Consider the following 57,671-nt stretch of genomic DNA (forward strand, 5'->3'; position numbering starts at 1 on the left):
CAAGGCCCGCGCGAACGGCGGCGAGGCTTCGTTCGCGCGGGGTTGGGGGCCGCTGTTTGGGCATCGGCTTGGGTCGGTGGGGGTGCGGTCGGTTCCGGCGGGACCGGCACCTGCTCCTCTTCTTCCCGGTTGGCCGTGTGGGGTTCCTCTTTCTCCGGCGAGGGTGGCGCTTGGACAAGGTCGATCATCTCGACCGGCACGATCAAGCGATAGCCCTTGCGAGGGATCGTTTCCACGTAATGGGGATCGGCGGCCTGATCGCCCAACGCGTCGCGCAGTCGCTTGACCGCGGCGTTCAAATTATTCGAGAAATCCACGTGGGTGTCCTCGGGCCAGAGCCGCTTTTGCAAGGCGTCCCGGGTCACGACCTCGCCTTCGTGGGCGGCCAGTGCCTGAAGCACTTGGCCCGGCTTGTCGTGGAGCCGAATCGTCCCCGCGGGACCGGCCAGGTCGCCGGAGGCGGGGTCGTATTCGAATTCGCCAAATTTCATTTTCACGTGAACGGTCATGAAGGGATCCCGAAATGAACGGCTTCGCTGATCGGGGAAGCCTCGCGCTTCGGCGCGATTTGGGTTCCCGTGAGGTCGAACGGGAAACCGGGCCGGAGCCGTGCGACGAGGTGCGGCCGTCCGAAACTGCCTGACAGAAAAGCTCGGTGGACGCCCTCATTTTATCCCAATCGGCGGTGATTGGGGGATCGAACCAAATCCTTGAGATAAAGAGGTAAACACATTTGAATAAACCAGTTACGTTTTTCCTTTCAGTCATTTAAGAAACGTTTAAGACGCATTTAAGGGCCCCGCCATCGCCAGGCTCGGCCGCGCCCGCCTAATCTGGCTGCAACCCAACCGCATTTCGGTTCATTTCCAACCTTCGGGAGGATTTCCGATGAAGTACGCCATTCAGGCAGTCCTGATGATTCTGTGTACGAGCCTGTCGGTGCCGTTGACGGCCGGCACGCTGACCCAACCCGTCGCCAAACGGGTCCCCGTTTCCAACGAGTATCACGGCCACACCGTGGTCGACCCCTACCAATGGCTGGAGCAGATGAGCGACGATGCCGTCCGATCCTGGGTCATGGATCAGGACGCCTTCGCCCGCCAGTTCATCAAGAACGTGCCCGGCCGCGAGGGGCTGCGGGCCCGGTTGAAGCGCATCAACGACGTGGCGCGTATCGGGCGCGCCACCTTGGCCGGCGGCAAGCTGTTCTTCGCCAAATCCCGTCCCGGTGTGGGAATTCTCTCCGTGTGGGTGCAGCCCGAGGGTGGTGAGGCGCGTCGCCTCCTGACCCGCAACGGGGTGGAGAAAGGCTCCGTCCTCAAGGGGTTCGTGCCCAGTCCCGACGGCCGTTACTTGGCCTATTACTTCGGCCCTTCTTCCTCCCGCTGGGTGCGCATCAAGATCATGGACCTCACCCGCGGCGCGGTGCTGGGCGAGGTCGTCACCGGCCTCAATACGCGCATGGCTTCGCTTACCTGGGCGCGCAACAGCCAGTCCTTCTATTACGAGCGCTTCAAGCTCCCCAAAAAGGGCGGCGAGCTGACCGAGACCTTCCACTATCTCGGAATCTATCAGCACCGCCCCGGTCAACCCCAGGCCAAGGACCAGCGCATATCCGTCGGCGAAGGTGAAACCAATTGGTATTTCGCCAAGAGTGTGCTCGGCGAAGGCCGGTACCTGGTACAAATCGGCCGAAACGACAAGCTTCGCGTGGTCTCCATTCGCGAAGAGGGCCGCGAGGACGCGACATTTCGGGAACTGTTCCATCTCCACGATCCCGTCGGTTTCGTGGGCGACTACCGCGGGCTGTTGTACTTTCAGACCAACGATGGCGCCTCGCGCGGACGGATCGTGGCCGTCGATCCCAAATCGCCGGAGCCCGAGCATTGGAAAGAGGTGGTCCCGCAGTCGGAACACACCCTCGTCAGCGCCTCGCTCGAGGGGGATCGGCTCCTGCTCTCCTATCGCGTCCACGCCCGGCCGGAACTGCACATCCAGAGCCTGAGCGGCAAGCGAATGAAAGTCCCGATTCCCAACGGCGGCTTCTTCGGCGTCGGTCCGGGTGCCTACGGCGACGGCCTGGCCACCATCGGCAGCAGCAGCCTGGTGGATCCTGGCAGCATCTACCGCCTGGATGTGAAGCGCGGCAAGGTGACCCTGTTGGCGCGAACCGAGAGCAGTCAGGACCCGGACGATTTCGTGATCCGCCAGGAGTTCTTCCAAAGCAAGGACGGCACGCGGGTGCCGATGTTCATCGTCGAGCGCAAGGGCGCCGACAACAAGGAGCCGGGACCGCTGTTCATGTACGGCTACGGCGCGGGGAGCTGGTCGGCCTTTCCCTGGTACCAGCCGCACCTGGTGGCGTGGCTGGAAATGGGCGGACGTTACGCGCTGCCCGGCTGCCGTGGTGGCGGTGAATACGGCGCCACCTGGCACCAGGCGGGCATCCGCCACCACAAGCAGAACGGCATCGACGACTTCATCGGCGCGGCCGAACACCTCATCCGCAAGGGCTACACGACCAACAAGCTGCTGGCCATCAACGGCGGCAGCGCCAGCGGGCAATTGGTGGCCGCGGCCCTGGTTCAGCGGCCCGACCTGTTCGGTGCGGCCCTGATCGAATGGCCCGCGATCGACATGTTGCGGTTCAAACAGTACCCCGGTGGCAAGTACTGGGTCTGGGGCAACGGCGATCCCGACGTGGCCGAGGACTTCGCGGTACTTCGCAAATGGTCGCCCTATCAAAACGTGGCCGAGGGGACCTGCTACCCACCGACGATGCTGTTGCTGGGTGAAAAGGACGAATCGACCGTGGCCGCCCACGGCTACAAGTTCCAGGCGGCCCTGCAGCACGCCCAGCGCTGCGAGGCACCGATCCTGACCCGCATGATTTGGGATGGGGGCCATTATCAGTACGGCAATCACGAGGAGCAGACCCTCGATTCCTGGATCGACATCCTCTCGTTCCTGATCAAGGTGCTGGACATCGATACCACGTCGTCTTGATCGCGGCTTCCGGAAACGACAACCTCGTCCTCGACCTTTGTGCCAACGCCCGCGAGGGCCAGCCCGAGCAAGTTACCGAACCAATTCGGTTGCAACTCCGCCCCTGATATCTTAAGGTTCAAGTCCTGAAGAGCGGGTGGTGAGTTGCAACGCCGGTTTTTGATTTGGATGGGCTGAGGTTCAAGGGTTTTTATGTCGAAGGTGGTGCAGGTCGTTTCCGGACCCTTGGAGGGCATATCTTACGTGGTGGGCGAGGCCGAGCCGTTGTCGATCGGCCGCAGCAAACACAACCACATGATCATGGGTTACGACCCGTGGATTTCGGGCAATCACGCGCTCGTCAAGCTGGTGGACGACGAGCTTCACTTGATGGACATGAATTCTTCCAACGGGTCCTTCGTCAACGGAAAAAAGGTTTCGCCCAACAAGTTCGTGCCGGTCGACGATTTTTTCGTGGTGGGATCGACGGTCCTGCGCATCGCCTCCGGTGCCAAGCTGGTTCAGGGCAAGCCGATGCCGCTGCGGCGCCCGCAGATGGAGGCCTATGCCCAGCACCCCCTGCTCCAGGAGGCGGTGGCCCAGGCGGAACGACGCGATTCGCCGATGGTCGGCACGCTCCACCTGTTTCTGGCCATGCTGGAGAGCGAGCAGGTAGAGGTGTTCCGCTTCCTCCAGTCGCTGAAATACGACGTGGCCAAGCTCCGCCACCGCATCGACAAGTTGCACCTCTTCGAAGGCAACCTACGCTGGATCAACGACTTCCTCGTGTACCAGTACAAGATCACCAAAAAGACCGAAACCGTGATCTCGCCGATGGTCCAGGCCATGATGGAACAGGTCATCCGCCTGGGGGACAGCGAGTGGCTGCCGCACCTGAAGTTGCTGCTCAGCGATACCTTCAACCTGCTTTTTCCGCTTTTGGGCATTCAGGAAAACGAATACGAGGACGAAGATCCGCTGGAGTGCACCGACAAGGTCACCCTCACGCCCTACGACAGCGACGTCAAGGAGATCATTCTGCCGGCCCGGTTCTGGCGCCATTTCGATCACGCCCTGCGGCAGACCCGCGTCGTGTTGCTGACGGGCCGCAAGGGGACCGGCAAGACCACGATCCTCAAACAGTGTTTCCACGCGCTGCCCAAGGTCGACATTTCGCTGTTCAAGGCGCAGAACAAGCGGCTGTTCGATCCGCAGATGTTCGCGATCTTCAATGAAATGGAGTTCCTGGGCAGCTACCTGCGCAATCTCGAATCCGACCTACAGGATTCGCTGACGGTCGGCATCGATCATTTCGGGTTCCTGGTGCGGTTAATGGAGTCCCAGCAACGCGATCCCCAGGCGCTCATCCACGCCGTGCACCGCCGTCCGCACGCCACCGTCCTGGCCATCGACTCCAATTTGCTGCCCGCGATCCAAAGCCGGTTCTCCTCGGTGACCGTGGTCCACCTGGACGATTACCTGGGCAAGGTCGATCGCGACATCATGACCAACCTGGTTCAGGAATTCGAGCGAATCACCAAGTGTCGCATCTCCGAAAAGGCGCTGAAGTACCTGCGCCGTACCTTGCTGGTTCGCCACAACTTCATGGCGTTGGAGAGTTTTTTCGATTTCTGCGCGACGCGGTTGGAGCAACTGAGTTTTCTCTACGCGGAACTCTCGTTCGGGCCCGAGGCCAACCGCAAGACCTTGTCCTGCAATTTTTTCAGAGCGATGTTGGAGGATTGGGATCAGGCGCGTTTCGGCGCCGGTTCTCTACTGCCGGGCAACCACGACAGCCACATCACCGGCAAGCAGGTCGCCATGACCGATCGTTACCCCAGCCTGCGCAACCAGGAGGGGGCCCTCTACCTGCGGATGGCCAGCATGCTGCGCGCCTTTTTGGAGAAGCGGTTCGGTGCCGAAATGGCGCGCGACGTGTTGGACGTCCTCGAGGACAAGGAGCAGGCCGACCGCGAAGACGCGCTGAAAGAGCGGCTACGGGTGCTGTTGGATTCCTTCGGCGAGGCGTTCACCCTGTGGTTTCGCGACTTCCAGCAGGAGATCGGGCCGCGCGCGCTGGAGAAGGTGGTCGCGGTAAGTGACGATGCCGAAGCGCTTTGGGCCGAGTACGACTACCGCTTCGGCCTGATGGACGAGCTGTTTGTCTCCGAGAAGTTCTTCGACACGGCCGGCAAGATTTTCCTCCAACGCATGAACGAGATCTGATCCGCGGCTCGCGGCGGGTGAAGCAGTCTGGGACCAAAGCTGAGTGTGCCCGCTTGGGCCATTCGCATGCCAAGAGATGCGTCGCCAAGGACCGGTGCGGCCGGGCAGGCTCTTCAGGGGTGGTAGGTCCTCCGGGTGGCTTGAAGGAGGCCCTGGCCGGTTGAGTCGGGCTGGACCGCACCTACATCGGTTCATTAGAGCCACGAACAAACGGGGCGGGCGTTCGGCTCGATTTCGAGCAAGAAACGCCATACCTGGTTTCTGGCGAAGGGTCATGGGTCATTCTCCTGAAAAATGGAACATGAACCCATGAAGGTTGGAAACCAGGAAAAGATGGGCATTTGGTGGCACACCATGTCCATTCTTTCCTGGTTTCAATTTTTCCTGGTTTCCTGATAAAGATTCGACGGTGGTAAGACCCCTCTCTGGTTGAATGCACACCAACTCGTCTCTAGAGCGCGAGGCGAGAGAATCACCTCTTCGCGAATATCCTCAAAATTGCCAACGCTCTGAATCCTTCCGCAGTCGACCTGGGGAATAAACCGGGCTTCAATGCTTCCCATTCCGCTTTTCAATTTGAATAAAACGGAAATGCGGGTACAGGGAGGCGCCGACCCTTCAGGGTGGTGTCCAGCTCTGCATTTGTTGAAGGCAGTTCAGAGGCTCCTGTGGCTGCACGCGCGGGAAATCGTTCAGCTCGGATGTTGTCCTCCTTCCGTGATACGGCTGCTTTGGCTCTCTAAATCCCGACGGTCGCGGATACGAGTGTCTTGACACTCTACTTACTAGTTGGTAGAGTGGGTGAAAGGAGGAGCAACGATGCCGGATCGAAAAACGGAAATACTGACCCGAACTCTCGAACTCGTTCAAACCATAGGGTTTAATGCACTAAGCTATCAGCATTTATCCAATCGTTTAGGGATCAGCAAGGCGAGCATCCATCACCACTTCTCCAAAAAAGAAGACTTGTGCCAGGCCGTGCTCTCCATGATGAAGGCAGGTTTGGAGGGCTTCTCTGAAGCTGTTTTGAGCAGTGAGGGATCTGCCGTTCTAAAGCTTGATCAATTCTTTGCTCACTCTATTGAAAATTGCGATAAGGCAATAATATGTCCGGTGACTTCTCTGTTGTCTGATCGAGACAAGTTGTCTCAGGAGAATCTATCTGCCTTGAAAGAAATTACCGATCTCGAAGTTGATACTATGGCTGAGATCATCCGGCAAGGACAACAAGAAGCCGTATTCAAAGTATCTGGGGATCCGCATGCACTCGCGTCCATGGTTTTAAGTGCCTCGAAGGGGGCGATGGCTTACTCGAGGGTGAAGGGCTCGGGATTCGGCAGGCAAGTTCATTCACGCTTGAAAGCGATGTTAATTGGTTGAAGCCTTTTGAAAATGGAGATTTGAAAATGAAAAATAAAATAGCGTACTATTTTTCGACGGGTGCCTTTTCCCTTATGGCGCTGGGTGGCTCGTTTATGTATTTGTCCATGAGTGATGTGGTTGTCCATTCGTTCAGTAGTGAACTCGTCGATGGCTTTAATGCTCTTGGCTTTCCAGCTTGGCTGATTATTCCAATGGGGATCGCCAAATTGTTGGGTGTTGTGGCCCTTTGGGCACCGCTTCCCAAGCTCATCAGGGAGTGGGCCTATGCAGGCTTTTTCTTTAACTCCCTTCTTGCAATCGGGGCTCATGTTTTTAATCCAATCAACCCTAACGATACTGAGTTTGGCGGGGCAGTTGTCGCTCTGATTTTGATTCTCGTTTCTCGAATCACGCTGCATGTGAAGGAGCTGAAATAAAAGGTATTTCGTTTGATGCGGGAACATGGGTTGGTCGCCATCCGACCGGTGACTGCGCCTGCCATACGGCCGTGATGGATCGACAGGGCCTCACTGCGCCTGCACGACGAATCTCTCGGTCTATGGGCACTCCAAACCTATTCGTTTCAAAGGAGAGCCACGAACAAACGGGGCGGGTGCCCAGCTCGATCTCGAGAAAGAAACGCCATACCTGGTTTCTGGCGCAGGGCCATGGGTCATTCTCCTGAAACATGAAGCAGAAACCCATGAAGGTTGGAAGCCAGGAAAGGATGGGCATTTGGTGGCGAACCATGTCCATCCTTTCCTGGTTTCAATTTTTCCTGGTTTCCTGATAAGGATTCGACGGTGGTAAGACCCCTCTCAGGTTGAACGCACCAATTCGTTTCAAGAGAGCCACGAACAAGCGGGCAATCCCGTTCGATTTCGGGAAAGAAACAACGCGAAGTGAGCCGGTTCGGAAAGCCCGTACGTGCGTAAGAGACGTAAAGCCTGTAGGTGGAGCAGCTTGCTCCACCATTCGAAGTGACCTAGCATGGATTGAAATCAATCATCGAGAGACCTAGAGGCTCGACTTACCTGCTTCGCTCTTTTACCACCCGATCTTGCGAAGCCTGGGCCGCTCCGAAGTGTCGGCCGAGCCGGCCAACTTACTGCCGCGCCGACCCTCGAAGCGTGCGGGAACTCCTCGGATGGATCACTTCGAAAAGTTCATCGGGCCGATGAACCCACCTGGCACGATGAATCTCTCGACATTCGGGCACTCCGAGCAACATTGCTTCAAATGAGCGAGGCGAGAGAAATATCTCCCATTTCGAGGGAGATACCTGCAAGGCCAGCATCTATCAATACCTTTTGAGAGAAAGCGGGGCAATTCAGGGAGCGTATCCCGCTCGAAAAAGGTCAAGCTCCCCACTTGAGTCAAAACACCCTCGGATTTCGCACTAGAAATTGACGGTTGGCTATTGCCAACGAATGCCAAAACGAGGAGAGGGTGCACATGGCTGACAAATGGGAATTCTACCGTGATCGAGCGGGAGAGTGGCGCTGGCGCCGGATTGCTCCCAATGGGAACATTGTTGGTGCCTCCAGTGAGGGCTACTCGAATAAGAGCAATTGCATCGAAAATACACGGCGCCATGGATATGGCGGGGCTTCAGATAAAGGGGCCAGGGATCGCTGGGAGTTTTACACGGATCGTTCCGGGAAGTGGCGCTGGCGCCGAATCGCTCCCAATGGGGAAGTCGTAGGCGCAGCAACCGAAGGCTACTCCAACAAACCTGATTGTGAGTCAAACGCAATCCGGAATGGGTACCATTAAAAAGATATGAGCCCGTTAAGCGCTGAAGACTGCCACGTGAATGTCTGCTTCGTTGACTGAAAGTAGCCAGTGTAAGGTGAACCTTGAACAGGCAATTTCACCACTCGAGTTTGGACCTAATTTGTGACCTGGTGATAGGACCTGCTCGCAGTTTACTCATACACCGTGATCAACAATTTTTTTTTCAAAATGTTAGAAACTAAAACCTATCAGAAGGTGGCACACCGGCGAATGGCGCCATGATCACGGAAGGACCAGGAACGATCGGGGCGACGTTGCGGTACACCCCGATCTCCATGGTCGGACGGCCACGTCGGGTCAGTGGCCGACCGAAACCGCGCGCGCCATCGAAGGCTGGCGCATCAGGTTGAACAGGAACGTGGTCCCGGCGATCAGGCTTCCATCCTCGGCCACGGCCGTGAGCGAGCTGTTCGCGGGCAAGGGCGTGTCGGGGAACAAGTCGACCAGCAGGATTGCGGTCGGCCGATTCCCCTCCAACACCAGCTCGCGCGTATTCAGCGGTGATTGTTGGTCGTCGTACAGGGTGAGCGTCACGCGGGTGACGTCCTCGGTTGATTCACCCGCCACCAGCGCGATGGCGCCGATTTGATCGCCTGGCAGGTAGCCGAACACGAGTTCCGAGGTCAGCGAGGCGGTGAGCGGTGCCGTCGTTTGGGATGGCGACATGCCGCCGGACACTTCCTCCGTGTTGAAGGTCAGGAAAGAGGCCTCCACCGGGAGGTCGGTGTGCAGGTACAGCGCGTAGCCACTCAGGCCCGGGAACAAGGTGTCCGCCTGCCAGGTGGCGACCGCCAAGGCGTTCACGGTCACCATCCGCTCGCGGGTCTCGCCCTGCTGGTCCACGGCGCGAACCAGGATGTCGCCCGTTCGCGTACCCTGGTTGAAGATCGCGATGCGGCTGGTCCATTGGTCGTTGTGCACCACCCAGGGTACCACCGCGCGAAGCGGATGCGTCGGCTGCGCGACCGCGAACGTGTCGGTGCTGCGATACAAGCGATTTTGAGGATCCAAGGCGACCAGTGTCCCGTCATGGGCGGCCAGGCTCGCCAATTCCCCTTCGAACGCGTTGACGTGGTGGGTCCAGTTTAGGAGATCCTCGCTGGCGTACAGATCGCCGGAGGACGCGGCCAGGAGGTAGGACGATCCGGTCCAGGTCAAGGAGCGGGTCATGGCGAGGCGGTCGACGGTCCGGAACAACCACGATTGACCGTCGTCGAGGCTGATCAAGACGTCGCCGCCAGGGCTGGTGACCACCCATTTTCCATCCCGGTACAGAGCACGCACGGGTTGGAAATATCGTTGCTCGGGATAATCGAATAAACGCTCCCAGGCGATGCCGTCCTCGCTGACGGCCACGCCAGCGGTGTCGAAGCCGAAGAACCGGCCGCCCTGGAAGGCCATGGCCAGAAACTCTTGGCGGTCGTCCGACACCTGAATCCAATCCTCGGCGTCGGTCGCGGACCACACCCGTCCCGCGCTGTCGAGGGCCAAGGACCGATCCTCACCGCGGACCAATTGGGCGATGTCGAAATCCAAGGCCTCGTGAGTTTCCCAGTTCAGGCCGTCCTCACTCGAATGATAGGAACGACCGTTCAAGATCGCGAAATCGCGTCCGGTCCACAGGAGGTCGAGCTGGCTCGATGAAACCGAAACGAAGGTGGTTGTCCAGTCGCGGCCGTTTTCGCTGGCTGCGATGCGCCCCAGCTCATCGACGACGACGAAGACGCCATTGCCTTCCGCCATTTCCACGATTTCCCAGGAATGGGTGGATACGCGGCATGTCCACTGGTCACCATCGGCGCTGTACCACGTCGAGCCGTCGGAACCGCCGGCGATGAAGCGGCCCCCGAACCAGGTCACGCCGGTCAACACGTTGGGCACCGCCGAACCGCATTGCGATTGCCGTGCATGGGCGGCCCAGTTCATCCCGTCGGCGCTCTTCAAGACCTGATTGGCATCGGTGACGATCAGCCATTGGGAGCCGTTCCGGGCCATGCCGGTCAAACTCCCGGTCGACAGGGAACTCAGGTTCTGCCAGGTATCGCCGTCGTCGCTGATGCGCAATCTTCCCTCGGGAAATCCCGCATAGAAGCGGCCCTCGAAGCTCTCCAGGAACAAGGGGTTGTCGGACCAACGCTGGCCGTCGTCGCCTCGTTGCCAGGTGTGCCCATCGGTCGTGATCCGCGGCGGCGCGTTCTTGGACGCGAACACCAAAACCGTTCCGTTGAAATGCAGGCGAGCTCTGTAGGAATCGATGAAGAGATCGTCGAATCCGATTTTTTCCCAGTGAATGCCGTCCGAACTGCGCGCCAGATCGCCGGGGACCACGCACCACCAGGAACCAAAGGCCCAGACCGGGCTTCCCGCTCTCAACAATTCGGTCGGGTATGGTTGCCATTGAAGGCCTTGCTGGCCGTCGACACCATGCCACACCACCGAACTCCCGGTGGTCGCCAGCAATTGGGTGCCGTTGTCGGCGATGCCGGTCACCGAGTAGAGCTCACCCTCGAGCAGGTTTTGCCAGGTGTCGCCGTCCGCACTGGTCGCCAGGATGCCCGTGCTGCTCGCTTCGAAGAGGCTCGCCCCTCCGGCCGAAAGCAACGTTTCGCCGCGGATGTGGAAACGGGCCACGTTGAAGGGACTGCCGGATGGGGTCCAGCCGCCGAAAGACGGCCACCCGCTCGTGACGAGAACCAGAATACACAGGCGGAAAAGGATGAGGGGACGGCTCGACAACGAGAGCCGTCTTGGGGATTGCCTATCGATTAATCGTCTCATTGTTGGACCTCCAGGGAAATCGCGGCGGCCATCGAGGGTTGCCGATTGTCGTTGAACACGAAGGTCGTGCCGGTGATGGGGGCGCCGTCTTGGGCGGTCGCCATCACGGTCCAGTGGCCCTCGGGGTCGCTCGGCCCGATCCAGTGGGTGGGGAAAGGAATCGCGGTCGGCTGGTTGCCCTCCAGATGGACCTCACCGGTTTCGATGGTGACGCCATCCTTGAAATACTCCAGCACGACGGGCGTACGGGTGGCGCCGAGTTCGGGGCAGACCAAGACCAGGGCCGCGTGCCCGTCGGTGGGCAGGTAACCGAAAAGGGCCCGGGAGCTCAGGGACTCGACGGAAACCGCGGTCGCTTGGGACGGAGACGAACCACCGGACAGGGCCTCGCGGTTGAAGGTGATGTAGGAGGCGGTGACGTTCGTTCCGTCGCCGATCAGGAACAGGCTGTACCCGGTCATGTCACCGAACAGCTCGTTCCCGGTGTAGGCCCGAACCGCCTGGCTCGGCAGCGTCAGCTCGATGTCGCGGGTCTGGCCGTCCTGGTCCACGGCCCGCAAAACCAACTCTTTGGGGAATTCGTCGGCATTGAAGAAGGTCACGCGGCTAGACCACTGATCGTTGTTGACGATCCAGGGCAGCACGATGGCCGCCGGATCCGAAACCGGCACCTCCACTTCGGGTTGCCACTGTCCGGTCGCCAATTTACCAAACTGATCGAGGGCGATGGTGGCAGAGGGGGTCGTGAACAGGGCGTGGGGTTGGAACGGCAGCTCAGGCGAGGGGACCTCGGTCCAGGTGCGGCCGTTCTCGCTGATGAAGGTCCCGCTGTCGGCCAGCATCAGGAAGGTGTCGCCGAACAGGTCCAAGGAGCGAATGGCGTCGCCCGAGAGGTGACCGGGTCGATAACTGTCCGCCCAGTGAATGCCATCCACGGAGGCCATCAATCGGTCGGTTCCCTCGATGCTCAAGTGGAGCCGTTCATTGGTCACGGGAAACACGGGAACGGGACCAGTCCGTCGTTTCGCGAGCCAGACGTCTTCTTCTTCGCGCACCCTGAATTCCGAGGTGGAGATGGCTGCGATTCGGTCATCATGACTTACCAGGCCGACGCGTTGGTCAGACGTGAAAAGGGTCGTGGAAAACAGGGTTTCTTGTCGCGTCAGATTCATCGCATCGTCGAGGACGTGGAGAGCGCCCAGCCTGTCGAGAATCCAAAATCGATTTTGGGCGTAGGTGATCGAAATCAGGTCGCGTTTGGTGCCCAGGTGGTGCGGCTCCCAAACTTCGCCGTCAGGGGAACTGAAGGCCCGGCCATAGGAGGAGACCGCCACGTAACGGCTGCCACTCCAGGCCACGTCGAAGAATGCGTAGTCGTCCAGGGCGGGGGGAGGAAGCGTTTTGTACCAACGAACGCCATCGGTCGTATTCAGCAGCGCGTTTCCGAGGAAAAACAAGCGGGAACCCAGACGTTTGGATAGGTGTCGTCCAGAGCGCAGGCGAGGGGCCGCCTGTAACCACCGAATGCCGTCCATACTGGTCAGCATGTGACCCGCTGCGGTCGGGAGCCAAAGACGTCCGCCCGCAACCATGAGGGTCAGGTTCGGTCGGTGCGGCTGGCCGGTGACTTCGTCCATTGGCGCGGAAATCCGTTGCCAATCGCGTCCGTCATCACTCACCATCGTGCCCGCTTGGTTCAACTCCACATACCGGGTTCCATCCCACGCCAGGCCGACCGGATCCTGAATCACGTTCGTTTCGAACGTGGTCCAGGTGAGACCGTCGGCACTCGTGGCCGCATGCCCGTCCGTCCCGCGCAACAGGAATTCCGTCCCGGTCCATACGGCGTACAGCCAATCGGTTCGGGGTTCTCGAAGGGCCTCGATGTCCGGTGTCCAACCGTTGGCTTCGTCGTAGGCATGTACCTCGTTGCGGGAGATCACCAGAAACCGCTCACCGTTGCCGACCAGCTTCAGGTCGTCGGTGGTTCGCTCCACGGAATGGTCGATGAGTTCCTGCCAGACCTGGCCCGTGGCATCGGACAAGAAAATTTGATGGTCGAAGGTACCCGTGATGGCGATCAAACGGGTGCCATCCCACAAGAGATGGGTCGCCGTGGTCGGCGATTCAGGCACGGGCTGCCAAGATCTGCCATCGCTGCTGGTGTGCATGCCTCCGGCACCTGCGGCGACATAGCGTTGCCCGGTCCAGACGACGGCGATCGGCGTGTGCTCGGACAGGGCGACGCCGGCCCAGTGCCATCCGTCTGCACTGAACCAGAATCCGCCGTTGTTGTTCACCGAATTCCCGCAGGCGACGAACCCCGGGTCACCATGGGCGATGCCGTGAAAGTCTCCCTCGAGCAGGGACGTGGTCCATGTATCGCGGGCGAACAGGCCGTTGGAACCGGCAACGATCAGCATCGCGAGAAGTGCGACATATCGAATTCGGTGGGCGAGGCGGGGTCCGGTTCCCGGTTGGGGGATGTTGCCCGCGTTGCGTGACCAACCCGAGTTGGGGTTGGAAGGGTGAGCGTCTCCGGATGGAGGGCGAACCTCGGTTCGCGGAAGGAGAATTGCCATGAAACATACCTTTTGGTCTTACAGCCCGAAGGCCATGAATTTGACGCGTCATTCGGCTCGGCGTGGCGATTTGAGGAAATCACCCGAAAGTCGTTGGGCTCGTCGAACTTGTTTGATGCCCACGAGCAAAAGAGCGCGAAGTCACGATGACCTTCGTCTCTTTTCCCAGGGCCTAGCGGCACACGCTCGCGCTCTGTCAATGAAAAGCGCAATTTTTTCGGCGAAAGGGTCAATGGGTTCGAGAGAGATCGGGTGTGGATGTCGTCCTCTCAGGCAGGTCGTCCTCGCCCTTCGCATCGACCCCCAATCCGGGCCCATCCAGCCCGGGGGCCCGCGCTCCAGTCGTAGGCAAATCCTTGGGGATTTGATAAGGTAGGCCATCCGACGTTTTTTTATGATGTGTGTTTCGATTACCATAGGATGGCTTCCATGCTCTTGAGCTTTGACTGGGTGACCTCGATCCGGGCAATGGCCGTGACGGCCTGTTTTCTATTACTTTCCTGCGGACCGACCGACTCCGCCAAAAAAGAAGATGTTAAGGACGATTCCCGCCCGCGCCAGGCCCAAGCTGCGCCGGCGCGCGCCGTCATTCTCGCCATCAACGATGTCTATCGCATCGAAGGGGCCGCGGACGGAACCCTCGGGGGGCTGGCACGGGTTCGGACGTTGCGTCGTCAATTGAACGATGGTGGTGATCCGGTTTTGGTGTTGCACGCCGGAGACGCCCTCGCACCCGCGCTGATGAGCAAAAAATTCAACGGCGGAGAGCAGATGATCGACGTGCTCAACCTGCTGGACGGCGATGGCGAGGCTTTCGACCCCCACATGGTGATGACGTTCGGCAATCACGAGTTCGACCTGAAGACGGCCGAACTCCTCGACGCCCGGGTGGAGCAGTCGCAATTCACCTGGCTGGACACCAACATCGACTGGGCCGACGGAGAAGCGGGCGAGGAAGTCGTGGCTGCCGATCACCTGGTCAAGACCCACCGGGTCGAAATGGGTGGCCTGACCATCGGCCTGTTTTCGCTGACCACCGACGAAGCCCACCCAGAATACATTGCGGAATTCGGGGACCTGAGTGCCACCGCCCGCACCACGGTCGCCCATCTACGCGGATCCGGTTGTGACGTGGTGGTCGGCCTCACCCACCTGCGCGTCTCCCAGGACCAGGCGCTGCTCGAGGAGCTGGGTGCCGAAGGTCCCGACCTGATCGTCGGCGGCCACGACCACGTGGCGGTGGAGCGCAATGTCGACGGACGTTGGCTGGTCAAGGCCGATGCCGATGCGCTTTCGGCACGGGTGATCGAGTTGGAACGCGATGCCGGCACCCTCAAGATCAAACAACGCCTGGTTCGGTTGGGCGCGGAAGGGCTCGACGTCCTCGATCCCACCGTCGACGAGCGCGTCCAGTCCTGGCTGAAACGCTTCGATCCCGACGGCGCCTTGGCCGAACCGGTCGGCGTCACCCAGGTCGAACTCAACGCCGAAGAACTCACCATCCGGCGCTACGAGACGAATCTGGGCAGTTGGGTCGCCGATCAGATGCGCGACGCCATCAAGGGCAAGCCCGCCCAAATCGCCCTGGTCAATTCCGGCAGCCTGCGCCTCAACGACGTGATCCCGCCAGGAAACGTTACGCGCGGACACTTGAAGGAACTCCTGCCCTACGCCACCGATCTGGTGATGGTCTCGTTGACCGGTGCCGATATCGATCGGGCCCTCCAACACAGCGTGTCGGACTGGAACGCCAGCGGGCACTTTCTGCAGGTCAGCGGTCTCAAGTTCGACCACCTCGTCGCCGAGAGCAAGGCCGCCAACATCCACTACCGCGATGGCGATGCCTGGGTGCCGCTCGATCCGGCGGCGACCTACAGCGTCATGCTGTCCGGGTATATCGCGGGTGGCAAGGACGGCTATCCGCATTTCGCCGAGGCCAAGCGCCTGGGTGAAGGTGGCGATTTGGAAAAATTGCTCATGGCGAGACTGAAGGTCGCCGGGAAAGCGGGCATCGCGCCCAAGGTCATGGGCCGCATTCAGACCATCGAATAGCATGCGAAACCGGGCGACCCCTGGACTGGGCTCGTGTGGCGACCGGCACCGGTCGCTTCACCGGGATGATCGGCACCAGGCATCCAGGTGGCTGAGGGTTTTGGGGTTCCGCTTCGGTTATGGGGATTGACAAACCGGGGGTGACCTACCTACAGTTTCAGGTTTACTCCCGGTTTTGGTTTCAGCTCGACACGAGTGCGGGTGGCATCACGACGCCCCGCCAATGGGTTCCGGAAGGTGCGCTGCCTATATCCACGGCGCGCCTCGGCCAGCGAGTTCTGCGATGCCGCCTTCGAGCGAGGGGGTTCGTTCCCGTTCCCGGTCTCTCCCAAGCCAACCTGCCGAGGTCCATCGGTGCCTCGGATGAATCACGACACTTAATATAGAGGGTGGATCTCGTGAAGTACGTCAAGCGTTCAATCTCTGCCAATCTCCGCCGTGGTCGCCAATCGCGCGCGACCCATTATTTGTTCTGGGTTCTGGGCGCCCTGCTGTGGTGCGCGTCGGGTTCGGGTCTCGCCCTTGCCGGCGATGCCGCCGCCAAGGTCGCCGCGGGTCCCATGTTGGGACATGTAGACATCGTCGAAGCCACCATTTGGCTGCAGACGCGCGTTCCGGCCCGCGTCTCGATTCGTTACCGGGCCGAGGGCGGCCAGTCGCTGACCTCCGCGTCGGTCGAAACCGAGCCGGAAACCTATCACACGGCCCACGTTCGCCTGCCAAACCTCAAAGAGAATACCGAGTACAGCTATCAGGTCCTGGTGGACGGCGAGGAGATCTCCCAGAGCCATCGTTTCAAGACCCAGGCAAATTGGAAGTGGCGGCGCCACCCGCCCGACTTCCGCTTCGCGTTAGGCTCCTGTTACTTCAACAACGAGAAGGAGTTCGATCGCGATGGCAAACCCTACGGCGACAAGTTCCACATTTTCGACAACATCGCCGCCCAGAAACCGGACTTCATGATCTGGATGGGGGACAACACCTACTTCCGCGAGTCGGACTTCTTTTCGGTGACCCGTCTCAACCGCCGCATGGCCCGCGATCGCGGCATGCCCTTCCTGCAAAAGCTCCTGGCCAGCACGGCCCATTACGCCACTTGGGATGACCACGACTTCGGTCCCGACGACGGCGACCGCTCCTACCAACTCAAGGACGAAACCCTGCGGATGTTCAAGCTCTACTGGGCCAACCCGGCTTACGGTTTGCCGGAGGCCAAGGGGGTTTTCGGCAAATTCGAGTGGGCCGATTGCGAATTTTTTCTGTTGGACGACCGCTATCACCGAGCGCCCCACCGCGATCCGGATCCCGACAAACCCTACCTCGGGCCGGTTCAGCTCCAGTGGCTGAAGGATCAATTGATCACCAGCCGCGCCACCTTCAAATTCATCGTCAACGGCAATCAGGTGGTCAATACCTACAGCCGTCACGAGAGTTACTACCTGTACCGCACGGAGCACCAGAACCTGATGAACTGGTTGAACGACCACGCCATCGAAGGTGTCGTGTTCCTTTCCGGTGATCGCCACTACTCCGAGCTGCTCAAGATGGAACGCCCCGGCAGCTATCCGTTCTACGAGTTCACCAGTTCGCCGCTGACCAGCGGTACCATTTACGGAATGGGCGATGAGGCCGACAACCACATGCGGGTGCCGGGCGCGCTGCTCACCGACGACCGCAACTTCGGCATCGTCGAAATCACCGGCGAGGGACAGAAGAACCGCGTGCTGACGTTCAAGTCGTACGACTCCGAGGGCAAGCTTCGGTTCGAGCACCAGGTCAAGCGATCCGATCTCGAGATCAAGAAGCGGAAGAGAATGCCGCCCAAGTTCCCCTCCATCCCCAAAAAGAAAAAGAAGTGATCGATGGCCGGGGGGCCATGGCGCCCTCCACGAAAAAGGCCCCCGAGGGAAGATCCCACGGGGGCCGGTTCGGTGGGTGACCGAACGGCTGCGATGCCGGTCGATCACCTCTATCTGCTCGTTCTGGAACGGATTATTGAGTCGGGAGGTTTTTGCCCCATCTCCATTTGGCTTTGAAGGTGCCGGTCGCGTGGCCCTTCTTCTCGATGATCCAATTTTTTTCGTTGGTGATACCCTTCCACATGCCGTTGACCAACGCCTCCGCAAAGGCATCGTCGTCGAGGGTCTCAATGGATTCTTCGAAAGTGTAGAGCTCGACAAGGTGGCCGTCCTCTCGAATGGTGAAGATGGCATTCCGTGAGGGGCGGTAGTACAGTTCGATGGACGTGGCGTCGACAGGCACGATGATGGCGTTGTGTTCATCCCACATGGCCGCGACTTTTCCTCCTCGGAATTCCACTTTGATCAGGTGATCTCCCGGTAGAAAGTCTACGGAGGTGTTTTTCAGCATATCGAAATACCAGTCGAGCGTCTGTTTTTCCGCTTCACCCCACACTTCATTCCACACGAAACTCGAGATGACAAAGTACAGAAACGAATGTTGGGGAATACTGGTGGCACCCTTTCCGGCTGCGATGGCCATGCCCACCATATTGTTCACCCCGGTGAGGGCCTCGTTGTAGGCTTGGCCGTAGTTGTTGTGTATCTTACTCACCATTCCGGCTAGGCTCGGTGAAAAGATGTGGATTTCTTGAGTTTCGAGGGCCAGCCATTCGAGAGCTTTCACATTCGTGATGCGACGTGCTTGTTTTTTCTTGTCCTTTTTCTGGCTCGTCAACCCATCGGGATCGATGCGGTTGACCGGATTGTTACGAGCGTATTGGTAGAGGTTGTGGCTTATCGGGGTCAGGCCGAAATCCCGGGCCGGATCGGGCCGCGTGAAGGCGAAGTGGAACGGCGCGTAGGAGCGCTTCATCATGTACACCAAGCCGGCGGCTGGATCGTTGGCGTGGCCGGTAAAACCGCCTTCACCACTTCGGATTCCACCGGAGGGCATGGCTTCCCCGAACGGCGTATAGCCGTACGCCTGGTGTTGTTTCGACTGGTCGATGGTGTACACCACGCTGCCCAGGTAATCGCTGAACAGCAGGCGGTGCCCTGCGGTTTCGTCGGTTGCGCTTTCGAACACCCGCTCCCCGTTGAATTGGACGTAGGCCTTCCAATGGTTTTCGCTACCTTCGCCCGTCACGAATGCTTCCGCGGTTTGCTCCTGCACCCGGAAACTGTAGGTGGTTCGATTCGTGGTCGTGACACGGACCCGATTCCCGAAGGGATCGTAGACCGCCTGTTGCACGGGCGAGCCGTCCTGATCGGTGACGAGCACCAGCCGGTCCAAGGCGTCGTACCGGTAGCGGTAGGTGCCGTCGTCCAACAGGTTCCCGTTGGGACTGTACCGGTGACCTTCGAGGCGATTGTCGACGTAGGCCGGCGAGGAGCCGCCGCCATAGTCGAAACTGTCGATGCCACTCAACGAGGACGTGCGCTGCAGCATGTTGCCGAAGGCATCGTAGCCGTAGTCGATGGATTCCTGGCCGAGCTGGAAACGGGTCAACTGGCCGAATGTGTCGTAGGTGAACGTGCTCGCGACGGGGCCGTTGCCATCGGTTTGGGTCTGGTAACCCGTCAAATGGCCGCGCAGGTCGTAGGCCATCGCATCGGTGACGTGATGCGCCCACAGGGTTTCCCGTTGGGACCAGGTCCCGGTGGCGCGCAGGTCCCGGCCGACGGGGCGACCGAAGGTGTCGTTGCGGTAGAAGACGTCCGCGAAGCGGGTGCCGAAGGCGCCCTTGTAACGGAAGTGTCGTACCCCACCGTCGCGGCCGTAGCCGTTTTGACCCAGGGCCGCCATCTCGATCACGGCTTCCGCGATGGGGATGGATTGGCTGCCGGACTCCAAAAAGGCGGCCATGTGGTTGCCGATCTGGTCGAAGGTCCAGGATTGGGCGCGCCCGGAAGGCATGGTCAGGCGCTTCAGGTTGCCGAAGGCGTCGTACTCCATGGCGAATCTACCGTGCAGGGTCGTGGCGGGGTTGTAGTCGGGAACACTGTCTCCGCGGGTTCCTCCGGCCGCGTCCGGCTCGGGAAAATGGGCGCTGAGGTAGAGTCGCACGTCTTCGCCCTCATCGTAGGGGCACATGCCGTTGTTGGAAGTTGCACAGAACGTCGATTCGACCTCTACGTCGACTCGACCCTGGTAGGCGGCCTGCCAATCACAGGCGATGCGAATGGGAAACCCGTTCATCGGGAAGCTGGCCAAGGTCATCGACCTGCCGTCGATTTGGATATGGTCTCCATAGGCCAAGCCCGCATAGTAGGCCGCGTCCCAGGAGAAGGGGCCTTCGCCCAGGGTCAGGGTCCCGTTGAGTGCCTGGTTCTCGCCGTGCAGGTCCCGAAGCGTCGTCGTCAGGCGGTCGTCACCATTTTCGGCCGAACCGAAATCGAGGACCGCGTCGTCATAGGCCAGCCGATCGGTCACCACGAAGGATACCGGCATGGTCAGGGTCGGAGTGTTGAAGAAGGCGTCGCGGGTCTGGCCACTCGCTGGATCGTAACTGCCGTAGTAGGAGCGAGCGATCGGTTCCAGGGTTACGCTGCCACGCGTGACGCCCATATGGGCCCAGGTGATCCAGCCCTGGAGGGGGAACGCGTGGCTTTTAGCCAAACCGGCGCCGCCCGTGACCTTCCATTCGAAACTGGATGCGGTATCGAAGAAGTCGTCGAATTCGGACGAGAAGGTGACCTGGTATTGCACCCAGTCGGCGTGTCGGGAGGCCAAAAAGATGTTGGGGTCCACCGTGTTGTAGGTGTGTTGGCCCAACATGTGGGACTGGAAACGCAACTCCGAGAGCGGGTTGCCTTGGGTGTCCACGAATTCGGTCGGGGCTGCGACAGAAGAATCCAGAACCCGAACCGACACACTGAAGTAGGAACGGCCGACCGGGATGTCGTCGGGATCGCCGGGACCGTCGTAGCCGTTCACGACCACGATGGAATCGAGCCGCACGTTGTTGGTGAACGTGGCTTCGCCAGGCTCACCCTCGTACCGGAGGTAGACCTTCAGATAATTGGATGGTGCGACCAGAAGCCCCTGGAACCATCCTGGCCGGCTTTCCCCGTTGAAATCGATGCTTTCCCGGTGCTCGATGACGTGACTGGGTCCCAAAAGGGTCCAGGGGCCCGAAACCATGATGGAACCGCGGATGGAATTGTCGGCAAGGGGATTGCGGACCCAGAGTTCGATCACGTCACCGCGCATCAGGGTACCCAGATCCAGGTGGTGCGCCAGCAAGGTGTCGTCATCGGGTCGCGTCAGGAACATCTTGCCGATATCGGCGGCCTCGCCGGCCAGAGGGATTTCGAAGGTTTGCGGACCACGCAGATCCTGCGCGTAGTGAATGCGCAGCAAGCCCTCGCGGCGACCGGTGGTTCCATTGGGATGGAACTGGACCCGCATCGTGTGTCCCCAGGCGCCGTAACTGTAGGGCAGCGTATTGGCGAAGGTTCCCGTACCGTTGTCGATCACGCCCCCAAAACTGAAGTATTGGCTGGTGCCTGCCTGAACCTGCCCGTTTACCACGTCGTGAACGGTAATCTGTAGGTCGGATATGGGGATGGACGAGGTTTCGGTGCCGTTGTTGATGCGCCGGGTTTGGCTGACCGTTCCGTGGGGTTCGCCAGTCCCGCCGAAATCGATCGAATCCGTGGCGAGCAACAAGGTGCCTCGGGTCTTTTCCTCGTCGATGCAGGCCAGGGTGTAGCCGGGCAGTGCCGTACTTCGCGGTCCGTCGACCGTGCCGACGGCGAAGGTTTCCTCGGTGTAATGACCACAGAAGCTCGGATCGTCGTAGGTGAAACGGGTGACGAGGATGCCGTTCTCGTCGGTCCTGTTCTGGCCATGGGGTAGGGGGGCATCGGCCAGCTCGAGAAAACCGTCTCTCTTTCGGCGGACGAACACGGGTTGATTGGGCTGTGGCGGGACCGTGCGGATTTCGAGACGAACGATGTCGCCCAGTCGATATTGGGGGAAGGAGCTGTCGTTGCGGGTGGCGTAGACCCGGAAATCAGGGGAATCGCCGTCGCCGGGGCCGATGTCCAGGGATTCGGTCCGCCAGGATGTCCAGGTCGGGGTCCCGCCGTTGTCGCGATAGCCCCGGACGCGCCAGGAGTAGGCCTGCTCCTCGATCAACATGGGCCAGGGAATTTCGGCCCGATTCTCGGTCAGGCCGAATTGCGACCAGAGCAGGGCGCCATTTTCCAGCAGCTCCAGATCATAGGTCCAGCCGGCACCCATCGAGGCCCAGATAAAATGTGTCTGGCTTCCTTTGGTCACACTGCCGTTGGGCCTCAGTCCGACCGGCCCTTCCGGCTGCCGGGGAATGAGCACGTCGAGCGTGCTGGGCCGGTTGGCGGTGTCGTAGCCGAATTGGTAGGTCACACCCTCGGCCGTCGTGGCACTTGCCAGGAGATCGTTGGTGGGATCGTAATGGTATTCCCGCAGGGGGGTCACCTGGGGTTCGATCTGTTCCAACCCGATATTGCGGTCCGCGTTGTCGTAGAGGAACCGAGTCGTGTGTTCCGGGGTGGTGCGGCTTGCCAGACGGCCGTAGCCGTCGTAATGGTAGACGATGTCGCCTTCGATTTCGGGATGGCGCTCCCACTGGATGCGGCCCAGGAGGTCGCGGGCTACGGTACGGACCTGGCCCTCGTCGCAGTAGGGTCGCGTTTGGGTTTCGATGCCGGTGCCGGTCTGGGTGTGACTGTAGCAGACGAAATCCTGAACGGCGCCCATGTTCCTGCCCGTCCTGACCAGGCGACCGAGAGGATCCGTCTCGGAATAGGTGGTTTCGAAGTCCAGGTCTCCCGGTTGTTTGGATACCCGCTCGGTGACGACGGTGTGTCCCTCCGGCGTCATGTCGTACGTCGTTTCGGCGTACTTGTGAACCGCGCCCTGGTCATCCAGAAGCAGGATCTCGCGCTCTCGGCCGAAGACGTCCTTCGAAACCAGGACCTCACCGCCGTAGGCGTTGCGGCTCTTTACCAGTTCCGCTCCTTCGTACAGCTTTTCGTCGGCGCGTTTCCATAGGTCGTGGCCGTGCGAGACCAGGGTGTCGCGATACTGCTCGCGACCGAATCGGTCGAGCACCTGGGTGGTGGCCGAGCCGGCGCCTTCCTGGACCTGTTTGCTGAAAATATTGCCGTTGAGGATGTCGGTCGGACTCGGGTAGATGTGGCGCAGGGGCTCCACGGCGTCGGGAGACTCCCAGAGCGGGCGGCCGACGTCGTCGTAGGTGTAGGTCACGGCGGTGCCGTTCTGAACCACGCGAACCGGTCGACCCAACGCATCGAATTGGGTTTCGGTTTCGAGGGGTGAATCGCTGGTGCGTTCGGTGTCCACCTTACCGTCGGGTCGGTTGATTTTGCCGGGTCGACCGAAACGGTAGTCGCTGTAGATCGTGGCTCGGTGGGGAGGCACGGTGAGACTCGAGGCGGTCTGGGGGTTGTAATCGACGAGGGCCTCCGCCGCGAGGTAGGTGAAGCCGGTGGCATCGGTTTCATAGTCATAAACGAAGTTGATCGATTGGTTTTGCGAGGCGTCCGAAAACAACCGTTTCCAGACCGGAAAGCCCTGGGCGTCGTAGCCATGGCGAATGCGGGTCTGGTCGAAACGGGCCAGGCTGTTTTTGTCGAAGCTCCACCGCGAGGCCTCCTCGCTGACCAGTCCGAGCAGGAACCGCTGGGCTTTCGGATCGGCGAGGTAGGGATCCTGACTGGTGTCGCGCGGCACGATTTCGAAGCGACCCTCGAAGGTGCGCTCCACGTGAACCACCTTCTTCACGGGGTTCATCTGGGGGTCGTAGATGACACGGGATTGCAAGGTCGGCTGGTAGAGGGAAGCGACGGGTTTGACGTAACCGTCTCCGCCGAAAACATCGGATGGGTATTCCTGGTAGACGACGTGGGAAAAGCCGTCTTCGCCGCGGCTCGCATATCCGTACAGGAAGGGGCCGATGGTCGCGCGCCCGGTCTCGCGGTGGCCGCCGATCGTGTAGTACTGCGTGTTCTTGGTGGGGTCCAGTTCGCGGTAGGCCCATTCCTGCCAGTATTCCGAGGCTTCGCGCTGGTTGGCGGATCCGGCGAGGACACGACGATAGTGGACGTTGCGTTGGCTCAACAGCTTGCCGATCAAACGCGATTGGTTCTCCAAGGTCGGTGCCTCGTCTCCCGGCATGGCGAAGTACAGTTCGTTCGTGGCGAGAAGCGCTTGGCCCACCTGGTTGTAGGAGCCGATCGTCACTTTCAGGAAATCACTGCGGGCGTCGATGGGTTCGTCCTCGGTGAAGACCCGGTACATCTTGCCGTCGTGGGGTCCCTGATCGAGGAACGGGGTGTAGGTCACCACCATGTGCACGTCGGCGTAGTCGATGGTGCTCACCCTCAATTGGTTGTTCATGCGCACCAGGGGTTCCCAGCAATGTTCACCGCGACAATCGTAGGTGGCCCGTTTGAAGCAGGACCAGGGAATGCCCTGCTGTTCGCCGTCGGCAAACTGAAGCCGAACGCCCGCATCGGTGCGACCGTCTCGGAACTGACCGGTTTCGGGCACGATGGTCGTCAGGAGGTGGACGCCGAAACGCGTTTGGGGCTGGGGAAAAGTCGCCGGCTGCCCCGTGCCGCATTCGGTCAGGTTGGTGACCTCATAGGTTTGGTAGCCGAGCGTGGTCTTGAAGGCCGAACTTCCGTAAGGGTCCTGGGCGATGTTCCAGGGGCGGTTCACTTCCTCCAGAATGTAAAATCGCTTTTGCGACAAGCCGCCATTCGTCATGGAGACCTCGTCCAGATCGCGCGCCGCGTAGCTGAACGTCGCCATTACCCTGTCCACGCCGCCGCCTTTGTAGCGGACCTCGGACACCAACAGGTCGAGCGGGTGGCCCTGGCCACCGAAATCGCGCCAACCCAATTCGAAGTGGTGAACGCGCTCGTGATCGTAGATGCGGTGGACCCGCCAATCTGCCAGCTCGTAGGTTTGGTGGCCGTCGTTCTGGTCCGAACAGAATTGGCGAGTGTTCGCCGGGCCGCCCTGGTACTCGAGATGTATTTTGCGGCCACGGGCGTCGACCACTTCGATCGGAAGCCACATTTCGGGTCGGACCGGGTTGAATACCGAATAGCGTGAGGCCAGATCGCTGTACCACTCGTCCATCCGCGCATCCGCCAGTTTGGCGTAGGTGATTTTGCTGCCGTCGGGGTTCAGCATGACGTAGTTGCCGTACCGGCAGCCCTCGTCGGCCGAATCGCACGGCCCCGTCGGGCACATCTCGCGCACGATGCGGCGCAGGCTCTCGTCCACGAAGTAGCGATCCTTGACGGCCAGGCCGTCCGTCCATCCTTCATTGCCGTAGTGGTCCACGAAATAGCGGTCTTTGCTGAACGGCGTAACCCGGCCGCCATCGATTTCCGCGATGGCTTCGAAGCCGTAGCTGGTCGGACCATGGTAGTAATGGGGCATGACCAATAAAAAGCCATGACCCAGGTGCCAGTCCTTGCCCAAATTGCCCTGGTGACTGAGGGCGTCGGCCCAATGGCCTTCCGCCTGGAATCGCTTCATGCGGTTGGGTGCCTTGTAGGTCGGTGTCAGGGTCAATTCACCGGCCTGAATCCCGTCCAGTTGGGCGGTGACCATGCCCGTGTAGTAGTTGATGTCGAAATAGGGAATCTCGACGCCTGCGCCGACCGAGGCGCTGTCGGTCTGAAGACTGTCGACGGCCACATCGGCGTAATCAGTACCGGCGGCCCTCAATAGTGGGCCGGAAAAGTAGGTGGCGAGAGTCGCCAAGATCAGGATCGAATGTTTCAAAGAATTCCTCCAGTAAAGTTGCCTTCACCGCGACAATCGTATGGAGGAGCGGAAAACCGCCATGCAGCGCTCGATTTTTTCGGAACGGTTTTCTGAATCGTTTAAACTTGTTTAATTCTAAGTGGGTACGCTGGAATCTGATCGACGAGAAAAATCATGGGGATGGTGGGTGGATCAACTCAGCGCCGATCCCGCGCACGTTGCGAGGCAGTTCGTTGATCCGGCACCAGTTGGAAGCGGGCGACCTCGTCGGGTCCCAACAATGCCTGCGCCGCTTGCCTGGCCGACGCGGCTTCGTCGGCGCGGCCGAACAGGGACAGCGCTTCCGCACGGCGCAGGTGAAACAGGCCGCGCAACAGCGGTTCCTGGTAGGGCGCCGCGTCGAGGAACCGGTCCATCTCGGCGGCGACCCGTTCGAACGCGGCCTCGCGTCCGTCCTTGGCCAAGAGCAGCATGAGAAACGGGACGTGCCAGGCTGCCGCGGCGCTGCCGCTCTGGGAGCGGACGATGTTCAACCGGTTCTGGTAGTCCTGGGAGGAGATCTCGCGAAAACGGCCCTCGGCGATCCGCATCCAGTGTCGGTATAGACCGAACCAGGCGTCTCGAAAGTCGTTTCTCGCCTGCGACTCCATTTGTGAGAGCCAGTGTGCGGCCAGGGGGTAGTCCATTTTTCCGTAGGCCAATCCGAACCGCGCGTTGAAGTACATGGAATAGAGTTCCGAGTTGATCGGCCATTGGTCGAGAACGTCCCCCGCACGGTTCAACAGCGCATCGGCCTGCTCGTAGTCTCGCGCGATGACCCGGATTCCCGCCTGTTGCATCAAGAGGTGCGCCTCGGCGGCATGGGGGATGACCACCTTCGCTTGGTGGTGGGCGATGGCCTCCACGACATGTTGGTCGGCCAGGTCCAGACAGCCAAGGGACAGGTAGAGTCGAGAGAGCGTCAGGTGGCAGTGAAGCAGGAGCTGGGTGTCGTCCAGCCGTTCGCCAAGGGCCAGGAGCTCGTGCAGCATCCTGCGGGCCGATGTGTCGTTGTCGGTGAGCATGTAAAAACTGGCCAAGTGGAGATCGGCGAGGGGGAAAGGTTGGCGGGGCTCCGTCATGCGCTCCATTTCGGCGACGGCTTCGAAGAATCGGTTTTGGTTGTGGAACGCGAGCGCACGGAAATACCGGATGTGGTCCATCGCGTATGGCGGTCGTGAAGTCAGTCGCGGCAACGCGTCCGCCAATTCGTCCAAGGCCTGTTTCATGGCCTCGATGTTCCCGGCGGCGTACAGGACCTCGATGCGCCTGAGGTACATCTCGAAGGAAGGATCTTCCGAGATCACCATGTCTGTCGCGGCCAGGGCCGAGTCGTGATTGCCGACGGCCAGGTTGACATCGATCAGCGTGCGCAACAGATCCAGGCGGCCTTCCTCGGGCAGTTCGGCATCGAGGTCCAACCGGCGATGGGCGTCCTCGATGAACGAAGCCACGGTCAGCTCGCCGATTTGTCGATGAGGACCGGCATCGGTGAACAGGGAGACCATGAATCGCTGGTGTGCCTCTGCTTTCTTTTGAGCCGCCAGCGCGGCGTCCCGTTCGCGTGCGATCGCCCGTGCCTCGTGCCGTTGGGCGACGTAGACGTAGCTCGGGAAGAAGAGCAGGAAACCGGAGGCCAGTGCCACGATGGTGGTCCGCGCCTTGTGGACCAGGGCGCTGCGGATCAGGCGGGTCCAGCGGGATTCGCGCATCCCCACCGGTGGCTGGCTCTCGTTCAGTCGGGCTACGTCGCGCAGCAGGGCCTCCACCGTCGGATAGCGCCGATCGGGATCGGGTTCGGTGGCCCTGGCCAGAATGGTCTGGAGGAATTGGCGCTTCTGGCGCTCCAGAAACGAGTGCGCCCTCGACGGGCCTCCGCGCTTGCGTCGATCCAGCATGCGTTCCATGACCTTGCCAAGCGCGTACACGTCCAGTCGCACGTCCACCAGGCCGCCGTTCTCGATCGCCTCGGGCGCCAGAAAACCCTGGGTCCCGAAAAGGACGCGGGAGACCTGGTCGCGCTGGAGGAATTTGCCCAGACCGAAATCGATGACCTTGATCCGGGTACCGTCCTCGTCCTTGACCAGAATGTTGCCGGGCTTCAAATCACAGTGCACGACGCCCTTTCCGTGGGCGAAGGCGATGGTGCGCAGGACTTCCGCGAACAGGTCGACGACCTGGTCGAAGTTCAGGTCCTGGTTGCGGACGAAGGTGTCGATGTGGGTGCCCTCGACGTATTCCATCGCCACGTAGGGCCGACCGTCCTCGGTCGTCCCGGTGTCGTAGTAATGGCAAATGCCCTCGTGGGTGAACGATGCCAGAATTTGACGCTCTCGCTCGAAATCGGATAGGGCGGGGGCGAAGGTGGCGCGAGGCAGCTTGAGGGCCACCCGGCGGTGCACGGGCCCCTGTTTGTGGGCCAGGTACACGTCGGACAGCCCGCCGGACCCGATTTTTCGCTCGATGTCGTAGCCGGGTACCGCGATGGGGCGATCGACCCAACGGAAACCGGTGACCAATTCGATCTCGCGGTTCGATGCCAAGGCCTGGCCGAGGCGATCGGCCGCGTCACCTTCGAGGCCCAGCCATTCGCCGGCGACGCGGGCATCCAGCGGCTCGCCGTCGGCGACCGCTTCGAAATAGGCATCCAGTTCGCGCAACCGCGCTTCGTCGCGTTCCTTGTGAGGACTCACCGGATTTCCTTTCCCCTGGCTGAGAGTTGGGGGGCGGGGATGCGTGCCGGCGTGGCTCGGTCCCAACGCTTCGCCCGCGCCTGGGTCATGAGGCGTTCAAGCCTCGGTTCCGTAGAGCAGGGACGTGATCCAAAGCTTGGCCGCGCCCCATTTGCGCTCTACCGTTCGGTGGGACATGTCCAGGTATTCGGCGATCTCGACGGTTTTGAGACCGAGGTAGAGGCGGCAACAGGCCACTTCGTATTTTTGGGAGTCGATCGTTCTCAGTTTCTCCAAGGTGGCGTCGATATCCAGCAAGTCATGGTCTTCGAAAGGATTGGCGAGTTCCACTTGAATCCCGTCGAGCGCTACGTAGCGGCCCCGGTGCTTGCGGATTTCGTCCACGATGAAGTTGCGCATGACCCTTGCCGCAAACGCGAAAAACCGTGCGCGGTTTTCGAAATGGGAGCCCGATCCGGCGAGGAAGCGCAAAAAGAACTCGTTCACCACGGCGCGAGTTTCCAACGGTTGCCCCGGGTTCTTCTGGCGCAGGCCGCGCGCGATCGTAAACAGGGCGTGCAGGATTTCGGGGGCCATGCGTTCCAGCTCGTCGCGATCGCCTCTGGCGACTCGGTTGATCCATTCGGTGATGAGTGCGGTTTCGGCCGGGCTGGGATGCTGGGTGTCCTCTTCCATGGCGGTCCCCCATCGTTTCGATAACGCCATTAAACCACGTTCGCGGCGTATATATCGTAAGGCGGAAACGAGGGGTCCTCATTTGAAACGAATCTGCCCGGAGTTCCCGAATAACCAGAGATCCGTCGCGCACCTCAGGCTGGGCAGGGCCGGTCATGTCGCTGGCCGAACTCGTCGAAGCGATCCATGCTCAGAGTTCCCGCATTCTTTGAGAGTCGGCGCGGCAGTAGGTTGGCCGGCCCGGCCGACACGTCGAAGCAACCCAAGCAGCGGAAATTAGTTACGCCAAAGAGCGAAGCGAGGAGTTTCGCTCGATGCCCACCACCGAAGTCGCAAAGTCCATAGGTCCCGGATTGCGAGAGAGACGTGGTGCATGTAGGTGAGCCGGGCCGGGCAGGCAGCCTGCTCCACCAATCGAAGCCACCCAAGCAACGACAATTGATTACGCCAAAAAGCGAAGCGAGAGATTACCCACGAGACCCACCACCGAAGTCGAAAGGTCCATAGGTCCCGCATTGCCAGAGACGTCGTCGGCGTGGTGGGGCAGCGGCGGTTAGCCCCTTCGATGTACCCAGGCTTCGCAAGATCGAGTGATCTTAGGGCGAAGCAGATTAGTCGGGCCTCTAGATCTCTCGATGATCGATATCGGTTTGGATTAGGTCGCTTCGATTGGTGGAGCAGGGCTGGAAAGGCAAGCTGTGTCAAGCGACATTTAGAATTGACCCCTTGGCGACATCAGGAATTGGCCCCTCTCGCGATGCGGGGACGTTGGACATTGCGACCTTGCTGGTGTTCGATATGGGAGAAAATCGGCTCCGCTCTTGGGTGTCAATCACCGCCGTTGCTCGGGTCGCGTCGACGTGTCGGCCCAGCGGGCCAACCTACAGGCGTTACGCCCCTCTCGCGATGCGGGAACGTTGGACTTTGCGACCCTGCTGGTGTTCGATATGGGAGAAAATCGGCTCCGCTCTTTGGTGTCAATCACCGCCGTTGCTCGGGTCGCGTCGACGTGTCGGCCCAGCGGGCCAACCTACAGACGTTACGCCCCTCTCGCGATGCGGGGACGTTGGACATTGCGACCTTGCTGGTGTTCGATATGGGAGAAAATCGGCTCCGCTCTTTGGTGTCAATCACCGCCGTTGCTCGGGTCGCGTCGACGTGTCGGCCCGGCGGGCCAACCTACAGGCGTTACGCCCCTCTCACGATGCGGGGACTTTGAGATTGGTTTCTTCGAAGCGTCGGCTCGGGTCCGGGACGGGCTCGGCACCTGCCGGGGCGACGCCTCCCTCGCAAATGCGGGAGCTCCCGAGCGATTCGCGTCGATTCGGTTCCGACCCGAAGCCCAGTGGTCGGTGTGCCGGTGGCCTGAGCATCCGCTCCGAGGGCGCTGAGCCCCCGCGCTGCCGTCATTCTCGGGTTTCGTCGCGCTTCGGGGTTCCGATCAGGTAGGTCATGCCCAGGGGAGACTTGGGGATGGCCTGGATCCCGATCTCCCAGTCGTAGCTTTCGTGGCCCGGAACCGTTTCGACCAACGCCCACAGCTCGTCCGGGTTGTAGACGCGCAGGATCGACACCACGCCGTCGAATAGGATCGCCAGGGGAATCAAGGGGATCACATAGGTGAAAAACAGGCGCCGCCAACGAAACGGTTTCACGAACGGCATGGCCAGGAGCAGCATCGGCATGAAACAGACGATGAAGAGGATACCGAGGAACCGGTTCGGATCGCCGTCCACGATGGCGATGCCCTGCTGGTGGTGCACGCTGTCGCGCAGCACCGCCGCGGCCGCGTCGGGTCGGAAGTGGTGGAAGCCGTTGAACATGGTGCGAAAGCCTTGCCGGCTGCGGTCCACTTTGGCGGCATCGACGGGATGATCGATGTACGCGATGCGCCCCGACGATTCTTTCTCCATGTAGGCGAAGGCCTTGCGGTTGGGATACAGGTCGGACAACCAAACCCGCACATCCGCCAGCCCCTGTTTGTCGAACTCCCGAATCAGACTCAGCCAGCCGCCGCCGGCCCCCGATCCCAGATCCAGAATGCGTGTCGCGCCGCAGCGCTCGAGGGCCGCGGCCATGCGCGGCACGATGGGCGCGAACCCGTTGCTGGCGTTGGCGATGAATTGCAGGGTGTCGGTGATGCCGTCGCGCACCAGTTGCGGGCACCACGAAAGGTCGGCGATTTCGAAGAAGTGAATGCGTTGCAATGCTACCTCCAAGGGGAATCCGAGGTCGGATCCAGGAATCGATTCATCTTACGGCGGGATTGGCCAGCATCTCGGGAAATTGCCGCTAAAATGGTTCTAAACGGTCAACCTTTTGGTTTTATACCGGGTTGAGCGATAATCTAATCCGGCGCATCGCGCCTGGGAATCATCGATCTGTTGTAGAGGGAACCTTGCCTGAACTTCGATTTGGCCTGTTTGGCTTCGATACCGAAAGCGGCCGCTTGGAACGGAATGGGCGCGAGGTTCCGCTGCAGGAAAAACCGGCGGCCTTGCTGAATCTCCTGCTCTCGCGACCGGGCACCCTGATCACGCGCGACGAAATCGCCGCGGCGCTGTGGCCGGAAACGCACGTTTCCTACAACGACAATTTGAATACCGCGATTAACAAGCTGCGCCAGGCATTGGGCGATACCGCCGCCAACCCCCGGTTCGTTCAGACCGTGCCACGCAAGGGCTACCGCTTCACCGCGCCGGTTCAGGACCCGCGGGTCCGGCCTGATCGGGACCATCGCACCGCGCATCCCGGCGCGGTTCAGGCCTACCAACAGGGTCGCTTTCATTTGAATCGCCTGACCGACCGAAGCCGCGGCTTGGCACGCCAGTACTTCCAGCAGGCCGTGGACCTGGACCCCGAATGCCACCTGGGTCATGCGGGACTGGTCGAGGCCTTGGTCTGGGATGCCGGCTTGACGGGCGATGGGCGTGCCGTCGCCGAAGCGGTCGACCTGGCCCTGGAACGCGCGCGGGCATGTGCACCGGATGCGGTGGAAACCGTGGTCGCCGAGGCGATCGCCCGTTTTCTGGTTCATTGGGACTACCCGGCCGCCGAGCGAACCTTCGCGCGGGCACGGGAAATGGGGGCGAACGAGCTTTCCGCGGTCGGATGGCACGCGGCCTTCATGCTGGCCTGCTGCCGGTTCGAGGAGGCACTGGCCATCATCGAGGAGGCACTGGCCCTGGATCCGCTCTCGCCCACGACCAACCTCCAGAAAGGTCTCGCCCTGTACTTCGCCGGCGCCCGCGACGAAGCCGATCGCCAACTTCGCCGACTGTTGGAACACATCGACCCCAGTGATGCCTCGGCCCAATGGATCATGTTTCACCACTGCGATGTGGGTGGTGACGAGGCCCGCGCGCTGGACCACCTGCAAAAAGCCCTGGTCGGTTGGGGTCTACCGTTCGAGACGGTCAACATTCTGGCCGATGCGCACCAGGCGGGCGGCATGACCGCGGTTCGGCGACACTTGGTGGAGGTGCTCGCCCAATCCACCGGCATGGCCTTCCAAACCGCGATCCTCCACGGACAATTGGGCGAATTGGATCGCGCCTACGCCATTCTTGATCGGGCCGTCGCCCGGCGCGATTGGAACCTCTGCTACCTCGCCGCCGATCCGCGGGCCACGGCCCTGCGCTCGGATCGCCGTTACGCGGGAATCCTTCAACGGCTTCACACCGGTTACCGTCGATCCTGATTGCCCGAGTATGCGTTTCGGCGAAAATTCGGTGGATCGCTGCCTACTTCGATAGAAGGGCGATCCCAGCCTCACGGAGTGACGCCAATTATTGGCGCTAGCGTCATTTTGGGCAGTATTTCGTGGGTTCAGTGACTGTGGGTGTATTTTATTTCTGGATAACCTTCACTTATATTTCGGAATATGTGGCGTAAGGATGTATTTACAAATATTTTTCTTATTTGTTCGTGCATTGAGTGATTTTATTTTTTAAGTAAATCTATAATGTAGACGAAGAGTGCTTTTAAATTTTTGATTGGGATTTTTTCCAAGGTCGCGAAGCCATCGGCATGATGGCGTACCGATCACCCATACCGAGCGGGGCGTTGTGGCCGGTCACGGCGACGACACGGGTCAGGAGGCACAATTTGGGTGTGGAGTTCATGCCGCGCGGGCAATGCTATTTGTGGCGCGACGATCTGCTGGCCCTGATGGTGGGCGCGGATGCCTTGATGACCTTGTCTTTCCTCTCTTTCCCCCTGGTTCTCTCGGCTCTGATCCGAAAACGACGCGATGCGATTTCCCGGAAGGCCTTCCTGTTGCTGGTCTGCAGTCTCTTTTTGTGTGCCGTCGCCCATCTCGCGGCGATTTGGAATGTGTGGCACGGCCACTACCATCTGGAAGGGCTGCTCAAATCGATCGCCGCGGTGTCCTTCGCGGCGAGTGCCGTCGCGACCTGGTTGGTGCTTCGCCAATACCAGTCCGAATCGAGTTTCTGGGAGTCGCGCATGGTTCGGGAAACCGAGCGCTGCCAGGCGTTGGAACGGCAGCTCGTGCAGGTTCGAAGCGAACTCGAAACACATCAGGAGGCTCGGTTTCGGGAAAGTAGAAAGGCCCGGGTGACGGTCGAACGGGCGGTCGCCGAGCACCGCCGTTGCGAGACGAACTTGAAGCGTACCCGGCAGGACTTGGAGAGCGTGGGCCGCGAAATGGAGAGCTTCGCCTTCGTGGCCTCGCACGATTTGCGGGAGCCGCTACGGAAAATACGCGCTTTCGGCGATCTGCTGATGTCTCGTGACCGCTTCGACCTATCCGATGGTGAACAACGCGAGTATCTGGGTTACATGGTCGGTGCGGCCGAACGCATGAACCGGTTGCTCGACGGCTTGTTGCGCTACAGCCGCATTACCACTCGGGGGGCGCCGTTTCAACGGACACGGCTCGCCCTGCTCATCGAAGAGGTACACGACGATCTCGATATCCTGATTTCCGAATCCAGGGCCCATATCGAATGGGATGTGGGCGACGTGGAGTTGGAAGTGGATCCGGCGCAAATCCGGCAGTTGCTGGAACACCTGATCAAGAACGCGATCAAGTACGGAAAACCCGATACCCAACCTCGAATCGAGGGCAGGGTTCGGGCGAACGGGGAAACACTGCTCTTGGAATTGGCGGACAACGGCATCGGTTTCGAAGAACGGCATGCCGAGAAAATATTCGAAGTGTTTCGTCGCCTTCACGGGCGGGACCGGTACGAGGGCATCGGCATGGGGTTGGCCATGTGCCGCAAGATCGTACAGCGTCATCACGGCCGCATTTGGGCCGAAGCAAAGCCGGGTGAAGGCGCCCAATTTTTTGTCGAGCTGCCGCGCCACCATGGGAATGAGAGTCATGATTAGTTCCGAACGGATCCGCCTCCTGATCGTCGAGGACGATCGCCAGGATTACCGCTTGTTATCTTCTCAATTGAAACGCGCGAGCCGGTCCCGCTTTTCGGTGGAGTTCGTCATGGACTTCGAGCACGCCGCCGAGGCGATGTTGGCCGACGAATACGATGTGTGCCTGATCGATTTCTTTTTGGGTGAGGCGACCGCCGTCGACCTGCTGACCCACGCACGCAACGCGAAGCTCGAGAAACCGATCGTGGTGATGACCGGTGCCAAGGATCAGGATTTGGACGATCAGGTCATCGAATTGGGCGCGGCGGACTTCCTGCCCAAGGAAGAAATGACGCCCATGCTGGTGGAACGCACCATCCGCCACGCCCTGGAGCGCAGCCGATGTAAACGACGATTGGCGAGTCTAGCCAAGCTCGACGGACTGACGGGATTGGCCAATCGCAGTTATTTCGAGGACGAGCTGGTTCGGGCCATGGCGCGAGCGGAACGCAACCAGACCCAGTTCGCCGTGTTCTTCATCGACCTCGACCGGTTCAAGGAAATCAACGACAGTCTGGGTCACCACGTGGGTGACTTGCTGTTGAAGACGGTGGCGCGGCGGCTCCTGGACGTGACCCGCGCCAACGATCTGGTGGCGCGCATCGGCGGCGACGAGTTCACGATGTTGATCGACCAGATCCGGTCGCGCGACGACGTGGCGCTGATCGCGCGCAAGGTGCTCGACGCCTTGACGATTCCCATCACCCTGGCCGCTGCGGAAATGGAGATTTCGGGCAGCTTGGGGATTTCGCTCTACCCGATGAACGGCAGGTCCCCCGTGGAGTTGATGCAGCACGCGGACATGGCCCTGTACGAGGCCAAGCATCACTGTCGCGGCACCTTTCGATTTTATTCCCAGGCGTTGCAGGACCGTCTGGATCACGAATTGGAGATCGAACGTCAACTTCGCGAAGCCCTGCGGCACGAGCAGTTGAAGGTCCACTTCCAACCCCAGTTCGACATGACCCGCCAACGCATCTGCGGCGCCGAGGCCCTCGTGCGGTGGTTTCATCCCGAATTGGGACAGATCGAGCCCGCCCAATTTATCCCGGTCGCCGAGAAGACCGGCCTGATCATCGCGTTGGGCCGCTGGGTGCTCGAGCATGCCTGCCGGGTGGCGCGTCTCTGGTACGATCGAGGCCTTCTCGATTTGCGAATTGCCGTGAACGTATCGCCGGTTCAGCTCCGTTGCGAGGACTTCATCGCCGACGTGACGCGTATCTTGGATGAGACCGGGCTTCCGGCGGACCTGCTCGAATTGGAGCTTACGGAACACGTGTTTCTCGAATCGACCAAGACCCACGGACATCGCCTGGGCGAGTTGGTGCACCGAGGCGTGCATTTGACCATCGACGATTTCGGGACGGGATTCTCCTCGCTCCGATACCTCAGGGACCTGCCGGTGCAGCGCCTCAAGATCGACCGCTGCTTCGTCAGCGCGGACGACGGCCCGGGTCTGGCCGATCCGGCGATCGCCAAGTCCATCATCGCCTTGGCCCACAACGTCGGGCTCGAGGTGTTGGCGGAAGGCGTCGAATCCGAAGAGCAGCTCGCGTTCCTCACGTCTCACGGCTGCAATCTGGTCCAGGGTTTCTTCATGGCGCGACCTCGGGAGCAGAGCGACCTGCTGATGTTCACGGCCCAGTTCAACGGGCAGGCCACCCCGAATTGAGGCGTTCGGTTCGCGGCTGGGATATGCCCTAGCGAAAATTATCGGGTGCCGTCGATTGGCGGTGAGCCTGGCGCCGTTGTCGGTGCTTTCGGTGCCGGCGTTTCTGCTGGCGGCGTTCCCTTTTGGGGCTTCCACGGGATGGCGGCCGATCGGTACCCAGAAACCCATTTCTGGTGGGACAGGCGCATACTGACATGCGCCATGACAAGTTTTTACAGATTAGTACAAATCGCAAACAGACTTACTGTGTTTCCGATTCTAAGATTATCCATATTCGAGAACTTCCCCGGTGGGCTGTTTTCCGTTTCCGTGAACCACGACCAACTCACATAACAAGCATTTTAATATAACTATCCGGAGGATCACCATGGAGCTTCCCTCTCAATATCAGAATCTCCTCGACGAATATTGCCAGTCTCTCGGGATCGATGCGCTTATCCCCGACCAATACGGTGCCGTTTACCTGCAATTCAATGAAAAATTGTCCGTGGGTATTCAACTCGATCTACAGCACGAAGGCATACTGTACTTCTCCTACTATGAAATACCTGAAGGTGTGGACTGTACACATATTTACAAAAGTGCGTTGGAGGGTAACTTTTTATGGCTTCAAACCGGAGAAGCCACGCTCTCGCTGGATGGTGTCAAGGGCGAATTGGCCTTGATGAAACGCCTACCGTTCGGCAGTGTTCAGGACCTTTCCACCTTCAGAAGCAGCCTGTATGAATTCGTCAATATCGCCCATGAATGGCAACAAAAAATTGCCCAGTCGGAACCTCGGGCCACGGATCGAAAAACAGAGAAGAGCGCCTGCCCTGACCCAGCGGTTCCTCACTCTTGGGAAAGGGTTTGACCCAAACGCTTGTCGGGCTGGAACGGCTTGGAACGAATTTCGTCTCTCAACGGAGAGCTCGTCGGCGCCCATCTCGCAAACATCCACTTCATTACTATAAGGAGATTTAACCATGTTCAGTAATTTACCTGCGCGTGCGGCTTTGAACGTGAAGCAACGCATGGATAGAGGTATCCAAAGTCCGGATTACATTAAAAATATAGCCCAGAGCGCCGTGCCGAAAACTGCCAAACTCGCTTTTGACGATGGCAAATCGATCGGCGTCGAAAATACACCCAAGGGACCACCGATCAAAAGAGTGGAAGTGCTCTTTGGAGGTACCAACATGACCGCGCGACAGTCCATGAATACAAGTAACACGGATTATGGCGACATGATTAAGGAAACCGATCACCTCGCCGTATTCAAAAGCAAAGATGGTCATACGTTACATGTGTTGGTGGATGGCCCGGGTGCGTTCCGGGATAATGGCAACGTTCAAGGCTATGGCCAAGAATGTGACATGTTGAGATACGGACACTACGCCCACGGAAATATTACCGGAAGGGGTCAAGGAGGCATGGAACAGAACACGAAAATGGCCGCCGAGTTGCTGAACGAATTGAGCGAAGCCAAACAAATCGATCGTTCGACGGCGATTGACATCATCGGCTTCAGCCGTGGTGGCGTCAGCGGCGGAAACTTTACCCATGATGCCGTCAAGTACAGCGACAACGTGACGTTCGATGGTCGCGATCCGGTTCCCGGTCCGAGCAATGACCACAACCTCGTCATCCATCCCGATGTCAAGCAGGCCAGAGTGCAATTTAGTGAAACGAACCGGGCTCCCTTCTTTTTCTCGCCCCGAATCGAGAACGTCTCGAATATCACGGTGACCAACGGAGGCCATGGATCGCGTGCCGGTGAACGGTTCGACAAACCCCTTCCCGAAGATCCGGGTGTTTATATCGAAGGCGCGGAGGAAGGTGATTTTACAAAGGTTCATTCTCGTGAAGAAGCCAAGGCCATGCTGGGTAACCCGGACACCACAAGCTCCTATCAACCTGTCGACGATAACTTTGCGGGTGATATTTTGCGAGATACCGATGACTATCGTCACATGACCTTTATGGAGGCGATTGGCGATTACTTCGAGAAGCAAAAAAAGTAGGGGTTGACCTGTCCTCGAGCGAACTCGGGCCGGGTGAATCCATTCGTGCGCCGAAAAGGCAGTTCACCGTCCCGGTCGGTGGCGGTTGCGGGTTTTCACCAAGAAAATCTTGTAGAAAACGGAGTTAACTCCGTCGTTTTCAAATAGGTTGATTCCCCGATGTCGTGCCCGTCCAGGTAAACCGACTCGGCTGTCGTGACCTTGTCGTTTCTGGATGGGCGCGAACCCATGAACATCGGAAAGCAGGAATGGATCGGCACTTGGTGGCACATCAGGGTCCTGCGTTTCCTGGGTTCGATCATTCCTGCCTTCCTGATCGAGATTTGGCGACGGCAAAACCCAGCTCAGGTTGAATGCACCACTTTGTTTCAAGAGTGCTCCCGGAGGAAACGGAGTTTGTTTTTCGTTTCTGTAAGCTGATTGAAATATTGTGGTTACTGAATGTCTTCGTTCCTGTCGAAATGGGATCCCCATTCGCGTTACGGCGGCGATGGCGCAAGCCGGCAGCGGGCTTTCGGCCCGGTTTGCGGGGGCGAAAATGCTCGTTTCCAGATCACGCTTTCGGAGAATCGTGCTTTTCCGCGCAACGGGGGAGGGGTTGACGCCACATACCCGCTAGATGGTTCCCCTCCAGAACCGCGGGTTCTTCGCGATGGCTTTCATGGACCGTCGTGAAGACCGCGCGATGTGGCATCGGTCGTTGCGGCCGTAGGAGCCAGGTTCTACCAGATCCCTATGTCGACAGGTGGTCCCGAAGCTCGCCACCTGCAACCCGACGTGCACCTTCCGCGGGCTCTATGGCCCCGCCGGTGATTTTCCGTATCTGGATGGGCACCCCTAGGCGAACCGCTACGCCATGTCCCGCCTCCATTGGGTTCCGTTCGATGGGACCGAGGGTCGCGGTGCGCCCAAAATCATATATGAGGAGCGTGAACATGAAACTGTTCCACCCTTCCACGTTCGCAAAACGCCTTTGGATCTCTTCCATTCTCCTGCTCACGGTCGCCATCACACCGCTGGCGGCCCAGGAGAAAACGCGTTTGGTCGCCAATCCCGAATTGCGTGAATCGGCTTTGCGTCAAGAGGCCATCTACACCACGACCTTCAAAGACAAAAACTCCTACATCCAATTCCACTACGTCAACCACGGTGATCCCAAAGAACCCGAGCTGGAAATCTTTGCCGAGGGGCCTGGCACCGGCGCCGTCCTGGTGGCCAAAGCGGGCTCGTTCGGCGTCGAATGGCATGATGGTGCCGACAAGCCGGGTTTCTGGAGTGACTTCGCCAAAAAGAACGACCTGAGCGTGACGCTATACGGCGGCACCAACGAGGTCGACGGTGGCCTCGCCGCCGACCTGATCGTCGTGGGCGAGTGGACCTATCGCCTGCGCGTGATTCCGATCTGGTGTCTCGTGGCGCTGTGTCCGGAATACGATCCCGACTGTTGCCGGTCGATCATCGACTTTCACGTGGAGCGCCGTCCCTGTCATTGTCCTGGCAACCAGAAATGGTGCGGCACGCCTCCGGTGCCCACGCCCTGGGACTGGTATTTCCACCAAAGATTCGACCTCGCCGAATCGATCACCACGCAAAGCTTCAACGAAATCGTCGTCGACTTGCGGGGCGGCATGATTCAAAACCAACTGCGGTGATCCGCTGACCCTTGGCTCCGGCCCGATTCGCGTTCGCGCGGGTCGGGCCGGTTCTCGTGCTCGTCGATCGAAACAGGACTTCGTCATTTAGGCGTCATTTAGGGACACCCAGCTAGATTTCGGGAAAGATACAACGCGAAGCGCGCCAACTCGGAGAGCCCGCACGCGCGTAAGGGGCGTAAAGCATTTAGGTTGGTCACGGGCGGTATGCCGGCCCGGCCGACACTTCGAAGCGGCCTGGGCTTCGCAATGTCGCGTAGGAAAAGAGCGAAGCGAGACGTGTCCCTCGTGGCCCGGCACCGAAGTCGCGCGGTCCCCAGTCCCCGCGTCGCGAGAGAGCCAAGGGGCCTGTAGGTGGAGCAGCCTGCTCCACCAATCGAAGCAACGCAGGCAACGACAATCGATCACGGCGAGGAGCGAAGCGAGACGTGTCGCTCGTGGCCCGGCATCGAAGTCGCGCGGTCCCCAGTTCCCGCGTCGCGAGAGAGCCAAGGGGCCTGTAGGTGGAGCAGCCTGCTCCACCAGTCGAAGCAACGCAGGAAACGACAATCGATCACGGCGAGGAGCGAAGCGAGACGTGTCGCTCGTGGCCCGGCACCGAAGTCGCGCGGTCCCCAGTCCCCGCGTCGCGAGAGAGGCAAGAGGCCAGTAGGTGGAGCAGCTTGCTCCACCAATCGAAGCAACGCAGGCAACGACAATCGATCACGCCGAGGAGCGAAGCGAGACGTGCCCCTCGTGGCCCTGCACCGAAGTCGCGCGGTCCCCAGTCCCCGCATCGCGAGAGAGCCAAGAGGCCAGTAGGTGGAGCAGCCTGCTCCACCAATCGAAGCAACGCAGGCAACGACAATCGATCACGCCGAGGAGCGAAGCGAGGCGTGTCGCTCGTGGCCCGGCACCGAAGCCGCGCGGTCCCCAGTCCCCGCGTCGCGAGAGAATCGTCGTCGCGGTGGTCGGGCAGCGGCGGTTAGCCACATCGAAGCACCCAGGGTTCGCAATATCGAGTGTTCATAGAGGGACGCAACTAAATCGGGTCTCTAGATCTCTCGATGATGGATTTCTATCCATGTTAGGTCACTTCGATTGGTTGAGCAGGCGCGACGTCTCTCTGTCTGCGGAAATTCCGCCAGCAGATCGCTTCGCTGGATGGCGATCGGGGCAAGGGTGTGCTTTGCTCTTTGGCGTAACTCTGATCCGTTACATGCGTTACTTCGACGCGTCGGCCGGGCCGGCCAACCTACTGCCGCGCCGACTCTCAAAACATGCGGGAACTCCGAGCATGGGTCGCTTCGACAGGTTCATCCGGTGGGCTCACCGCCGCTGCTGAACCTGCCTGACGCCTGATGCCGTGCCCATCCAGCCCGGCCGCTTGGGTCGTTACCCGGGCTCCGGTTCTGGATGGGCCCTACCTAGGGCGATTCGGTGCGCAGGATGTCCAGCAGACTCAGGGCCGGCCACTGGGAGACGCGCGGCATAATCTCGCACGCGAAGCCGATCCCGTTTCCGTTCCCATCCCATTGGCCGGGATTGAAGACCGTGGGGCAGTTGTCCAGCGCATCGGCCCACTCGTCGCCGTCGCTGTCGACGCCGTCGTTGCAGGCGTCGCCGACGCCGTCGCCGTCAATGTCGGACTGGCCGGGATTGAAGACCGCGGGGCAGTTGTCGATGCCGTCGGCATAGTCGTCTCCGTCCGCATCGACCGCGTCGTTACAGACGTCGCCGATGCCGTCCCGATCCAGATCGGTCTGGCTGGGGTTGTGCGTGTTGGGGCAATTGTCGACGGCATCGGCGTAGTCGTCGCCGTCACTGTCGATGGCATCGTTGCAGGCATCACCCACGCCGTCGCCGTCCAGATCGGTCTGGCTGGGGTTGAAGGTGTTGGGGCAGTTGTCGACCCCATCTGCATGGTCGTCGCCGTCACTGTCGATGGCGTCGTTACAGGCATCGCCCACGCCGTCGGCGTCCACGTCGGACTGGCTGGGGTTGAAGGTGTTGGGGCAGTTGTCGATGGCATCGGCGTATTCGTCGCCGTCACTGTCGGCAGCGTCGTTACAGGCGTCACCCACGCCGTCGAGATCTCGGTCGGACTGACTCGGGTTGGCGATATTGGGGCAATTGTCCACCGCATCGGCATAGCCGTCACCGTCGCTGTCGATGGCGCCGTTACAGGCGTCGCCGGTTCCATCGCGGTCCAGGTCCGATTGGCCGGGATTGAAGGTGTTGGGGCAATTGTCGAGGGCATCGGCCCAGTCGTCGCCGTCGCTGTCGATGGCGTCGTTACAGGCGTCGCCCATGCCGTCCCCGTCCACGTCGGACTGGCCGGGATTGTGGGTGTTGGGGCAGTTGTCCACGGCGTCGGCATGTTCGTCGCCGTCGCTGTCGAGGGCGTCGTTGCAGGCGTCGCCGACACCGTCCCCGTCCACGTCGGACTGGCCTGGATTGGCCGTGTTGGGGCAGTTGTCCACGGCATCGGCCCAGTCGTCGCCGTCGGCGTCGAGGGCGTCGTTACAGGCGTCACCCACGCCGTCGAAGTCTACGTCGGACTGGCCGGCGTTGTGTGTGTTGGGGCAGTTGTCGAGGGCATCGGCCCAGTCGTCGCCGTCGCTGTCGAGGGCGTCATTACAGGCGTCACCGACACTGTCGCCGTCCACGTCGGCTTGGCCGGGGTTGTGGGTGTTGGGGCAGTTGTCGAGGGCATCGGCCCAATCGTCGCCGTCGCTGTCGACCGCATCGTTACAGGCATCGCCGGTACCGTCGCCATCCAAATCGTTCTGCGCCGGGTTGAAGGTATTGGGGCAGTTGTCGATGGCGTCGGACCAGTCGTCGCCATCCGCGTCGATGGCGTCGTTACAGGCATCGCCGACGCCGTCGCCGTCAATGTCGGACTGCCCGGGGTTGAAGAGGCCGGGGCAGTTGTCGCAGGTGTCGATGGCCAAATCGTTGTCGTCGTCGGCGGTCGAGATCAGGATCGCGTTGGAGGTGAACGGGCTGTTGGTGCCGCACGGGGTGGTGACGATCAGGGTCACCAGGTCGCCTTCCTGGAGTGTCTGGGGGTTGAAGGTCGTCTCGGTCGCGCCTTCGAAGTCCGCACCGTTGACCTGCCACTGGTAGGTGGTCAAAAGGCCCACGTTATCGAGATCCGACTCGAAGCGAAACTCCGTGGTACAGGTTTCCGCATCGAGGGCGATCGTGGCGTCGAGGGCGCCGCTGGGATCCACGCGAACGGTTTGCACCGGAGCGGTGCGCGGCTGGCATTGGCCGCTCGTCAGGATGACCGTGATTTCGTCGCCGTCGGCCAGGGTCGAGGTCATGAACGTATCGCTGTCGGTGCCCACGTCCATACCGTTGACCTGCCATTGGTAGGTCGGGCTGGTGACGGGCGCCTCGGGAATGGCGGTGAAGGTGGTGTTGGCGCCCGCACAGATCGTGAACGAGTTGGTGAAAACCGCCACGTCGACCGGCACGTCGTCGGCCAGGGTGAAGGCCAGGGTGTTGGAGGTGCCGGGCGAACCGGGATTGCAGCCGTTGGTGATCACCGCGTGAATCTGCATGCCGTCGATCGGATCGAGGATCACCAAGGGATTCTGATCCTCCGCATCGAATTGTTCGATGCCGTTGCGGAACCACTGCAGTCTGGGCGTGGATCCCTCGTTGGTGAACGTGGCCTCGACGCTGACCGTATCGCCGTCACAGAAGGTGGTCTGGAGGGTATCGAGGGTCGCGGTCGGAACTTGGCCGAGGGGATCGACGGTCAGTTCGGTGATGGTGAAGCGTTCGGTGCAGGTGGGGCCGTCGGTAATCTCGAGGGCGTAGGTTCCGCCCTCGGCCAGGGTGATGCCGTTGATCTGCAGCGTGGCCGAGGTCGCACCGGGGATCGCCACGTCGTCGCGGAACCACTGAAAGGTGGGTACCGGTGTGTTCGCAAACACCTCGGGCGTGATCGTCAGGTTGTCGCCTTCACAGATCGAGGTGGGCGCGTCGGGGGCGGCGATGGTGGCGCACGTGAACTCGTAACTCTGAAGAAATGCGGAACTTCCCCGGATTCCGGGGCCCGCCGACCAGGCAATCAGGAAGGAGTCGTTATCCAGGAGCGTCACGTCCACGGTACGCGCAATGTCATCCGTGGCCGGAGAGAGCCAGGGCCCACGCGGATCGCCGTTGTCGGCGAAATGGCGGATCTGGATATCGGACCCTCCCGCCTCGCCTACCAACAACAATTCGCCGTTCTCGCGCATGACGGCACGAAACTGCCTGAAGGAGAACTCGCCGTCGAGATAGGTGATATCCGAGCCGATTTGTGTGCCTTCCGTGTCCAGGCGCATGCCCCGGATGCGGTTGTGATCATCCTGCCACAGCAATACCGTTTGACCGTCCTCGTTTGCGTAGGCTTGGAGTTCTTGTTCCCAAAAGTCATTGCCAACGTTGCCGAGGTTTTCGCCCAGGTCGCGGGTGTGGAAATGGTCGAACTCTCGGGTGTCGCGGTTATAGATCCCCCAATAGAGGATCCTGTTTCCTTCGTTGAGTTCGAACCAGGCCAGTAACAGGTTGCCGTCGGTCCGCCAGGCCATCGTGGGGTGGAGTTCCTGATCGTAGTCAGGTTCATCATTGTGACTCACGGGTCGGACCAGTTTGAACACGTGGCTCTCGGGCGTTGCGTTGGGATTGCGAAACACGTCGAGAAACAGCAGCCACTCGTTGAGTTCCGATTCGTTGATTTCCGTGTCCTCACCGATGTCTTCACCCGTGAAGAAGGCGGCGAAGTGCGACCGTTCGAAATTGGGTTTCATTTCGAAGGCTTGATGCCATTTGTGGCGTTCCAACAGTCGGTGGTTCGCATGGAACTCATCCGTCAATCCGGTGCCGTCGATGGCCACGTGACGGAAAAAAATCGTGCCCTCGCCCGCCAGGCCGCCGCCCATATCCGAGCCGATCACGAAACGGTCGTCCCAGAACAGGACGCGGGTGGTATGGCTTTCCATCGTCATGGAACTGATTCGCGATACCTGTTGGAGGTTCGGGTCGAAGAACACCGCGGCAAGATCGCGGTTGGGTGACGGATCGGCAAACAAGGCGATGGTATTGCCTTCCCCGTCGCTCGCGACCTGAATTTCGCGATCGACCAACTGCAAGGGGTGGAAAATCGGAATCTCCACGGGGCCATCGAGTGGTCGCTGTGCCCACAACGAGCCCACCAAAAACCAGATCATGGATGTAGAAACGACGACCCGCCACATACTGCCCCCATGTTTTCGATTCTTTTGTTTTTATGAACTATACCAAAGCGTAAAGCCATGCACCATTAATAATTCCAATAAAGTACGACGAATTTCATGAGAAATTTCAACGGCTGTTTTTAGTATGTCTCCGCTGAACCGCATCCGATTTTTTCCAGTGGCGCAGGATGGGGTCGGTTTTGGGTCCAGGGTGTTGGGCAAGCGGGTGTCTTCGGAGGGTGATGGGTCTTGCCGTCGACAAAAAACCAGGAAGCCCGGAACTTCGGAAAGGAGGAGAGGACGGAGGAAAAGAGCGAGTTGACGGTGCCTTTTTTTCGGGCTTCGGCGCGGCCTGGATGCCTGTTGCATGGATGGGGGGAAGAACCCCGAACCTACCGCCGGAATCCGCTTCCGGCCAACCGCCCGGGCGCACTCCGAGCGGCGCTTTTCGTTCCCGACCGGTGGCGAACCGGGGTATAATCGCGGCACTTCCCATTAAGAAAAAAACAGTTAGCCACACCCATCGGTCGCGGTTCGCACCTGGCGTGGCTGATCCGAGGCGGTGTTCCATGAGCTCGGTGCAATCTCGTGAGGGAACGACCCTCCTGCAAAAGGGCGCGGCCTTCCTGGCCGATCGCGATCTTTCCGCAGCGGTCGAGGCATACGAAAAGGCGCGGGACCTGTGCGCCGACGAGACCGAGTGCCACTTGGGCCTCGGCCGCGCCCTTTCCGGGTTGGGTCGCTTCAAGGAAGCCTTCCAGTCGCTCTCCCAGGCGGCCCAGATGGCCCCCGAAGACCCGCGTACCCATTACTATCTGGCCAGCCACCTGCTGAACTCCGGCCAGCCCGAAATGGCGCTGCCCATGTTCCGACGCCTCGAGGAGCGGCATCCCGGCTACCGCGATGTGGCCGAACGTTTTCGCCACTGTCTGGTCCGCGTGCGTTTCTTGCCGCCGATCGACCTGGAACCCGACTTGATCGCCCTGCTCGAAAGTGGAGATTTCACCGATATCGCGGCCGCCCCTGTCGTGGCGATGGTGCTCGTGAAGAAATACCGTGTCGGCAGGCACACCGCGTCCGATGCCGAATGGTGTGCCGCGTTCGAAACCGATCGCCTGCTGGCACTCCTTCTCACCCGTTGTTTCAACGTGAACGTTGCCTTGGAACGTATCCTTCTCCGCATCAGGCGGTTCCTCTTTTTCGGGAATCTACCCGATTGGTCGTCTCCCGCCCGCCGCGCCTTCTGCGTGCGTCTGGCCATCGCCCACTTCAACAGCGATTACGCCGGCCCTTGGGACGCGGCCGAGCGCGAACTGCTCGAAAAACGATTGTGCGCACTGGAGGGAACGGACGACGGGGACTCCCAATCGGGGCTGGACCTGGCGCGCACCCTGGTCGGTATCGCCATGTACCGGCAGCCCCCGCGCGAGGCGATGGTCCGGCTCGCCGCTGCCAATCTCGACGATCCCCACGTTCGCTCGTTTTTGACGTACCTCCATTTCGATCTCGTGGCACTCGAAGGGGAAACGGTGGCAAGGTTGGGTGACGTCCGGGACCCGATCTCGCGACGAGTTCAGACCCAATACGAGCGATTTCCCTTTCCACGCTGGCGCGACATCCATACCTCGCGCCGGATCGGGTTCGCCGAATCCATGCGGCGGCGGTTTCCACATACACGGGACCTGGCGTTTCCCGATCGGCCCGATATCCTGGTGGCCGGCTGCGGTTCGGGGCGTCATCCGATCGAACTGGCCGAAAAGTTCCACTACCGCTCGATGGTGGGCCTGGATCTCAGCAAGGCCAGCCTGGCCTATGCCCAGCAGCGGGCTCGGGAACGGGGCTGCGAACGCCTCGAATTCCTTCACGCCGACATTCTCAACCTGCGCGGATGGGAGCGCCGGTTCGACGTGATCGAAGCGGTGGGCGTCGTGCATCACGCCCAGGACCCTCTCGAGGCCTGGGGCATTCTTCGCTCCCTGTTGCGACCGGGTGGCTGGATGAAGATCGCCGTGTACAGCCGCATGGCTCGGCGCGACATCACCCGGGTGCGCGATTGGATCCACGAGCAGGGATACGCCGCAACCGAGGATGGGATGCTCGCCTTTCGCGCCGATTACCTGGCCGGTAAGGTGCCATCGTCGTTCTCGTTTCTCGAGGAAATCACCGATTTCTACAACCTGAACCACCTGCGCGACCTACTGTTTCACGAGTACGAACACCTCTTCGACCTGGATCGCATCGAGCAGGGCCTGCACACGCTGGATTTGACCTTCACGGGGTTTTTATTCAAGAGGTTGGACATCCTGCTTCGCTATCGTCGCCGTTTTCCCGAGGACATCACGGCCTCGAATTTGAACCATTGGCGTAGGTTCGAGTCTGAATTTCCCGACTCCTTCTTGGAAATGTACTGCTTCTGGTGCCGGGGCTGAACCCGTGTGAGAGGCGACTTCTTATGTAGTTGATCGAAAAAAACGAATTTTCGGTTATTTGTTATTTGTCTCTTTCGTTGACTATGTGATCTGTTTTCATTTAAGATGAAATATCCCTGATACATTTTAAATTTTCCTGGTTGGAGAATCCCAAAAGGGCATGAGCCCCATGCCTTTTCAATCGGCTCGAACTGTCTTCAATGTCCTAATGGTGATTGGGAGTCATGATATGAAGGAAAAAACCGAAGTGAACACCCGGCAGTTGGGTGAGGAACCGCCCAAACCGCCCAAAAAACCCTGGTCGACGCCTGTTCTCCAGAAAGAGCCGACCAGGCATACGGGAACGAACATCAACGGCATGGGCAACGACGGCACCTTCTTCTCCTGAGAGGAGAGCCGAAACCCAAGGACCACCGTGCCCGCATTGGATTCAGGCGCGATCCAGTCGCGTCACCCAATCGCAAAAGGCGGCCGCTTCCAAGCTGCGAAGCATGGCGACCTGTGTGCGGACGGTCGGGGTGTGTGCCAGTTGCGCCAGCGCTTCGCCCAGCCGCGCCATGTCGAAGCGCCGGCAGATTTCCGGATCGCGCGTCAGGCGGTCATGGAGATTTCGTAGCCGATCGCGCCAGGCGAGCATGTGCTCGCCACAATCGGCCGCCTGGTGCCCGCGCGTCGTGCGTTCCGTAATGGCGGGCGGCAGGTAATCGCCCAGGTGGTCGCGCACCAGGCGGCGGTCGCGCCCGGCGCGCACGTGTTGATCCAGCGGCAGCGACATGCCGAATTCGAGCAACCGCACATCGGCGCTGGGATCGGCGAACTCGAGTCCGTGAGAACCGGCGAGGGGCGTCCAGTAGTCGCCCAGCAGGCTCAAATACCATCGCAATCCGCGACAATGATGATCGTAGGAGAAAGGCGGTGATGCGTGACCGGGAACCCCGTACTTTTGGAGAAATCGATCGGCCAGGCCCATCGTTGCGGCATAGGTCGGGTTGATGAAGGAGAAATCGGTTCCGAACGGAGGGCGCGAGCCGGGTAGCCAAGCGCGCAGGGCATGAGCGGCCCGGAGCTGCAACAGGCTGCGGACAAGGCCTTTCACGAGCTGGAGGTGGGAGCTGCCGGTGAACCGTGCGCGTCCGCGGAATTCCCTGGCCAACGTAATCCATCGGCCCGTGATGGCCAGGTGCCCGTGAAAGCCGAATACCTCCAGGGACAACGAGCCGTTGCCGAGCTGGCCCACCAGGACGGTGTCGCATCCGTCTCGGCGGCAAGCGTCGAGCAATGTGTCGATCCACCACTCGTTGTGGGGACTGATCGCGGGCCAGCCACGCGTCGCGAATCGAGACTCGGGCCGATCGAAGGGGACCACGGCCTCGGACGACGCGAAATGGGTCCGTAGATTGGGCCATCGCGCGGCCAGCGCTTCCACATAGCGGCGCTCGTCGGCATCGCGCCCGTCTCCGCAGCGCTGCGGAAACCCGGCTCGGGGCACCGCACAATAGCTGTGAAGCGCTTCGCCGCGCGATTGGCATCGATGCGCCGCCACCGCCGCGATGGCCGATGAATCCAGCCCGCCGCTGAGCAGGATGCCGGGCCGTCTTCCGCGAATGCGGCAGTTCACCGCCTCGGCGAAGATCTCGCGGAAGGCCTCGCCGTAGGCCTCGTCGGAAGCCAGCTCCAGCCTGGGTTGCGGGTTGAGCTGCCAGTAGGCGGCTGTGTGCACGCGCCGGTCGGCGACGTGCATCAGGTGGCCGGGCGGGAGGCGGGCGATGTCGCGGAACATGCTTGCCTGGGGGGCGGGCGGCATCAGGACCGCGATGTCGGCCATCGAGGTTTCGTCGAGGCGGGCCCTGATGCCCGGCAACGCCAGCAGCGCCATCGGACTGGAGGCGAAGGCGAAGCGGGTGGCGTCGACGTGGTAATAAAAGGTGGCGATGCCGGTATGGTCGCGGGCGCAAAACAGCGAACGGGTGTGGGGATCGAACACCACGAGGGCGAACCGGCCCAGCAGGTGTTCCGGGCAGCCCTGGCCCCACTCGAGATACGCTTTGGCGATCAGGGCCGGGTCGTCGTGTAATTCCAGTTCGGCAGCCGCCAGGCCCAGTTTGGCGCCCAATTGGGTGCGGTTATGTAACCTGGCCGTGGCGATCAGGATCGCGCCCGACCGGCGATCTTCGACGACATGTCCGGTTTCGGATCGCTTCCGGGCCGTCCAGAACCCGCCGCCGAGGGCGAGCGAATCACGGGTCCAGGTCCATGGATGCTGGTGCGCGGGCGACGCGTCAACCATGGCGCGTAGGTGGTCGGCGGAAGCGGGTCGGTTGTCGAAGTGGAAAAAGCCGGCGAAAGCGTCCATGGCATCCTCGGTGGTCGGAGGGGTTTGTTCGAGTGGGCTTGGCTTTGGATTCGTTGGTTTTTTTTCACCACTGAGTTCCCGGAGGTCGCAGAGAGTGAACGGGTTTCTCCATAGGGGCACGTTGTTGAATGCGGAGGAGGGAGGCGTTGCAGTGGTTGGAATCAGTGAGGGAGACACGGGATTTGATAAAGGTGTAAACACAAAAAATCAAACAATTTAAAGCAAGCATGATTTGCATGGTTTTCTTCCAAGAGTTACCCCTATTTGGTTCGAAGAAGTCTGTCCACGAATGACACGGATTGACACGAATTTGGAAACCACCTTTGGATTCCACACACCGGATCTCTCCAAAGACCGGCAATCCTTCCATTGCGAATTGTTGAACCTAAATCCATTAATTTAAATTTTTTATGTAAAAGACTTTCCTTTTGTGATCAGGTTGGGAGGTCCCAATACCGCATCAAAGGCAATCGAGAAGGAAAACCGGGATGGCCCATCGAGCACCCCCGCCGTTTATCCTCCACGTGAACGTCCAAGAACCCACCGGAGTCAATCTTCCCAGAAAATGGCAAACAGAGTTTCCTATTGGACGTAGCGTTCGCCTCCGGGACCTCCGGGAACTCTGTGGTAAAAAAAGACTTACACATAAACACCCTGAATCTACTTAGAACCCCCCTCCCAAGAAACGACTTGAGTCATTCTGCTCAGAACCTGGCAGACAGGGTATCCTCCGGCGCGTAGCGTTCGCCTCCGGGATCTCCGGGAACTCTGTGGTAAAAAAAGACTTACAGTTAAACATCCCTGCTCCTGGCGTTGCATCCCGACTCCGGAGGATCGGGATGAATTTGGACCAACTCCTCGGCCAATGCCTGCTTCAAAAAGGCGATCACATCTCGGCGGCAGGTGGCGCGATCCACCTCGAATTCCGATTGCAGAAGATCGCAGACGTCCTCGACGCGACGCGGGCTTTCGATGAGTGACCAGATGCGGCTGCCGGTTTCGGCCATCGCGTAATAGGCGCCGCGATCGATGTGGAGCAGCATGACCTCCTCGTCGACGGACGTGGAGATCTGATGGGGGCTCTGGGAAATGGTACTCGAGAGATCGATTCGATGCGATGCGGTCATGGGATCCTCCGTGTGCTCTTGTGAGATGGGCGAGCGAAATCGCTATCCAGGCATGGATCTCGAGGGGGTCTCCAGCTCCCTGTGGGTGTCTGGTTCGAGATGCAGTTGATCGATGATGTGCTGCACGGTGGCATCGGGCCGGAACGGTCGTTTCTTTCGGATGAACAGGGTCATCGGTGCGGCCTTGGCCAACCGAGCGCAGGCATTCAGATGGTTTTTTGTCGCGCAGGGGCCCGAGATGAATGCCCTGCGGTACGTGTGCTTTTGCAACACCCGCAGCCGTTCCAGGGTGGTCAGGCGATCGACGACGGGGGGGCCGGTCTCGGTGGAAACCAGCGCGACCAGATGGTGAATGGGAGTGGGCCCGTTCGGGAAAGGTCCGGAAAGCCCGAAAGCTACCTTGGGGATTCGCGCGTGCAGTGGGTATGCCTTTTCACCGGTCAGGCCCAGGGCCCGCACCGAATCCGGCCACAGCTTGATTTGGGGGAAACCGGGATGGAGGTAGGCGCGGCCTTCGCGCGTCTGGTGCACCGCGCATAGGTCGTCGGTGAGCATCGCGAATCCGCGTTTTTGAAAGGCCGCCGCCGTGGTGGATTTGCCGACGCCCGATGAGCCTAGGAACAGAACGGCCCCGGAGCCACAGACGACCGCGCTGGCGTGCAGGGTCAGGACACGGCGCTGTTGCAAGATGGCACCCATGCCCGAACCCAACAGGAACAGCCGGATGACCCGTTGGTCGGCGGCGGGATCGGGATCGATCACGATGCGGTTACCGTCGCACACCAACATGCTGCCCACGCCGTCGTGACGAAGGAGGATCCGCCGCGGCTCGGCGTGAAACCGCAGTTCCGTGGAGGGCCGGTGCCACGGATGCGAGAGCGCTCCCCAAGTCACCGTGACATCGGTGCGGTCGCCCTGCGCCGGGGGGAGTTCGGGGCAGGGGAATGGCGCGGACAACCTCAACCCGAACAGGTGGTAGTAAAAGTCAGTAGCCTTCATAAAACCACTTTCGCGATGAATTCGTGAGGAGGTCTGAATGGCGCTTGGTTTGTAAGATGCTGATTGGCAATAAATATATGTTCATGACGGGGATAACTGCAACCGATCATCGAGGGTTTTTTTGTGAATCGAGGATAATTTCCGGCAGACACTGTTCCTCGAAGGCGATACGGGTGTCGGTCGAGGGGGTCATTCCCCGGGCTAACACAACTCAGGATTCCTTATCTAGAGAAAACTCAAGAGAAAGGTCTTTACATACTGTTGGTTAATTTTTGATGATCTGAAAATTGTGATGATTATGCCATCCAGGCTCACTGTTGGGTGCATTTTTTTGTCGAAGATATCTTTTGCGAAGGCGCTGGGAAAACAGATCGTGACTTCCGGGAATTGTTCCGTGTTTCCCTATGCAAGAACTTCGATAGATGGGAAAATTGACGCTGACGTCCTGGTTTGTCATTTCGGTATCGGTTCTGGCGGGATATGCCTCGATCCGGAACCCTTCGCATTGTTAGGGTTGCCCGTCCAGGAATGGTGCCCTGGAGGCCATTGCGGTTCGAACCGGTTCGGGCCGAGCATCGAGCTGGCGAATAGTGTGGTAAATAATTGTATTCAAAGTCTTTGTTTCGAAGAAATCTGCATTTCTTCGTTGCGCGATGGATCAATCTCCAACAGCATTACGAAATAAATGTATAATTAAATAAATATTTTCTGGTTACAGAATTTGGAATCGGATGGAACTGGATTCGATGAACTCGAAAGACGCTGCGACCGTGCTCGACCTGCAGGCCCTCGTTCGCGAGAACGCCCGTTTGAAGCGCGAGGTGGAACGCCTCAAATTGGTCATGGACGGGGCTCAACTGGGCCTGTGGGATTGGAACGTCCAGACCAACGCGGTCGTCTTCAACAAGCGCTGGAAAAGCATGATCGGCTACGAGGAACACGAGCTGGGCAACGATTTGGCCACCTGGGAGAAGGTCCTGTGCCCGGATGACGCCGCGTACGTCTACAAGGTCCTCCAGGATCATTTGGAAGGTCGGATTCCGGTTTATGCGACGGAGCACCGCCTGCGCCACAAGGATGGACACTGGATTTGGGTTCTCGATATCGGTCGCATCGTGGAATGGGACGCGGAGGGCAAACCTCTGCGAGCCACGGGCGTGCACCAGGATATTTCGGCACGCAAGGAATTGGAGATGGAGTTGGTGGCGGAGAAGGAGCGCGCGGAGGCCGCCAACCTCGCCAAATCCCGGTTTCTGGCCAACATGAGTCACGAGATCCGCACCCCGATGCACGGCATCCTCGGTGCCGGCAGGTTGATGCGCAACTCGCCCTTGAACGGGGATCAGACGGAACTGGTGGACCTGGTGGTGGGATCCACCGAAGCCCTGCTGGACATCATCAACGACATTCTGGATTTCAGCAAAATCGAAGCGGGTCGTCTGGATATCGAGCGCATTCCGATGAATCTGGAGCGCCTGATCGACAACATCGTTTCGCTGCTGGGGTCGCGCGCCACCCAAAAGGGGCTGAGCCTCGAATTCGACTATCCTGAGGCGTTGCCCCGCTGGATTCTGGGCGATCCCACCCGTATCCGTCAGGTTCTGATGAATTTGATCGCCAATGCCATCAAATTCACCCGGCAGGGTTCGGTTTCCATCGACCTGAGCTACGACTACGGCAAGGACGAGAAGGGCTTCCTGAGCATCGCCGTGAGAGATACCGGTATCGGCATGTCCGCCGATCAACTCGAAGTGATTTTCGAGCAGTTCCACCAGGGTGATGCCTCGATCAGCCGCAAGTACGGCGGCACGGGTCTGGGTACCACTATCAGCAAACGCCTGGCGTTGCTCATGGGAGGCGACATCCACGTCACATCGGAACCGGGACGGGGATCGACCTTCGTGTTCCAGTTGCCCACGGTGCAAACCGAGCCGCAACAGGACACGGAACCGGAAGCGTATTCGCGGAACTACCGCAAGACCGTCATTCTGGCGGAAGACAATCCCATCAATCGCATCATCGCCGAAAAGGTGTTGAGCGGGTTCGGCGTGGAGACCATCCCGGCCCACAACGGACTCGAGGTTTTGGAAAAAATCGGGCTCGAGCACGACATGGTCCTGATGGACGGCCACATGCCCATCATGGACGGCATCACCGCTACCCAAAAGCTGCGCAAACAGGGCTACGACAAGCCGATCGTGGCCTTTTCGGCGAACGTGTTGGCGGAGAGCCGGCGAGCCTATCTCGAGGCGGGCTGCGACGGCCTCATTCCCAAACCCTTCACCCTTGCGGAATTGGTGTCGGAATTGGACCGCCATTTTTCCGAATCGTCGCCCTGACGGCGGGCGCCGACGGGACCAGACCCGCGCCTTTCGCCGATCGCCACGCGGATGTGCGATCCTCCGATAAATGACGGATCGCACATCGCGTCGGATTGACCGCGCTTGGTTGTCAGGTCTAGATTGGACACTATCTCACCCGTGGTGTGCGATCGGATCCGCGTTTCCGGCGCTGTGGCCGTCACCGTTTCACGCCTTTCCTACCTTCGCCCCCGCGGAGGGTCGATGCGTGCCGAACCGTCGTGGCCCAGGGCCGGCTTTCATGCCCGTTTGTTCGATCGCCCGGTTTGGATCCCACCCGACGGAGGTTGGTGTCCAACCGTTTCGAAGTCGTACCCGGACCGGGTCGCCGGGGCAGTTCACCGTGCTCGAGGAGGCTGTCGTGTTCGCTGGATTCTCACGTGTCGTGTTGTGTGTCGGTTTCGCCCTTTGTCCCGCAGCCGTCGCGCAAAACCTGCTGATTCAAACCGAACCGGGCCGCCAGGCGGTGTTGGAAGGCGAAACCGTGCAATTCACGGCTCGTGACTTCGCGGATCCGAACTACGCCGCCTACGCCTGGCAATTCGGCGACGGCACCCAGGCCGAAGGCGCCGAGGTGACCCACGCCTTCGCCGAGGCCGGCCGTTTCACGGTGGTGCTCCAGGGGCGCGACGCTTCCGGCAATGCCAGTGAACCCTCTTACAAGACGATATTCGTGATTCCTGCCCAGTGGTCCGACACTTCCTCCTGGGAGGAAACCGTCAACGGCATCATCGCCGAGCCGGCCGAGGACGGCCTGGTGGCCGGCCTGGGCACGGCGCTGCATTTCGAAGCCCAGGAACAGGAAAACGCCACCTACTTTTGGGAAGTGGCCGGCACCCTGGAACAGTCCGAGGGACGGGTGTGGGATTGGACGATTCCCGCGGACTGGGACGAGGGCCAGTACCGGGTTCAGGTGACCGGAATCCACGAAACCGGGATCGCCGATCCCTGGCCGGATTCCCGCACGCTCTACGTCTACCGCGACGTGGCCCCGCCCGATGTGGCCCTGGCCGAACCCGACCTGCCCGAGGACGGCGTCTTTCGCCTCGACCTCGGCGACTCGATTACCTTCACCGTCACCGCATCGGCGCCCGAGGCCCGGTTGCCGCTGACCATCGACTGGCGGCTCTACTGTACCGGCAGCCTCGATGCGGCGGCCTGCAACGCCTGGCCCGGCACCGATCTGGCCCAGGGCACGACCTCCACCTTCACCCCCGACCAAACCGGCTACCATCAATTGCAGGTCAACGCGACCGATGTCCAGGACGTGCGCGATCCGTTTCCGCTGTTCATCGGCATTCTGGTCAAGGACGAGAATCGCGCACCCGACGGGATGATCCCCACGCCCTCGCAAGTGATTTCCCTCGGTGACCCGCTGACGCTCGAAGCGGAGGGCTCCGATCCCGACAACGACGTGATCGCCTTTCGTTGGGATCTGGGTGACGGGCGCACGATGGAAGGGGCCAGCATCGAGCCGGGATACACCACGGCCGGGGTGTACGTCGTGTCCGTGACCGCGATCGACAGCGCCGGCGCCGCCGATGCCACACCCTTTCAGCGGTTGGTTCTGGTGAACGATCCCGATCTGGCCCCGATCAATGCCGAACCGCAGGGATTCCTGCACGATCCCGACTTCGGATCGGCCTTCGCGGCCGGCCAAGCCATCGAGTTCCGCGGCTTCGCTTCGGACCGCGACGATCAGGAGCTGTCGATCTACTGGGACTTCGACGACGGCAGGGTGATGCAGGCTCCGATGTCGGAAACCTTTCCCGGCCTTTCGGTCATGGAGCGCAGTTATGCCGTGGCGGGTCGCTACCACGCGCGCATGTTCGCCCGGGACGCGCGTGGTTTCGCCTCGCGCAGTGTGGAGGCCACCCAGTTTGCGGTGTTCGAGGGAGCCGTACCACCCGAGGCCCGCGTACTGGAGCCGCGCGCCCCGGATTCATCGACGGACGAGTTGTTTCTGCCCTTGAACCTCGGCCAATCGGTCAGCTTCCGCGGCACGGTCGACGGCGTCGACGATCTCACCGGGTACGACGCCGCTTGGGGCATTTCCCCACCTTCGGGCATCGGTTTGCAGTTGACGGGTTTCGAACCGGCACCGTTCACGCCCACGGAAGCGGGGCTGTACTACGTTCAATTGGACGTTACCGACCCCGCCGGCATCGAGGATCCCTTCGGTGCCCCCTTCTACCTGGACGTCCGCGACAATTTCGAGCCCGAGGGGCGAATCCTGGAGCCGGCGTTCGACCTGTCGATTCCGGTGAATACGGGCATCACGCTGGCGGCTGAAGGCAGTGATCGCGACGGTGACGCGCTGACCTTTTTGTGGACGCTCAGCGATGGTCGCACCATGGAAGGCGCCCGTCTGGAAGAGGTTCGCTTTCCCGAAGCCGGCCTGTTCCGCCTGACGCTGACGCTCATCGACGCGCGTGGCTCCGTCGTGGCCGTGCCCGGTTGGGTCTACGTCAACGTGTTGCCGGAAAGCGCCGGGGACACACCCCAATTCGCGGAGCCACAGGCGCTTTCGCCGACGGGTTATTCGGTGAACGGACCGGCCGGGTCGCGTTTCCTTTTCGAAGTGGCCGAAGTCGACGACACCCAACAACCACTGACCGGATTCCTGTGGGACTTCGGCGACGGCCGGTTCGACGAAACGGCGCGACCCGGTGAGGTTGCGTTCGAAAATCCCGGCTACTACGGCGTGCGGGTCTTCGTGCGCGATCGCAACGGCGTCTGGTCGCCCTACGCCCGCTCCTGGGAAGTGATCATTTACGGCGACAACACGCCGCCCGAGGGCACGATCGTGACGCCGGCTCCGCGCGAACACGAAGATCCCGACAAAGCCCGTGAAATCCCGGTGCTGATCGATACCGAAGTCAGCCTGAACGCGACCGCCTCCGATCCCGACGGCAACTATCCGCTCAGCGTGATCTGGTCGCTGGATTACGAGACCTACAGCTTCCTTGCGGAGCCGCCGCCGCTGACCTTCGGTGAGCGAGGTACCCACATCGTGACCCTCGCGGTCCACGATTCCGAGAACCAGAGTGACCCGGATCAGGATTTCCGGCGCTTCAAGGCGGTCGATCCTTCGCTGCTACCGGAAAGCATCATCGCCGCGCCCGATGGCGAGATCACGGTGGAACCCGGTCAAGAGGTTCGTTTCTTCGGTTATGGCGAGGACCCCAATGAACTGGACCTCGAATACGAATGGAACTTCGGCACCGGCGCGACGCCGTCCCAGGCGACGGGTGCCGAGGTCGCCGCGGTCGTGTTTCACGAGGAGACCCCCGACGACGCACCCCACATCGTGACGTTCAAGGCCAAGACCCTGTTCACCGAGGACGACACGCCCGCCGAACTGCGGGTCTTCGTCAAACGGGTCAGCGACGCCGAACTGGAACCCAACAATGCCGTCGAAGAGGCGGCGCCCCTGGGACGCGGCACCTATTCCAACCTCAGCATTTCCGGTGAGGATCCCGTCGATTTCTACCGCTTCGTGCTCGAGGATTCGGGACGCGACA

Annotated in this window: 29 protein-coding genes (2 of these 29 only partly in view); 17 read left to right on the forward strand and 12 right to left on the reverse strand. The window is 60.3% G+C overall.

Translation table 11 applies throughout. The features are described from left to right. On the reverse strand, positions 1 to 509 hold the 5' end (the start) of the coding sequence (locus J3U87_RS22670; RefSeq protein ID WP_237378053.1) for a winged helix-turn-helix domain-containing tetratricopeptide repeat protein. The gene continues 1,486 nt to the left of window position 1, outside the view; 509 of the gene's 1,995 nt are visible here — the first part of the coding sequence; the start codon lies at positions 507 to 509; its stop codon lies beyond the left edge, outside the window. A 379-nt stretch (positions 510 to 888) separates the two neighbouring features. On the opposite strand from J3U87_RS22670, the gene J3U87_RS22675 reads away from it, so the two are divergent. The 5 genes from J3U87_RS22675 to J3U87_RS35340 all read left to right on the forward strand — a co-directional run bounded on the left by J3U87_RS22675 (position 889) and on the right by J3U87_RS35340 (position 8,349). After that, positions 889 to 3,006 carry a prolyl oligopeptidase family serine peptidase gene (locus tag J3U87_RS22675; RefSeq protein WP_237378054.1) on the forward strand — a complete coding sequence of 706 codons (2,118 nt, stop codon included), beginning with the start codon at positions 889 to 891 and terminating at the stop codon, positions 3,004 to 3,006. 192 nt (positions 3,007 to 3,198) lie between these two features. Then, the gene (locus J3U87_RS22680) at positions 3,199 to 5,211 is read left to right on the forward strand and encodes an FHA domain-containing protein (protein WP_237378055.1); all 2,013 of its coding nucleotides are present in this window, start codon (positions 3,199 to 3,201) and stop codon (positions 5,209 to 5,211) included. A gap of 819 nt (positions 5,212 to 6,030) precedes the next feature. Further along, positions 6,031 to 6,591, forward strand: a complete 561-nt coding sequence (locus J3U87_RS22685; protein WP_237378056.1) for a TetR/AcrR family transcriptional regulator — start codon at positions 6,031 to 6,033, stop codon at positions 6,589 to 6,591. Positions 6,592 to 6,617: 26 nt separating this feature from the next. Then, positions 6,618 to 7,010, forward strand: coding sequence for a DoxX family protein (locus tag J3U87_RS22690; RefSeq protein ID WP_237378057.1), 393 nt, complete (start codon positions 6,618 to 6,620; stop codon positions 7,008 to 7,010). Positions 7,011 to 8,028: 1,018 nt separating this feature from the next. After that, on the forward strand, positions 8,029 to 8,349 hold the full coding sequence (locus J3U87_RS35340; protein ID WP_420038221.1) for a YegP family protein: 321 nt from the start codon (positions 8,029 to 8,031) through the stop codon (positions 8,347 to 8,349). 318 nt (positions 8,350 to 8,667) lie between these two features. On the opposite strand, the gene J3U87_RS22695 is transcribed toward J3U87_RS35340, so the two are convergent. Both J3U87_RS22695 and J3U87_RS22700 read right to left on the reverse strand, forming a co-directional pair. After that, entirely contained in the window at positions 8,668 to 11,148 is a 2,481-nt protein-coding gene (locus tag J3U87_RS22695; RefSeq protein WP_237378058.1) for a beta propeller repeat protein, read from the reverse strand. After that, a complete protein-coding gene (locus J3U87_RS22700; protein WP_237378059.1) occupies positions 11,145 to 13,730 on the reverse strand; it encodes a WD40/YVTN/BNR-like repeat-containing protein in 2,586 nt (861 codons plus the stop codon). Before J3U87_RS22700 ends, J3U87_RS22695 begins: the two co-directional genes overlap by 4 nt. A 429-nt stretch (positions 13,731 to 14,159) precedes the next feature. Here J3U87_RS22700 and J3U87_RS22705 point away from each other — a divergent pair, with 429 nt between their 5' ends. Both J3U87_RS22705 and J3U87_RS22710 read left to right on the forward strand, forming a co-directional pair. After that, positions 14,160 to 15,782, forward strand: coding sequence for a bifunctional metallophosphatase/5'-nucleotidase (locus J3U87_RS22705; protein WP_237378060.1), 1,623 nt, complete (start codon positions 14,160 to 14,162; stop codon positions 15,780 to 15,782). Positions 15,783 to 16,180: 398 nt separating this feature from the next. Beyond that, positions 16,181 to 17,641, forward strand: coding sequence for an alkaline phosphatase D family protein (locus J3U87_RS22710; protein ID WP_237378061.1), 1,461 nt, complete (start codon positions 16,181 to 16,183; stop codon positions 17,639 to 17,641). 133 nt (positions 17,642 to 17,774) lie between these two features. Here J3U87_RS22710 and J3U87_RS22715 read toward each other — a convergent pair whose 3' ends face one another. The 4 genes from J3U87_RS22715 to J3U87_RS22730 form a co-directional block, all read right to left on the reverse strand. Further along, positions 17,775 to 25,556, reverse strand: a complete 7,782-nt coding sequence (locus J3U87_RS22715) for an RHS repeat domain-containing protein (RefSeq protein ID WP_237378062.1) — start codon at positions 25,554 to 25,556, stop codon at positions 17,775 to 17,777. 179 nt (positions 25,557 to 25,735) lie between these two features. Then, positions 25,736 to 28,270, reverse strand: a complete 2,535-nt coding sequence (locus tag J3U87_RS22720; protein ID WP_237378063.1) for a serine/threonine-protein kinase — start codon at positions 28,268 to 28,270, stop codon at positions 25,736 to 25,738. A 96-nt stretch (positions 28,271 to 28,366) separates the two neighbouring features. Further along, positions 28,367 to 28,945, reverse strand: coding sequence for a sigma-70 family RNA polymerase sigma factor (locus J3U87_RS22725; RefSeq protein WP_237378064.1), 579 nt, complete (start codon positions 28,943 to 28,945; stop codon positions 28,367 to 28,369). A gap of 1,406 nt (positions 28,946 to 30,351) precedes the next feature. Then, positions 30,352 to 31,152, reverse strand: coding sequence for a class I SAM-dependent methyltransferase (locus J3U87_RS22730; RefSeq protein ID WP_237378065.1), 801 nt, complete (start codon positions 31,150 to 31,152; stop codon positions 30,352 to 30,354). A 191-nt stretch (positions 31,153 to 31,343) separates the two neighbouring features. On the opposite strand from J3U87_RS22730, the gene J3U87_RS22735 reads away from it, so the two are divergent. From J3U87_RS22735 to J3U87_RS22755, 5 genes are all read left to right on the forward strand, one after another. Then, on the forward strand, positions 31,344 to 32,645 hold the full coding sequence (locus J3U87_RS22735; RefSeq protein ID WP_237378066.1) for a winged helix-turn-helix domain-containing protein: 1,302 nt from the start codon (positions 31,344 to 31,346) through the stop codon (positions 32,643 to 32,645). A 413-nt stretch (positions 32,646 to 33,058) separates the two neighbouring features. Next, entirely contained in the window at positions 33,059 to 34,303 is a 1,245-nt protein-coding gene (locus J3U87_RS22740) for a sensor histidine kinase (RefSeq protein WP_237384528.1), read from the forward strand. Continuing rightward, positions 34,296 to 36,014, forward strand: coding sequence for a putative bifunctional diguanylate cyclase/phosphodiesterase (locus J3U87_RS22745; RefSeq protein ID WP_237378067.1), 1,719 nt, complete (start codon positions 34,296 to 34,298; stop codon positions 36,012 to 36,014). The genes J3U87_RS22740 and J3U87_RS22745 overlap by 8 nt, the downstream gene beginning before the upstream one ends. Before the next feature lie 367 nt (positions 36,015 to 36,381). Beyond that, positions 36,382 to 36,867: a type III secretion system chaperone gene (locus J3U87_RS22750; protein ID WP_237378068.1), complete on the forward strand. Its 486-nt coding sequence runs from the start codon at positions 36,382 to 36,384 to the stop codon at positions 36,865 to 36,867. 112 nt (positions 36,868 to 36,979) lie between these two features. Next, positions 36,980 to 38,017: a hypothetical protein gene (locus J3U87_RS22755; protein WP_237378069.1), complete on the forward strand. Its 1,038-nt coding sequence runs from the start codon at positions 36,980 to 36,982 to the stop codon at positions 38,015 to 38,017. 63 nt (positions 38,018 to 38,080) lie between these two features. Here the strand turns inward: J3U87_RS22755 and J3U87_RS22760 are convergent, their stop codons facing one another. Further along, the gene (locus tag J3U87_RS22760) at positions 38,081 to 38,389 is read right to left on the reverse strand and encodes a hypothetical protein (RefSeq protein WP_237378070.1); all 309 of its coding nucleotides are present in this window, start codon (positions 38,387 to 38,389) and stop codon (positions 38,081 to 38,083) included. Positions 38,390 to 38,952: 563 nt separating this feature from the next. On the opposite strand from J3U87_RS22760, the gene J3U87_RS22765 reads away from it, so the two are divergent. Continuing rightward, positions 38,953 to 39,669: a hypothetical protein gene (locus J3U87_RS22765; protein ID WP_237378071.1), complete on the forward strand. Its 717-nt coding sequence runs from the start codon at positions 38,953 to 38,955 to the stop codon at positions 39,667 to 39,669. A 1,406-nt stretch (positions 39,670 to 41,075) separates the two neighbouring features. Here the strand turns inward: J3U87_RS22765 and J3U87_RS22770 are convergent. Next, positions 41,076 to 44,819 carry a thrombospondin type 3 repeat-containing protein gene (locus J3U87_RS22770; RefSeq protein ID WP_237378072.1) on the reverse strand — a complete coding sequence of 1,248 codons (3,744 nt, stop codon included), beginning with the start codon at positions 44,817 to 44,819 and terminating at the stop codon, positions 41,076 to 41,078. Between the two features lie 629 nt (positions 44,820 to 45,448). Here J3U87_RS22770 and J3U87_RS22775 point away from each other — a divergent pair. Both J3U87_RS22775 and J3U87_RS22780 read left to right on the forward strand, forming a co-directional pair. Then, a complete protein-coding gene (locus tag J3U87_RS22775) occupies positions 45,449 to 47,308 on the forward strand; it encodes a class I SAM-dependent methyltransferase (RefSeq protein WP_237378073.1) in 1,860 nt (619 codons plus the stop codon). Between the two features lie 229 nt (positions 47,309 to 47,537). Further along, the gene (locus J3U87_RS22780) at positions 47,538 to 47,696 is read left to right on the forward strand and encodes a hypothetical protein (RefSeq protein ID WP_237378074.1); all 159 of its coding nucleotides are present in this window, start codon (positions 47,538 to 47,540) and stop codon (positions 47,694 to 47,696) included. A 42-nt stretch (positions 47,697 to 47,738) separates the two neighbouring features. Here the strand turns inward: J3U87_RS22780 and J3U87_RS22785 are convergent, their stop codons facing one another. From J3U87_RS22785 to J3U87_RS22795, 3 genes are all read right to left on the reverse strand, one after another. Beyond that, positions 47,739 to 49,661 carry an asparagine synthase-related protein gene (locus J3U87_RS22785; RefSeq protein ID WP_237378075.1) on the reverse strand — a complete coding sequence of 641 codons (1,923 nt, stop codon included), beginning with the start codon at positions 49,659 to 49,661 and terminating at the stop codon, positions 47,739 to 47,741. 791 nt (positions 49,662 to 50,452) lie between these two features. Then, the gene (locus J3U87_RS22790) at positions 50,453 to 50,788 is read right to left on the reverse strand and encodes a PqqD family protein (protein WP_237378076.1); all 336 of its coding nucleotides are present in this window, start codon (positions 50,786 to 50,788) and stop codon (positions 50,453 to 50,455) included. A 42-nt stretch (positions 50,789 to 50,830) separates the two neighbouring features. Then, positions 50,831 to 51,787 carry a hypothetical protein gene (locus tag J3U87_RS22795; protein ID WP_237378077.1) on the reverse strand — a complete coding sequence of 319 codons (957 nt, stop codon included), beginning with the start codon at positions 51,785 to 51,787 and terminating at the stop codon, positions 50,831 to 50,833. Positions 51,788 to 52,533: 746 nt separating this feature from the next. On the opposite strand from J3U87_RS22795, the gene J3U87_RS22800 reads away from it, so the two are divergent. Further along, positions 52,534 to 54,126, forward strand: coding sequence for a PAS domain-containing hybrid sensor histidine kinase/response regulator (locus J3U87_RS22800; RefSeq protein WP_237378078.1), 1,593 nt, complete (start codon positions 52,534 to 52,536; stop codon positions 54,124 to 54,126). Between the two features lie 382 nt (positions 54,127 to 54,508). Then, a protein-coding gene (locus J3U87_RS22805; protein ID WP_237378079.1) for a PKD domain-containing protein crosses the window boundary here: on the forward strand, positions 54,509 to 57,671 show its 5' portion. Its footprint extends 1,541 nt past the window's final position; the window shows 3,163 of its 4,704 coding nt (coding positions 1-3,163); it begins with the start codon at positions 54,509 to 54,511; its stop codon lies beyond the right edge, outside the window.

Origin of the sequence: Sulfidibacter corallicola (assembly GCF_017498545.1) — a bacterium.
In the GTDB taxonomy this organism is placed as follows: Bacteria; Acidobacteriota; Holophagae; order Acanthopleuribacterales; family Acanthopleuribacteraceae; genus Sulfidibacter; species Sulfidibacter corallicola.

Coding starts and splice junctions, on each gene's coding strand:
- J3U87_RS22780 (WP_237378074.1), top strand. CDS start 47,538: ATGAAGGAAAAAACCGAAGTGAACACCCGGCAGTTGGGTGAGGAACCG.
- J3U87_RS22705 (WP_237378060.1), top strand. CDS start 14,160: ATGCTCTTGAGCTTTGACTGGGTGACCTCGATCCGGGCAATGGCCGTG.
- J3U87_RS22750 (WP_237378068.1), top strand. CDS start 36,382: ATGGAGCTTCCCTCTCAATATCAGAATCTCCTCGACGAATATTGCCAG.
- J3U87_RS22745 (WP_237378067.1), top strand. CDS start 34,296: ATGATTAGTTCCGAACGGATCCGCCTCCTGATCGTCGAGGACGATCGC.
- J3U87_RS22800 (WP_237378078.1), top strand. CDS start 52,534: ATGAACTCGAAAGACGCTGCGACCGTGCTCGACCTGCAGGCCCTCGTT.
- J3U87_RS22775 (WP_237378073.1), top strand. CDS start 45,449: ATGAGCTCGGTGCAATCTCGTGAGGGAACGACCCTCCTGCAAAAGGGC.
- J3U87_RS22680 (WP_237378055.1), top strand. CDS start 3,199: ATGTCGAAGGTGGTGCAGGTCGTTTCCGGACCCTTGGAGGGCATATCT.
- J3U87_RS22795 (WP_237378077.1), bottom strand. CDS start 51,787: ATGAAGGCTACTGACTTTTACTACCACCTGTTCGGGTTGAGGTTGTCC.
- J3U87_RS22790 (WP_237378076.1), bottom strand. CDS start 50,788: ATGACCGCATCGCATCGAATCGATCTCTCGAGTACCATTTCCCAGAGC.
- J3U87_RS22695 (WP_237378058.1), bottom strand. CDS start 11,148: ATGAGACGATTAATCGATAGGCAATCCCCAAGACGGCTCTCGTTGTCG.
- J3U87_RS22725 (WP_237378064.1), bottom strand. CDS start 28,945: ATGGAAGAGGACACCCAGCATCCCAGCCCGGCCGAAACCGCACTCATC.
- J3U87_RS22675 (WP_237378054.1), top strand. CDS start 889: ATGAAGTACGCCATTCAGGCAGTCCTGATGATTCTGTGTACGAGCCTG.
- J3U87_RS22755 (WP_237378069.1), top strand. CDS start 36,980: ATGTTCAGTAATTTACCTGCGCGTGCGGCTTTGAACGTGAAGCAACGC.
- J3U87_RS22765 (WP_237378071.1), top strand. CDS start 38,953: ATGAAACTGTTCCACCCTTCCACGTTCGCAAAACGCCTTTGGATCTCT.
- J3U87_RS35340 (WP_420038221.1), top strand. CDS start 8,029: ATGGCTGACAAATGGGAATTCTACCGTGATCGAGCGGGAGAGTGGCGC.
- J3U87_RS22690 (WP_237378057.1), top strand. CDS start 6,618: ATGAAAAATAAAATAGCGTACTATTTTTCGACGGGTGCCTTTTCCCTT.
- J3U87_RS22785 (WP_237378075.1), bottom strand. CDS start 49,661: ATGGACGCTTTCGCCGGCTTTTTCCACTTCGACAACCGACCCGCTTCC.
- J3U87_RS22685 (WP_237378056.1), top strand. CDS start 6,031: ATGCCGGATCGAAAAACGGAAATACTGACCCGAACTCTCGAACTCGTT.
- J3U87_RS22700 (WP_237378059.1), bottom strand. CDS start 13,730: ATGGCAATTCTCCTTCCGCGAACCGAGGTTCGCCCTCCATCCGGAGAC.